The 42,791-nt window shown below is 74.7% G+C and carries 37 protein-coding genes and 2 pseudogenes (1 of these 39 running past the window's edge); 31 read left to right on the plus strand and 8 right to left on the minus strand.

What is annotated here, in order from left to right:
- The 5 genes from thrB to prmC all read left to right on the plus strand — a co-directional run.
- A protein-coding gene (gene thrB / locus GD880_RS04295) for a homoserine kinase (RefSeq protein ID WP_152230372.1) crosses the window boundary here: on the plus strand, positions 1-559 show its 3' portion. 332 nt of this gene lie to the left of the window's left edge; the window shows 559 of its 891 coding nt (coding positions 333-891); its start codon lies beyond the left edge, outside the window; its stop codon occupies positions 557-559.
- Between the two features lie 431 nt (positions 560-990).
- Entirely contained in the window at positions 991-3,108 is a 2,118-nt protein-coding gene (gene rho, locus GD880_RS04300) for a transcription termination factor Rho (RefSeq protein ID WP_152230373.1), read from the plus strand.
- A 226-nt stretch (positions 3,109-3,334) separates the two neighbouring features.
- Positions 3,335-3,556, plus strand: coding sequence for a 50S ribosomal protein L31 (gene rpmE, locus GD880_RS04305; protein WP_152230374.1), 222 nt, complete (start codon positions 3,335-3,337; stop codon positions 3,554-3,556).
- A 114-nt stretch (positions 3,557-3,670) separates the two neighbouring features.
- Positions 3,671-4,750: a peptide chain release factor 1 gene (gene prfA / locus GD880_RS04310; RefSeq protein ID WP_152230434.1), complete on the plus strand. Its 1,080-nt coding sequence runs from the start codon at positions 3,671-3,673 to the stop codon at positions 4,748-4,750.
- Position 4,751: 1 nt separating this feature from the next.
- Positions 4,752-5,648: a peptide chain release factor N(5)-glutamine methyltransferase gene (gene prmC, locus GD880_RS04315; protein WP_152230375.1), complete on the plus strand. Its 897-nt coding sequence runs from the start codon at positions 4,752-4,754 to the stop codon at positions 5,646-5,648.
- On the opposite strand, the gene GD880_RS04320 is transcribed toward prmC, so the two are convergent.
- Positions 5,624-6,049, minus strand: a complete 426-nt coding sequence (locus GD880_RS04320; RefSeq protein WP_226909369.1) for a VanZ family protein — start codon at positions 6,047-6,049, stop codon at positions 5,624-5,626. The genes prmC and GD880_RS04320 overlap by 25 nt on opposite strands.
- Positions 6,050-6,053: 4 nt before the next feature.
- Here GD880_RS04320 and GD880_RS04325 point away from each other — a divergent pair, with 4 nt between their 5' ends.
- From GD880_RS04325 to GD880_RS04420, 20 genes are all read left to right on the plus strand, one after another.
- Positions 6,054-6,857 carry an L-threonylcarbamoyladenylate synthase gene (locus GD880_RS04325; protein WP_226909370.1) on the plus strand — a complete coding sequence of 268 codons (804 nt, stop codon included), beginning with the start codon at positions 6,054-6,056 and terminating at the stop codon, positions 6,855-6,857.
- Positions 6,854-8,284: a glycosyltransferase family 4 protein gene (locus GD880_RS04330; RefSeq protein WP_152230377.1), complete on the plus strand. Its 1,431-nt coding sequence runs from the start codon at positions 6,854-6,856 to the stop codon at positions 8,282-8,284. Before GD880_RS04325 ends, GD880_RS04330 begins: the two co-directional genes overlap by 4 nt.
- The gene (locus GD880_RS04335; RefSeq protein ID WP_152230378.1) at positions 8,281-8,754 is read left to right on the plus strand and encodes a hypothetical protein; all 474 of its coding nucleotides are present in this window, start codon (positions 8,281-8,283) and stop codon (positions 8,752-8,754) included. The genes GD880_RS04330 and GD880_RS04335 overlap by 4 nt, the downstream gene beginning before the upstream one ends.
- A 292-nt stretch (positions 8,755-9,046) precedes the next feature.
- Positions 9,047-9,832: a F0F1 ATP synthase subunit A gene (gene atpB, locus GD880_RS04340; RefSeq protein WP_152230379.1), complete on the plus strand. Its 786-nt coding sequence runs from the start codon at positions 9,047-9,049 to the stop codon at positions 9,830-9,832.
- A gap of 79 nt (positions 9,833-9,911) precedes the next feature.
- Positions 9,912-10,115: a F0F1 ATP synthase subunit C gene (atpE, locus tag GD880_RS04345; protein WP_152202106.1), complete on the plus strand. Its 204-nt coding sequence runs from the start codon at positions 9,912-9,914 to the stop codon at positions 10,113-10,115.
- On the plus strand, positions 10,115-10,687 hold the full coding sequence (locus GD880_RS04350; RefSeq protein ID WP_152230380.1) for a F0F1 ATP synthase subunit B: 573 nt from the start codon (positions 10,115-10,117) through the stop codon (positions 10,685-10,687). The genes atpE and GD880_RS04350 overlap by 1 nt, the downstream gene beginning before the upstream one ends.
- Positions 10,687-11,502 carry a F0F1 ATP synthase subunit delta gene (locus GD880_RS04355; RefSeq protein ID WP_152230381.1) on the plus strand — a complete coding sequence of 272 codons (816 nt, stop codon included), beginning with the start codon at positions 10,687-10,689 and terminating at the stop codon, positions 11,500-11,502. Before GD880_RS04350 ends, GD880_RS04355 begins: the two co-directional genes overlap by 1 nt.
- Before the next feature lie 59 nt (positions 11,503-11,561).
- The gene (atpA, locus tag GD880_RS04360) at positions 11,562-13,202 is read left to right on the plus strand and encodes a F0F1 ATP synthase subunit alpha (RefSeq protein ID WP_152230382.1); all 1,641 of its coding nucleotides are present in this window, start codon (positions 11,562-11,564) and stop codon (positions 13,200-13,202) included.
- Between the two features lie 2 nt (positions 13,203-13,204).
- Positions 13,205-14,101: a F0F1 ATP synthase subunit gamma gene (locus GD880_RS04365; protein WP_152230383.1), complete on the plus strand. Its 897-nt coding sequence runs from the start codon at positions 13,205-13,207 to the stop codon at positions 14,099-14,101.
- A 41-nt stretch (positions 14,102-14,142) separates the two neighbouring features.
- Positions 14,143-15,621 carry a F0F1 ATP synthase subunit beta gene (gene atpD / locus GD880_RS04370; RefSeq protein WP_152230384.1) on the plus strand — a complete coding sequence of 493 codons (1,479 nt, stop codon included), beginning with the start codon at positions 14,143-14,145 and terminating at the stop codon, positions 15,619-15,621.
- A 37-nt stretch (positions 15,622-15,658) separates the two neighbouring features.
- Positions 15,659-15,934 carry a F0F1 ATP synthase subunit epsilon gene (locus GD880_RS04375; protein WP_319593244.1) on the plus strand — a complete coding sequence of 92 codons (276 nt, stop codon included), beginning with the start codon at positions 15,659-15,661 and terminating at the stop codon, positions 15,932-15,934.
- Between the two features lie 35 nt (positions 15,935-15,969).
- On the plus strand, positions 15,970-16,359 hold the full coding sequence (locus GD880_RS04380) for a DUF2550 family protein (RefSeq protein ID WP_152230386.1): 390 nt from the start codon (positions 15,970-15,972) through the stop codon (positions 16,357-16,359).
- Positions 16,360-16,378: 19 nt separating this feature from the next.
- Positions 16,379-16,849, plus strand: coding sequence for an NUDIX domain-containing protein (locus GD880_RS04385; protein WP_152230387.1), 471 nt, complete (start codon positions 16,379-16,381; stop codon positions 16,847-16,849).
- Positions 16,850-16,904: 55 nt separating this feature from the next.
- Positions 16,905-17,600 (plus strand): endonuclease NucS, encoded by a 696-nt coding sequence (gene nucS, locus GD880_RS04390; RefSeq protein WP_152230388.1) that lies wholly within the window; start codon positions 16,905-16,907, stop codon positions 17,598-17,600.
- Between the two features lie 138 nt (positions 17,601-17,738).
- Positions 17,739-18,959, plus strand: coding sequence for an amidohydrolase family protein (locus GD880_RS04395; protein WP_152230389.1), 1,221 nt, complete (start codon positions 17,739-17,741; stop codon positions 18,957-18,959).
- Positions 18,956-20,374, plus strand: coding sequence for a glycoside hydrolase family 1 protein (locus tag GD880_RS04400; RefSeq protein WP_152230390.1), 1,419 nt, complete (start codon positions 18,956-18,958; stop codon positions 20,372-20,374). Before GD880_RS04395 ends, GD880_RS04400 begins: the two co-directional genes overlap by 4 nt.
- A gap of 57 nt (positions 20,375-20,431) precedes the next feature.
- Complete coding sequence (locus GD880_RS04405) at positions 20,432-20,743, plus strand: hypothetical protein (RefSeq protein WP_152230391.1); 312 nt, start codon at positions 20,432-20,434, stop codon at positions 20,741-20,743.
- 141 nt (positions 20,744-20,884) lie between these two features.
- Positions 20,885-21,697: an alpha/beta fold hydrolase gene (locus tag GD880_RS04410; RefSeq protein WP_152230392.1), complete on the plus strand. Its 813-nt coding sequence runs from the start codon at positions 20,885-20,887 to the stop codon at positions 21,695-21,697.
- A gap of 125 nt (positions 21,698-21,822) precedes the next feature.
- Positions 21,823-22,311 carry a GNAT family N-acetyltransferase gene (locus GD880_RS04415; RefSeq protein WP_152230393.1) on the plus strand — a complete coding sequence of 163 codons (489 nt, stop codon included), beginning with the start codon at positions 21,823-21,825 and terminating at the stop codon, positions 22,309-22,311.
- Positions 22,311-22,667, plus strand: a complete 357-nt coding sequence (locus tag GD880_RS04420; protein ID WP_152230394.1) for a GntR family transcriptional regulator — start codon at positions 22,311-22,313, stop codon at positions 22,665-22,667. The genes GD880_RS04415 and GD880_RS04420 overlap by 1 nt, the downstream gene beginning before the upstream one ends.
- A 77-nt stretch (positions 22,668-22,744) precedes the next feature.
- Here GD880_RS04420 and GD880_RS04425 read toward each other — a convergent pair whose 3' ends face one another.
- Entirely contained in the window at positions 22,745-24,532 is a 1,788-nt protein-coding gene (locus GD880_RS04425) for a hypothetical protein (RefSeq protein WP_152230395.1), read from the minus strand.
- Positions 24,533-24,884: 352 nt separating this feature from the next.
- On the opposite strand from GD880_RS04425, the gene GD880_RS04430 reads away from it, so the two are divergent.
- From GD880_RS04430 to GD880_RS04440, 3 genes are read left to right on the plus strand one after another with little or no spacing between them, the layout of a single operon-like run.
- On the plus strand, positions 24,885-26,267 hold the full coding sequence (locus tag GD880_RS04430; protein WP_152230396.1) for a hypothetical protein: 1,383 nt from the start codon (positions 24,885-24,887) through the stop codon (positions 26,265-26,267).
- Positions 26,264-27,289 (plus strand): hypothetical protein, encoded by a 1,026-nt coding sequence (locus GD880_RS04435; protein WP_152230397.1) that lies wholly within the window; start codon positions 26,264-26,266, stop codon positions 27,287-27,289. The genes GD880_RS04430 and GD880_RS04435 overlap by 4 nt, the downstream gene beginning before the upstream one ends.
- Before the next feature lie 58 nt (positions 27,290-27,347).
- Positions 27,348-28,289 (plus strand): tetratricopeptide repeat protein, encoded by a 942-nt coding sequence (locus tag GD880_RS04440; RefSeq protein ID WP_152230398.1) that lies wholly within the window; start codon positions 27,348-27,350, stop codon positions 28,287-28,289.
- Positions 28,290-28,560: 271 nt separating this feature from the next.
- Here GD880_RS04440 and glgB read toward each other — a convergent pair whose 3' ends face one another.
- From glgB to GD880_RS04460, 4 genes and pseudogenes are all read right to left on the minus strand, one after another.
- A complete protein-coding gene (gene glgB, locus GD880_RS20595; RefSeq protein WP_152230399.1) occupies positions 28,561-31,038 on the minus strand; it encodes a 1,4-alpha-glucan branching protein GlgB in 2,478 nt (825 codons plus the stop codon).
- Positions 31,039-31,080: 42 nt separating this feature from the next.
- Positions 31,081-32,550 carry a maltokinase N-terminal cap-like domain-containing protein gene (locus GD880_RS20600; protein ID WP_152230400.1) on the minus strand — a complete coding sequence of 490 codons (1,470 nt, stop codon included), beginning with the start codon at positions 32,548-32,550 and terminating at the stop codon, positions 31,081-31,083.
- A gap of 626 nt (positions 32,551-33,176) precedes the next feature.
- A pseudogene (gene treS / locus GD880_RS04455) lies at positions 33,177-34,841 on the minus strand (maltose alpha-D-glucosyltransferase); the annotation flags it as partial.
- Between the two features lie 59 nt (positions 34,842-34,900).
- On the minus strand, positions 34,901-37,012 hold the full coding sequence (locus tag GD880_RS04460; protein WP_152230401.1) for an alpha-1,4-glucan--maltose-1-phosphate maltosyltransferase: 2,112 nt from the start codon (positions 37,010-37,012) through the stop codon (positions 34,901-34,903).
- A gap of 776 nt (positions 37,013-37,788) precedes the next feature.
- On the opposite strand from GD880_RS04460, the gene glgP reads away from it, so the two are divergent.
- Entirely contained in the window at positions 37,789-40,380 is a 2,592-nt protein-coding gene (gene glgP / locus GD880_RS04465) for an alpha-glucan family phosphorylase (RefSeq protein ID WP_152230402.1), read from the plus strand.
- Positions 40,381-40,471: 91 nt separating this feature from the next.
- Here the strand turns inward: glgP and GD880_RS04470 are convergent, their stop codons facing one another.
- Together GD880_RS04470 and GD880_RS04475 are read right to left on the minus strand one after the other, a co-directional pair.
- Positions 40,472-40,711, minus strand: coding sequence for a hypothetical protein (locus tag GD880_RS04470; RefSeq protein WP_152230403.1), 240 nt, complete (start codon positions 40,709-40,711; stop codon positions 40,472-40,474).
- Between the two features lie 170 nt (positions 40,712-40,881).
- The gene (locus GD880_RS04475) at positions 40,882-41,394 is read right to left on the minus strand and encodes a hypothetical protein (protein ID WP_152230404.1); all 513 of its coding nucleotides are present in this window, start codon (positions 41,392-41,394) and stop codon (positions 40,882-40,884) included.
- A gap of 140 nt (positions 41,395-41,534) precedes the next feature.
- On the opposite strand from GD880_RS04475, the gene GD880_RS04480 reads away from it, so the two are divergent.
- Positions 41,535-42,101: a hypothetical protein gene (locus GD880_RS04480; RefSeq protein WP_152230405.1), complete on the plus strand. Its 567-nt coding sequence runs from the start codon at positions 41,535-41,537 to the stop codon at positions 42,099-42,101.
- A 230-nt stretch (positions 42,102-42,331) separates the two neighbouring features.
- Positions 42,332-42,791, plus strand: a pseudogene (locus GD880_RS04485) (IS1380 family transposase); the annotation flags it as partial.

Raw genomic sequence — 42,791 nt, forward strand, 5'->3', positions numbered from 1 at the left:
GCGCGGCCTGGTCTCCGAGCCCGAGGCGCTCGACGACGACGCTGTCCTCGCCCTGGCCACGCAGATCGAGGGCCACCCGGACAACGCCGCGCCGGCGCTGTTCGGCGGGGCCACGGCCGCCTGGGTCGACGCCGACGGCCCGCACGTCGCCGCGATCCCGCTCGACGACGCCTTCACCCCGACCGTGCTCGTGCCGGCGGACCAGCTGCTCACGCACACCGCGCGGGCGGTGCTGCCGAGCGAGGTGCCGCACCGCGACGCCGCGTTCAACGTCGCCCGCACGGCGCTGCTCGTCCTGGCGCTGGGTGGGCGGCGCGAGCTGCTCATGGCCGCCACCCAGGACCGGCTGCACCAGCACTACCGCGCCGACGCGATGCGGGGGACCGCCGAGGCGGTGCGCGCGCTGCGGGAGGCGGGCTGGCCCGCGGTCGTCTCCGGGGCGGGTCCGAGCGTGCTCGTCCTCGACGACCTCGACGACCGCACCGCCCAGGCGCTGACGAGCCACGGCTGGCGGGTGCTGCGCCCGGGGATCGCGCGCACCGGCGCGCAGCTGTACTGACCGCGCCACCCGGCGGGGAAGGTCGGGGCCCGTCCCGTCCCGGGACCGCGCGGCCGCCTCTCGACAGCGGGGGCGCGGGCCTGGGATCCTAGACGTGCAGCCGCGCGTGCCCGGCCCCGCTCGTCGCCCGGGCCGCCGCCCGCACGGGCCCCGCCGGAGGCGAAGGAGACGTGGCGCACGGCTGCCGCGAAAAACCTCATGATCGGCGCCGCTGCTGATAACATAGGGGTGCACCGACTCCCTGCGGACGTCTTCCGCGCACCTGGGTGCGTCAACCACGTCGCCGTACAGACGGAGCATCGCCGCGAACCGCCGCACGAAGCGATCGTGCTGCGCGCAGGAGCGGCCCCCGACACTCCCAGCCTCCTGGCTGGACCCAGACGACGTCCCCCCGCATCAGCGGCCGGACATCTACCGAGGGAAGGAACCTCGTGACCGACACTGTCGAAGCCCCCCAGAGCGCCAGCCGTGCCGGGCGCGGGGGCTCGCTGACCACCATGCGCCTGCCGGAGCTGCAGGCGATGGCCAGCGAGATGGGTCTCAAGGGCACCACGAAGATGCGCAAGAGCGACCTCATCGCCGCCATCCGTGAGGGGCGGGGCGACTCTGGCGCGTCCACCCCGAAGGCCGAGAAGGCCGGCAAGGCCGAGAAGGCCCCGGCGGAGAAGGCCGCGGTCGAGAAGGCCGACAAGGCCCCGGCCGAGAAGGCCGACAAGGCCCCGGCGCGGCGGGCCGCCGCGGAGCAGGGCCCCGCCGAGAAGGCCAGCGCCGAGCAGAGCCCGGCGGCGCAGGCCCCCGCCGCGAAGGCCCCCGCGGAGCGCGCCCGCACCCGTCGGGCCGTCGCCCCCGCTCAGGCGCCCGCCTCCCAGGCCGGCGAGAGCGACCGCGCCGAGCGCGCCGCCGCGAGCACGCGCGCCCCCGAGGCCTCCGCCCCGCCCGCGCCGGCCGAGGCCCCGACCCGGTCCCAGAGCGCCGACCCGGCGGGTCTGGCGGAGCACGAGCCCGCCTCGCGCGGGCGCCGCGGCTCGCGCCGGGCCACCGCGCCGACGGCCACGCCCGAGTCGCACGACGACGCCAAGGAGGCGCTCAAGCGCGAGCTGGCCGCCCAGGCCGCGGCGAAGAACGGCGGGGCCACCGAGGAGCCGCGCCTCACCCTCGACGCCCTTGGCGAGGCCGCCGCCCGCCGCCGCGCCGCCGAGCACGAGCACGACCACGACCACGACGGCCAGCACCCGCACGCCCAGCAGCGGCGCCGCGACGACGCCGAGGACGACCGCGGCTCGCGCAGCCGGCGTCGCAACCGCGACCGCGGGCGTGACCGCAAGCGCCGCCCCGGCCGGCCGGGCGACTTCGCCTTCGACGAGCCGGTGGAGGTCGGCGAGGACGACGTCCTGCTGCCCGTCGCCGGCATCCTCGACATCCTCGACAACTACGCGTTCGTGCGGACCTCCGGCTACCTGCCCGGCCCGAACGACGTCTACGTCACCCTGGGGCAGGTCAAGCGCAACGGGCTGCGCCGCGGCGACGCCATCACCGGCGCCGTCCGCCAGCCCCACGAGGGCGAGAGCGAGAACAAGCGCCAGAAGTTCAACGCCCTGGTGCGCCTCGACACCGTCAACGGCATGAGCATTGACAAGGCGCGCCAGCGCCCGGAGTTCAACAAGCTCACCCCGCTCTACCCGCAGGAGCAGCTGCGGCTGGAGACCACGCCCAAGGCCATCACCCCGCGCGTCATCGACCTCGTCGCCCCGATCGGCAAGGGCCAGCGCGGCCTCATCGTCGCCCCGCCCAAGGCCGGCAAGACGATCATCATGCAGCAGATCGCCAACGCGATCGCCGTGAACAACCCCAACGTCCACCTCATGGTGGTCCTCGTGGACGAGCGTCCCGAGGAGGTCACGGACATGCAGCGGATGGTCAAGGGCGAGGTCATCGCCTCGACCTTCGACCGCCCCGCGTCCGACCACACCATCGTCGCCGAGCTGGCGATCGAGCGGGCCAAGCGCCTGGTCGAGCTGGGCCAGGACGTCGTCGTGCTGCTCGACTCCCTCACCCGGCTCTCGCGGGCCTACAACCTCGCGGCCCCGGCGTCCGGGCGCATCCTCTCCGGCGGCGTGGACGCCTCGGCGCTGTACCCGCCGAAGAAGTTCTTCGGCGCCGCGCGCAACATCGAGCACGGCGGCTCGCTGACGATCCTCGCCTCGGCGCTGGTGGAGACCGGCTCGAAGATGGACGAGGTGATCTTCGAGGAGTTCAAGGGCACCGGCAACATGGAGCTGCGCCTGTCCCGCCAGCTGGCGGACAAGCGGATCTTCCCCGCCGTGGACATCAACGCCTCCGGCACCCGCCGCGAGGAGCTGCTCATGGCGCCCGAGGAGCTCAAGATCGTCTGGAAGCTGCGCCGCGTCATGGGCGCGCTCGACCAGCAGCAGGCCATCGACCTGCTCCTGGGCAAGCTGCGCGAGACGACGTCGAACGCCGAGTTCCTGCTCACCGTCCAGAAGACGTCCCCGAGCCCGACCGGCGAGCCCGAGCTCGCCATCCGCTGACCATCCCCCGGGGCGCCGAGACGTCGTCCTCCCGGTCAGGTGTCACGAGCTAGCTCGTGACACCGTGCCGAGAAGACGACGTCCCACGGCGCGATGGGGGTGGCGTCGCTCACAGCGGCGCCGCCGGTGTGTCCGGACGCGAGCGCGTCTGGCAGAATGTCTCGTCGGCTTCCGGTTCACGTGCGTGCCGCGCACGACCCGGGGCATCCACGAACCTAGGAGAATCATGAAGCAGGGCATCCACCCCGAGTACGTCACGACCCAGGTGACGTGCACCTGCGGGAACACCTTCACCACCCGCAGCGCCGAGACGAGCGGCGAGATCCGCGCCGACGTGTGCAGCGCCTGCCACCCGTTCTACACGGGCAAGCAGAAGATCCTCGACACCGGTGGCCGCGTCGCCCGCTTCGAGGCCCGCTACGGCAAGAAGGCAGCCAAGAACGCCTAGCCGTTCCTCAGCGCCGGCGGTGACGTCGTCGGACCCCTCCGGTCCGCGAGTCCCGCCGGCGCTGTCGTATCCAACCGGGTCTGCTGCGCGAAGGGGAGAGCGTTGAGCGAGGACATGGGCATCGAGCCGCTGCTGGCCGAGCACGCCGAGATCGAGCGGGCCATGGCCGACCCCGCCGTGCACGCCGACCCCGGCCGCGCCCGCCAGCTGGGCCGGCGCTACGCCGAGCTCGGCCGCATCGTCCGGGCCTACCAGGCCTGGCAGCAGGCCGACGGCGACCTCGCCGCCGGCCGCGAGCTCGCCGAGGCCGACGCGTCCTTCGCCGAGGAGCTCCCGGACCTCGAGGCCGCCGCGGCCGAGGCGGCCGAGCACCTGCACAAGGTCCTCGTGCCCACCGATCCCGACGACGCCCGCGACGTCATCCTCGAGGTCAAGGCGGGGGAGGGCGGCGAGGAGTCCGCCCTGTTCGCCGGGGACCTGCTGCGGATGTACCTGCGCTACGCCGAGCGGCAGGGCTGGTCCACCCAGATCCTCGGCGCCACCGAGTCCGACCTGGGCGGGTACAAGGACGCCTCCGTCGCGATCAAGGCCAAGGGCGTCCCGGAGGACCCCGCGGACGGGGTGTGGGCGCACCTGAAGTACGAGGGCGGTGTGCACCGGGTCCAGCGGGTGCCCGTCACCGAGTCCCAGGGCCGCATCCACACCTCCGCGGCCGGCGTGCTGGTCCTGCCCGAGGTCGACGACCCCGGCGAGGTCGAGATCGACCCGAACGACCTGCGCATCGACGTCTACCGCTCCTCCGGGCCCGGCGGGCAGAGCGTCAACACCACCGACTCCGCGGTCCGCATCACGCACCTGCCCACCGGCATCGTCGTGTCGATGCAGAACGAGAAGTCCCAGCTGCAGAACCGCGAGCAGGCGATGCGCGTGCTGCGCGCCCGGCTGCTCGCCGCCCGGCAGGAGGAGGCCGCGGCCGCCGCCTCGGAGCAGCGGCGCTCCCAGGTGCGCACCGTCGACCGCTCCGAGCGCATCCGCACCTACAACTTCCCCGAGAACCGCATCGCCGACCACCGCACCGGGTACAAGGCCTACAACCTCGACCACGTGCTCGACGGCGACCTCGGCCCGGTCATCGCCTCGGCCGTGGAGCTGGACGAGGCCGAGCGCCTCGCCGCCGCGGCCCGCCGGGACTGACGTGGTCGACGACGGCGCCGCCTCCTGGCGCCCCGCGGTGACGGTGCGCCAGGCGGTCGCCGGGGCGGCGCTCCTGCTCGCCGAGGCCGGCGTGCCCTCCGCCGACGTCGACGCGCGCCTGCTGGCCGAGCACGTGCTCGGCCGCTCGCTCTTCCTCGTGCCGGCCGCGAGCACGTTCGCCGACCTGGGGGAGGGGCTGCAGGCCCACTACGCCGAGCTGGTCGACCGGCGCCGGCGCCGCGAGCCGCTCCAGCACATCACCGGCCAGATGCCCTTCCGCCACCTCGTCCTGGTCGCGGCGCCCGGCGCGTTCGTGGTGCGCCCGGAGACCGAGGTGGTCGCCGGCGTCGCCGTCGACGCCGCCGCGACCGTGGCCGCCGGGGGCCGCGCCCCGGTGGTCGTCGACCTGTGCACCGGCTCGGGGGCCATCGCCCTGGCGGTCGCGACGGAGGTGCCGGGCGCCCGGGTGCACGCCGTCGAGATCTCCGAGGCCGCGCTCGCAGTCGCCCGCCGCAACGTCGACGCCCTCGCCCCCTCGGTCGACCTGGTCCTCGGCGACGCGGCCACCGCCCTGCCCGCGCTCGACGGCGCGGTCGACGTCGTCGTCTCCAACCCGCCCTACATCCCGCCCGATGCCGTGCCGCGCGAGCACGAGGTGCGCGAGCACGACCCCGACCTCGCGCTCTACGGCGGGGGCCCCGACGGGCTGGCCGTCCCGCGCGCCGTCGTGCGCACCGCGGCGCGGCTGCTGCGCCCGGGCGGCACCTTCGTCATGGAGCACGCCGAGGTGCAGGCCGGCGCCGCGCGCGAGCTCGTCGCCGCGGCGGGGTTCGCCGAGGTGCGCACCGGGCAGGACCTCACCGGCCGCGACCGCTACGTCGTCGCCCGCCGCCGCTGACGGGCCGTCAGCGCCCGGGCGAGCGCGACGCCGGCGAGCACGCCGAGCACGTCCGCGACGGCGTCGAGCGGGTCCCCGGTGCGGCCGGGCAGCAGGGTGTGCTGGACCACCTCGCTGACGACGGCGTGCGCGACGCCGAACCCGGTGACCAGCGCGGGGGCGAGGCCCGCCCGCAGCGCCGTGAACGTCACGGCGGCGAAGATGACCGCGTGGGTGACCTTGTCCGCCCCGGGCACGTCCGCGGCGGCCGCCGGGGCGTGGGGCGCGTAGAGCACGAGCACCTGGACGACGAGGGCCACCGCGGTGGCGACCGTCCACCGCCGGCGGGAGGGGCGGCGGGAGCGGGCGGGCGGCACGCAGGGCAGGATGTCACGTCCGTCCGGCGCGCGTGAAAGACTCACCCGTGTGAATGTGTACGACTGCCAGGATCCGGAGGAACGCAGCGCAGGCCTCGACGAGGCCGTCAACGCCCTGGGGCGCGGGGCGCTCGCCGTCATCCCCACCGACACCGTGTACGGCATCGCCGCCGACGCGTTCGACGCCCGCGCCGTCGCCGCCCTGCTGGCCGCCAAGGGCCGCGGGCGGCAGATGCCGCCGCCGGTGCTCGTCGGCAGCCCGGAGACGCTCGACGGCCTGGCCACCGAGGTGCCGGGCGTGGTCCGCGACCTCGTCACGGCGTTCTGGCCGGGCCCGCTGACGATCATCTGCCTCGCGCAGCCCTCGCTCGCCTGGGACCTGGGCGACACCGACGGCACCGTGGCCCTGCGCATGCCCGCGGACGAGACCGCCCTGGCGCTGCTGCGGCGCACCGGCCCGCTGGCCGTCTCCAGCGCGAACCTGTCCGGGCAGCCGTCGGCGAACACCGCCGCCCAGGCCGTGGCCTACTTCGGCGACAAGGTGGCCGTCTACCTCGACGCCGGCCACGCCGGCGGGGGCGTGGCCTCCACCATCGTCGACGCGACGGCGGAGCGCCTCACCATCCTGCGGCAGGGGGCGCTCTCGCGCGCCGAGCTGGCCGCGGTCGCCCCCGAGCTCGCCGAGGACCTGGCCGCGGAGCAGCCGGAGGCGGAGGACGAGGTCGCCGCCGGCGAGCCCGAGGCGGCCGACACCGGGTCCGCCGTCGACGACGCCGAGGCGGCCGACACCGAGCCCGCGGCCGACGCCGCCGCCGCGGAGGTCCCCACCGGGGAGGGTGACGCCCCGAGGTGAGGGTCTACCTGCTCGTCCTGCTGACCGCGGCGGCCGTGACGTTCCTCCTCACGCCGATCGTGCGGCGGCTGGCGCACGTCACCCGCGCCCTCACCCCGGTGCGGGCGCGGGACGTGCACACCGTGCCCACCCCGCGCCTGGGCGGCGTGGCCATGCTGGCCGGTCTCGCCGCGGCGCTGGTGGTGGGCTCGCAGGTGCCCTTCCTGCACGCCGTCTTCTGGGACACCTCCACCGCCTGGGCGATCCTCGGCGGCGCGACGGTGGTGTGCCTGCTCGGCGTGGCCGACGACATCTGGGACCTGGACTGGATGACCAAGCTGGTCGGCCAGGTGCTCGCCGCGGGACTCATGGCCTGGCAGGGCGTCCAGCTCATCACCTTCCCGGTCTTCGGGCTGACGATCGGCTCGAGCCGGCTGTCGCTGTTCGCGACGATCCTCGTCGTGGTCGTGTGCATCAACGCGGTGAACTTCGTCGACGGCCTCGACGGGCTGGCCGCGGGCATGATCGCCATCGGCGGCGGCGCGTTCTTCTTCTACACCTACCTGCTCACCCGCGAGGCGCAGCCGGGCAACTACGCCAACCTCGCCACCGCGGTCATCGCCGCCCTGGTGGGGGTGTGCCTGGGCTTCCTCCCGCACAACTTCAACCCGGCGAAGATCTTCATGGGCGACTCCGGGTCCATGCTGCTCGGCCTCGTCGTCGCCGCCGCGGCCATCGTCGTCACCGGGCAGATCGACCCGGCCGCCGTCTCCACCGGGCAGGTGCTGCCCGCCTACGTGCCGATCCTGTTGCCGGTGGCGGTGCTGCTGCTGCCGCTGCTGGACATGACCCTCGCCGTCCTGCGCCGCGTGCGCGCCGGGCACTCGCCGTTCCATCCCGACCGCATGCACCTGCACCACCGCCTGCTGGGGCTGGGGCACAGCCACCGGCGGGCCGTGCTCATCATGTACCTGTGGACGACGGTGTTCGCCTTCAGCGCCGTCGCGCTGGCCGTGTTCTCGCCGCTGCAGGTCGCCGTCGGGGCGGCCATCGCCATCGCCGTCGCCGCGGTCGTGACGTACAACCAGCTGCCCGGCCTGCGCCACGCCGCCGAGCCCGAGGGCGGCGCCTCGGCCGCGCCGGAGGCCGCCGGGCCGGACGACGAGGGCGCGTCGGCCCCGCCGCAGGCCGCCTGGCCGGACGACGCCGCCGCACCGGCCGAGGTCGCCGCACCGGCCGAGGTCCCCGCTGCGCCGGCCGAGGTTCCCGCCGATCGGCCGGTCGCCGCCGGCGACGGCGAGCCCGCGCGCCGCGAGGTCGCCGCCGGGCCGGACATCGCCGTCGGCCCGCCCGCCCTGTCCTCTCCCACCGCCCCGTCCCGCGCCGCCGGCCGCCACACCGCGCCCGCCATCGCCGCCCCTCACCCCGCGAAGGACCAGCCCCGATGACCGACCGCCCCTCCGCCGCGCCGGGTCCGACACCCGACACCTCCGGTGCCACCCGGGACATGTTCCGGCGCATCCTGCGCCAGCTGACCCTCCTCGTCCTCGTCCTCGCCGTGGGCGGCGGGGTGGTCGGCTACCTCGTCGCCGGGCAGCCGGGGCTGTGGGGGGCCCTCATGGGCGCCGGCGTCGCCGCGCTCTTCATGGTCGGCACGGCCGCGACGATGCTCCTCACCGCCGACAAGCCGCTGCACGTGGCCAGCGCCGCAGGCGTGGGCGGCTGGATCGTCAAGCTCGTCCTGCTGCTCGTGCTCCTCGCGCTCGTGCGCGGCAAGGGCTTCTACTCGCCCGGGGCGTTCTTCGTCGTCCTCGTGCTCGCCATCGTGGGCTCCTTCGTCATCGAGGCCCGGGCCGTGCTGCGTTCGCGCGTGCCCACGTTCGAGCCGCCCCGGCCCCCGTCGGAGGACGAGGCCTGATCCGCGCCGGGCGACGGGGGCCTGCCCCGCCGCGTGGACGGGGGTTGACCTGCCCGGTCGCCGACGCCGGGAGCCGAGCGCCACCGGCGCCGGAGGGGGCCGGCGTCGACGTCCGTCCGCCGCCCGGGCGGTGGTCTTTGGGGGCGTCAACATGCGTTAGGCTCTGTGCAGTCCCTGGCTGCGCGACGTGATTCGCGCATGCGCGGGAAACCACACTGAGAGCCGGAACGAGCCACAGGGGGACGTCCTGTCTGTCGTAAGTCTGCTGACGCTCACCGCCCCGGGCCAGGTCATGGCCGCGGACGGGGGAGCCAGCTTCCACGGTCCCTCCCTCGCCGACTTCTTCCCGGCGCCGATCCTGTTCGAGGGCACGATCTTCGAGTTCAACCGCATCACGCTGGTGCGGATCATCGCGACGGCCGCGCTGGTGCTGCTGTTCTGGCTCGCGTCCCGCAACGCGCGCCTCGTGCCCAGCCGGGGGCAGTCCCTCGGTGAGCTGGCGATCGACTTCGTGCGCTCGAACATCGCCGAGGAGTCGCTGGGCAAGGAGCTGGGCCGCAAGTACGCCCCGCTGCTCATCGTGATCTTCTTCGGTGTCCTCACGATGAACATCACCGGCATCATCCCGTTCCTCAACATCGCGGGATCCTCGGTGATCGGCCTGCCGCTGATCTTCGCGATCATCGCGTACGTGGCGTTCGTGGCCGCGGGCATCAAGGCGCACCACGGCGGCGGACGCTTCCTCAAGTCGCAGCTCTTCCCCCCGGGCGTGCCGTGGCCGGTCTACATCCTGCTCACGCCGATCGAGTTCTTCTCGACGTTCATCCTGCGCCCGCTCACGCTGACCGTCCGTCTCATGGCGAACATGCTCGCCGGGCACCTGCTGCTCGTCCTGTGCTTCGCCGCCACGAGCTTCTTCTTCTTCGAGGCCGCCAGCGCCCTGTCCGTCGTCGGCGTGGTGACGTTCGCCGCCGGCTTCGCCTTCACGATCCTCGAGCTCTTCATCGCGTTCCTGCAGGCGTACATCTTCGCCCTGCTCACCGCGGTGTACATCCAGCTGTCCGTCGAGGCCCACTGACCCCGGCGGCCCGTCGGGCTCGCCACCACCCACGCACCGGGACCGGCCCGGTTCGCACCACGGAAGGAAATCCCCAGACATGATCGGAAGCATCGCCACCGTCGGTTACGGTCTCGCTGCGATCGGCCCGGGCATCGGCATGGGCATCCTCGTCGGCAAGACGCAGGAGTCCCTCGCGCGCCAGCCCGAGCTCGCCGGCCCGCTGCGCGTCAACATGTTCATCGGTATCGCCCTCATCGAGGCGCTCGCCCTCATCGGCCTGGCCGCCGGCTTCGTCTTCTGATGACTCCCACCGACCTGGTGCTGGCTGCGGCGGAGGAGCACAACGTCCTCCTTCCGGCCAGCTACGACATCCTCTGGTCGGCGGTGTGCGTCGTCATCATCGCGTTCTTCCTCGTGAAGTACGCCGTGCCGCGACTGACCGCGATGCTCGACGAGCGCGCCGCGAAGATCGAGGCCGGCCTCGCTCAGGCGGAGGAGGCCCAGCAGGCCGCCGCCCAGGCGGAGGAGCAGATCGCCGCCGAGCTCGGCGCCGCGCGCCGCGAGGCCGCCGAGGTGCGTGAGCGCGCCCAGGAAGAGGGCAAGCAGATCGTCGGCGACGCCCGGGCCAAGGCCCAGGCCGAGGCCGACCGCGTCACCGCCAACGCCGCGCGGCAGATCGAGGCCGACCGGCAGGCCGCGCAGATCTCCCTGCGCACCGACGTCGGCATGCTCGCCAGCGAGCTGGCCTCGCGCATCGTCGGCGAGTCGGTCACCGACCGGGCGCTGCAGTCCCGCGTCATCGACCGGTTCCTCGACGAGCTCGACGCCCAGACGGCGCAGGCCCCGGCGGACGCGAAGGTGCAGGAGGCCTGATGCGTGCGAGCAGCGAGGCGGCCCTGGAGCGGGCGCAGGAGCGGTGGGAGCCGGTCCTGCGCGAGGTGGGGGAGCGCGCCCGGACCCTGGGCGAGCAGCTCTTCGGCGCCGTCGACGTCCTCGACGGCTCCGGCGCGCTGCGGCGGGCCCTGACCGACCCGTCGCGTGACGGCGAGGACAAGGCCCGGCTGGCGGGCGCCGTCTTCGGCGGGAAGGTCGACGCCGAGGCGGTCGACCTCGTCGCCGGGCTCGTGCGCGAGCGCTGGTCCGACGACCGGGACCTGCCGGAGGCGGTGGAGTCCCTCGCGGTGGAGTCCGTGCTGGCGGCCGCGCAGGCCGCGGGCCGGCTGGCCGACGTCGAGGACGAGTCCTACCGCCTCGTGCGGATGCTCGCCGACGAGCGCGAGCTGCGCAACGCCGTCGAGGACCGCAACCTCCCCGCGGAGCGCCGCGCGGGCCTGATGGAGGCCGTGCTCAACGGCAAGGTCTTCCCGGAGACCTCCGTGCTGGCCGTTCGCGCCGCCCGGTCGCTGCGTCGCCGCTCGGTGACCACCGCGCTGCGCACCGTCACCGAGCTCGCCGCACGCCGGCGGGCCCACATGGTGGCGTCCGTGACCTCCGCGGTCCCGCTCTCGCAGGAGCAGATCGACCGGCTCGCGGCCATCCTGCGCCGTACCTACGGCCGGGACGTGCAGGTGCACGTCGGCCTCGACCCCGAGCTGCTCGGCGGCGTGCGGGTGCAGGTGGGCGACGACGTCATCGACGGCACGCTGGCCACCCGCCTCGCCGACGCCCGGCGCCGGCTCGCGGGCTGACCCCGCACCCCGAACCTGAGACATCGACCGCGCGGCGGTCACTACGTGAAGGAAGACCAATGGCTGAGCTGACGATCCGGCCCGACGAGATCAGGGCTGCGCTGGACAGCTTCGTGAGTTCCTATGAGCCCACCCAGGCGGCGAGCGAAGAGGTCGGTCACGTCACTCTGGCGGCCGACGGCATCGCGCAGGTCGAGGGCCTGCCCGGTGCGATGGCCAACGAGCTCCTGCGCTTCGAGGACGGCACCCTGGGCCTGGCGATGAACCTCGACGTGCGCGAGATCGGCGTCGTCGTCCTCGGTGAGTTCACCGGCATCGAGGAGGGCCAGGAGGTCCGCCGCACCGGCGAGGTGCTCTCCGTGCCGGTCGGCGAGGGCTACCTCGGGCGCGTCGTCGACCCGCTCGGCCACCCCATCGACGGCCTGGGCGAGATCGCCGGCATCGAGGGCCGCCGCGCCCTGGAGCTGCAGGCGCCCGGCGTCATGATGCGCAAGAGCGTGCACGAGCCGCTCCAGACCGGCCTCAAGGCCATCGACTCGATGATCCCGATCGGGCGCGGCCAGCGTCAGCTCATCATCGGCGACCGCCAGACCGGCAAGACCGCCATCGCCATCGACACCATCCTCAACCAGAAGGCGAACTGGGAGTCCGGCGACCCGAGCAAGCAGGTCCGCTGCATCTACGTCGCCGTCGGCCAGAAGGGCTCGACCATCGCCGCCGTGCGCGGGGCGCTGGAGGAGGCCGGCGCGCTGGAGTACACGACGATCGTCGCGGCCCCCGCCTCCGACCCGGCCGGCTTCAAGTACATCGCGCCCTACACCGGCTCGGCCATCGGCCAGCACTGGATGTACCAGGGCAAGCACGTCCTCATCGTCTTCGACGACCTGTCCAAGCAGGCCGAGGCCTACCGCGCCGTGTCGCTGCTGCTGCGCCGCCCGCCGGGCCGCGAGGCCTACCCGGGCGACGTGTTCTACCTGCACTCGCGTCTGCTCGAGCGCTGCGCGAAGCTCTCCGACGAGCTCGGCGCCGGTTCGATGACCGGCCTGCCGCTCATCGAGACCAAGGCGAACGACGTCTCGGCGTACATCCCGACCAACGTCATCTCCATCACCGACGGGCAGATCTTCCTGCAGTCGGACCTGTTCAACGCCAACCAGCGTCCCGCCGTCGACGTCGGCATCTCGGTGTCCCGCGTCGGTGGTGACGCCCAGATCAAGGCGATGAAGAAGGTCGCGGGCACGCTGAAGATCACCCTGGCGCAGTACCGGTCGATGGCGGCGTTCGCGATGTTCGCCTCCGACCTCGACCCGACCACGCGCCAGCAGCTCACCCGCGGCGAGCGGCTCATGGAGCTGCTCAAGCAGCCGCAGTACACCCCGTATGCGGTCGAGGACCAGGTGGCCTCCATCTGGACCGGCACCAACGGCTACCTCGACGACGTCGACGTCAAGGACGTCGGTCGCTTCGAGAGCGAGCTGCTCGACCACCTGCGGCGCAACTCCGACGTGCTCACCACCATCCGGGAGACCGGCAAGCTCGAGGACGCCACCGAGGAGGCGCTGCGCTCCGGCGTGGAGGAGTTCCGCCGCGGCTTCCTCGACTCCGAGGGCAACGCGCTCGGCGCCGAGCCGGCGGTCGAGGGTGACGAGGTCGAGGCCGAGCGCACGCAGGAGCAGATCGTCAGCGCGAAGCGGGGCTGAGCATGGCGGGATCACAGCGGGTCTACAAGCAGAAGATCCGGGCGACGCAGACGCTCAAGAAGGTCTTCCGGGCCATGGAGCTCATCGCCGCCTCGCGCATCGGCAAGGCGCGCGACGCGGCGCAGGGCACCGACGCCTACACCCGGGCGCTCATCCGGGCGGTCGGGGCGGTCTCCGCGCACGCGAACCTCAACCACCCGCTCATCGCGGGCCGCTCGGACACCAACCGGGTCGCGGTCTTCGCCGTGACCTCGGACCGCGGCATGGCCGGGGCCTACTCGGCGACCGTCCTGCGCGAGACCGAGCGGCTCATCGAGCGGCTCGAGGGCGAGGGCAAGGAGGTGGCGCTCTACGTGTCGGGCCGGCGCGGGGAGAGCTACTTCCGGTTCCGGGGCCGCGAGATCGTCCGGTCGTGGACCGACGGGTCGGACAACCCCCAGCCCCAGCGGGCGCGGGAGATCGCCGACACGCTGCTCGGCGCCTACCTCGCCCCGGTGCTGGAGGGCGGCGTGAGCGAGCTGCACGTGGTCTACACCCGGTTCGAGACGATGGTGACGCAGGTGCCGCAGGTGCGGCGCATGCTCCCCATCGAGGTCGTCGAGGGCGAGGGGTCCGCCGAGGGCGAGGCGCTGCCCCTGTACGAGTTCGAGCCGTCGGCGGACGAGGTGCTCGACGCGCTGCTGCCGATGTACGTGCGCCGGCGCATCTACGGCGAGCTGCTCATGGCGGCGGCCTCGGAGCTGGCCTCCCGGCAGCGGGCGATGCACACCGCCACGGACAACGCCGAGAACCTCATCCGTGACTACACCCGGCTGGCGAACACCGCGCGCCAGGCGGACATCACCTCCGAGATCACCGAGATCGTCTCCGGGGCCGACGCGCTGGCGTCGAGCCGCTGACCCCCACCCCGCCGCCCGGGACAAGTGAAGGAACAAGGACAATGACTGCCACATCCACCGAAGCGCCGAAGCAGGGCGCAGCCGGCGTCGGCCGGATCTCCCGCGTCACCGGGCCCGTCGTGGACATCGAGTTCCCGCCGGACGCCATCCCCGAGATGTACAACGCGCTGACCACCGAGGTGAACCTCGCGGCGCAGGGCGAGGGCGAGGCCAGCGGCCCGGTGAAGATGACCCTCGAGGTGGCCCAGCACCTGGGCGACAACCTCGTGCGCGCCATCGCGCTGAAGCCGACCGACGGCCTGGTGCGCGGCCAGGAGGTGCGCGACACCGGCGCCCCGATCTCCGTGCCCGTCGGCGACGTCACCAAGGGCCACGTGTTCAACGTGACCGGCGACGTCCTCAACCTCCAGGAGGGCGAGCAGCTCGAGATCACCGAGCGCTGGCCGATCCACCGCGAGCCGCCGGCCTTCGACCAGCTCGAGTCGCGCACCCAGATGTTCGAGACGGGCATCAAGGTCATCGACCTGCTCACCCCGTACGTCCAGGGCGGCAAGATCGGCCTGTTCGGCGGCGCCGGCGTGGGCAAGACGGTCCTCATCCAGGAGATGATCCAGCGCGTCGCGCAGGACCACGGCGGTGTGTCGGTGTTCGCCGGTGTCGGCGAGCGCACCCGTGAGGGCAACGACCTCATCATGGAGATGGAGGACGCGGGCGTCTTCGACAAGACCGCCCTCGTCTTCGGCCAGATGGACGAGCCGCCGGGCGTGCGTCTGCGCGTGGCCCTGTCGGCGCTGACCATGGCCGAGTACTTCCGCGACGTGCAGAAGCAGGAGGTGCTGCTCTTCATCGACAACATCTTCCGCTTCACGCAGGCCGGCTCGGAGGTCTCCACGCTGCTGGGCCGCATGCCCTCCGCGGTGGGCTACCAGCCCAACCTGGCGGACGAGATGGGCCAGCTCCAGGAGCGCATCACCTCCACCCGCGGGCACTCCATCACGTCCCTGCAGGCCATCTACGTGCCGGCCGACGACTACACCGACCCCGCCCCGGCGACGACGTTCGCGCACCTTGACGCGACCACGGAGCTCTCCCGTGACATCGCCTCGCGCGGTCTGTACCCCGCGGTGGACCCGCTGGCCTCCACCTCGCGCATCCTCGACCCGCAGTACGTGGGCCAGGACCACTACGACGTGGCCACCCGGGTGAAGTCGATCCTGCAGAAGAACAAGGAGCTGCAGGACATCATCGCCATCCTCGGTGTCGACGAACTCTCCGAGGAGGACAAGATCACCGTGGCCCGCGCCCGGCGGATCGAGCAGTACCTCTCGCAGAACACCTACACCGCGGTGAAGTTCACCGGCGTGGAAGGCTCCACGGTGCCCGTGGCCGAGACCGTCGAGGCGTTCAAGCGCATCGCCAACGGCGACTACGACCACGTGCCCGAGCAGGCGTTCTTCAACATCGGCGGCATCGAGGACCTCGAGCGCAACTGGCACAAGATCCAGTCCGAGCTGCGCTGAGCGGGCGCCGGAAGCGAAGGAGGCCCCGACGGTGGCGATGAAGGTAGAGGTTGTGTCCACGCACGCCCCGGTGTGGACGGGCGAGGCGACGAGCGTCGTGGTGCCCGCGGCGAACGGCGAGCTCGGGATCCTCACCGGGCGTGAGCCGGTGCTCGCCGTGCTCCGCGAGGGCACGGTGCGCATCACCCCGACGGACGGCGAGCTCGTGACGGTCGACGTCACCGAGGGCTTCGTGTCCGTGGACCGCGACAACGTCACGGTCGTGCTCGAGAGCGCGGCGGACGCCGCGCTGCTCGGCGGCCTGGGGGAGTAGGAGCGCCATTGACGGGGGCGGGAACCACGTGGGGAATGCTCGCGGTTCTCGCCCTCGTCCTGCTCGGCGTCCTCGTCGTCGCCTTCGCGGTGCGCGTGCGGCGCATCGCCAACCGGGTGGGCTCGTTCGAGTGCGCCCTGCGCCGGACCGGCGCGAAGGACTGGACCAGCGGCATCGCCTGCTACGGCGCGGGCCGGATCGACTGGTACCGGCTGGTGTCCCTGCGGCTGCGCCCGTCGCGCTCCTTCACCCGCGACGGGCTCGTCGTGCTCGAGCGGCGGGTGCGGGCGGGGGCCGGGCACGTCATCGAGGCGCGGGTGGCGTGCGGCGGTGAGCAGCTCGAGCTGGCCATGGTGCGCGAGGCCTTCGCCGGCCTGGTGAGCTGGCTCGAGGCGGCCCCGCCGCGCGGGGAGCCGCGGCTCTAAGGGGGCGCGCGCCACCCGGGTGAACCGGTTCCAGGTCATCCCGGCCGCCTATGTCCTTCTCGTCGAGCCAGCGACGAGCGGGTGCCTGGATCGGGTCCTGCTCTCCTTGCGGCGCAACACCGGGTACATGGATGAGCACTGGTCCTTCGGTGCCGCCGGCCATGTCGAGGCCGGCGAGTCCGTCCTCGAGGCCGCCGTCCGCGAGGCCCGTGAGGAACTCGGCGTGGAGCTGCGCACGTCCGACCTCGAACCGCTCACCGTCATGCATCGCACGGCCGGAACCGGTGATCCCATCGACGAGCGCGTGGACTTCTTCTTCGCCGCGCACACGTGGCTGGGCCGACCCGAACGGCGTGAACCGCACAAGGCCGCTGCCATGAGGTGGTTCTCGTTGGATGAGCTGCCTGCCCACGTGGTCCCGCACGAGCTCGAGGTGCTCGAGCACCTCCGCACGGGCGACGTCCCACCCGTCACCGTCGTGGGGTTCTGACCGGCTGACGAGCGGGTGGCTGGTCGCCGCGAATCGGAAGGTAAGGTTCTCCGTCGTGCGCGTCGTCATTGCCAGCTGCTCCGTGGACTACTCCGGGCGCCTGGACGCCCACCTGCCGCTCGCCACTCGGCTGCTCATGATCAAGGCGGACGGGTCCGTCCTCGTCCACTCCGACGGCGGGTCGTACAAGCCGCTGAACTGGATGTCCCCGCCGTGCCGGCTCACGGTCGGCGAGCCCGACGACGGCGACGCCGAGCAGGGCGTGCGCGAGGTGTGGACCGTGCAGAACGCCAAGAGCGACGACCGGCTGGTCGTGCGCGTGCACGAGGTCGTCGCCGACCACACCGTGGAGCTCGGCATCGACCCGGGCCTCGTCAAGGACGGCGTCGAGGCCCACCTGCAGAAGCTGCTCGCCGAGCAGATCGAGCTGCTCGGCCCCGGGCACCAGCTCGTCCGGCGCGAGTACCCCACGGCGATCGGCCCGGTCGACATCATGGCCAAGGACCCCGCGGGCGCCTCGGTCGCGGTGGAGATCAAGCGCCGCGGCGACATCGACGGCGTCGAGCAGCTCACCCGCTACCTCGAGCTGCTCAACCGCGACCCGCTGCTCGCCCCGGTGCAAGGCGTCTTCGCGGCCCAGGAGATCAAGCCCCAGGCCCGGGTGCTGGCCACCGACCGCGGCATACGCTGCCTCGTGCTCGACTACGACGCCATGCGAGGCATCGACGACGTCGAGTCGCGGCTGTTCTAAGCGCCGGCGTTCGCCTGACGCGCAGCACGCCACGCCCTACCGAGGGCTCGTCGGCTCGCCCGGGACCTCACGGCGCGCGGAGGAGTTGACGCCTCACCGCGTGGGTATCGGACCGCCAGCGGGTGTTGGATGGGGGGCATGGCTGACGAGCACCGGGCGCTGCGCGGGCGGGTCGTGACCGCCGACCGCGTGCTGAGCGACGGCGCCGTCGTCCTCGCCGGGCCGAGGATCGCCTGGGTCGGCCCGGTCGAGGAGGCCGCGGCCGCCGGCCACGGGACCGCCGTCGCCGCCACGCCCGCGCCCACGGACGGCCGCTACGTGCTGCCCGGCCTGGTCGACCTGCACTGCCACGGCGGCGGCGGGGCGTCCTTCCCCGACGCCGAGGACGCCCCGGCCGCGCTGGGCGCCGTCGTCGAGCACCGCCGCCACGGCACCACCACCCTGGTCGCCTCGCTCGTCACCGCCGCCCCGGACACGTTGCGCGCGCGCGTGGGCCTGCTCGCCGACCTCGCCGACGCCGGGGAGATCGACGGCATCCACCTCGAGGGCCCCTTCCTGTCCCCGGCGCGCTGCGGCGCCCAGGACCCGGCCCTCATGCGGGCGCCCGACCCCGCCCTCGCCGGCGAGCTCCTCGCCCTCGGCCGCGGGCACGTCGCCACCATGACGCTCGCGCCCGAGCGCCCCGGCAACACCGGGCCCGACGGCGTCGCCGCCCGCCTCGTCGCCGGCGCCGCGCTGCCCGCCTGGGGCCACACCGACGCCGGGCCGGAGGAGACCCGCCGCGCCCTCGCCGAGTCCGCCGAGCTGCTGCGCGCCACTGCCGGCGCCCGCGCCGCGCGCCCCACCGTCACCCACCTCTTCAACGGGATGCGCCCGCTGCACCACCGGGATCCGGGCCCCATCGGCGAGTTCCTCGCCGCCGCCCGCCGCGGCGCCGCCGTCGTCGAGCTCATCGGCGACGGCGTGCACCTCGCGCCCGCCGTGGTCCGCGCGGTCTACGAGCTGGTCGGGCGGGAGAACGCCGCCCTCGTTACCGACGCCATGGCGGCCGCCGGCATGCCCGACGGCGCCTACCGGCTCGGCTCCATGGAGGTCACCGTCGCCGGCGGGGTCGCCCGGCTCAGCGTCGACGGGACCATCGCCGGCGGCACCGCGCACCTGCTCGACGTCGTCCGCACCACCGTCGCCGGCGGCGTCCCGCTCGTCGACGCCGTCTACATGGCCGCGAGCACGCCCGCGGCCGTCCTGGGCCGCCGCGACGTCGGGGCCCTCGAGGCCGGCCGCCGCGCCGACGTCGTCGTCACCGACGCCGACCTGCGGCCCCTCGCCGTCCACCGTCTCGGCCAGGAGGTCACATGAACCAGCGCACGTTCCCGGACAGCTTCGTGTGGGGCGCGGCGACCGCCGCGTACCAGATCGAGGGCGCCGCCACCGAGGGCGGCCGCGGCCGGTCGATCTGGGACGACTTCTCGCACACGCCCGGGCGCACCCGCGGCGGCGACACCGGCGACGTCGCGGACGACCACTACCACCGCTGGCAGGAGGACGTGGCCCTCATGGCCGAGCTGGGGCTGGGCGCCTACCGGCTGTCGATCTCCTGGCCGCGGGTCCAGCCGGGCGGCCGCGGCCCGCTCAACCCCGAGGGCGTGACGTTCTACACCCGGCTGCTCGACGCCCTGCGCGCCGCCGGCATCGCGCCCGTGGTCACCCTCTACCACTGGGACCTGCCCAGCGAGCTCGAGGCCGCCGGTGGCTGGACCACCCGCGAGACCGCCTACGCCTTCGCAGAGTACGCGCGCGCCATGGCCCGGGCGCTGGGGGAGCGGGTCGCGCTGTGGATCACGGTGAACGAGCCGTGGTGCTCGGCGTTCCTCGGCTACGCCGCCGGGGAGCACGCCCCCGGGCGCACCGAGCCGGCCGCCGCCCTGGCCGCCGCCCACCACCTCAACCTCGCCCACGGCCTGGCCGCGGCCGCCATCCGGGACGAGCTGGGCGAGTCCGCCCAGGTCTCCGTGAGCCTCAACCTGCACGTCACCCGCCCGGCCGACCCCGAGTCCGCCGCCGACCTCGAGGCCGCGCACGAGGTGGACCTGGTCGGCAACCACATCTTCCTCGGCCCGATGCTCGACGGCTCCTACCCCATCGGGCTGCGCGACCTCACCCGCGACATCACCGACGCCGGCTACGTCCGGCCCGGCGACCTCGCCCTCATCCGCCAGCGCCTGGACGTCCTGGGGGTGAACTACTACTTCACCAACTCCGTGCGCCGCAGCGACGGCCCCGCCGACGGGTCCCGCGGGTCCGGCGGGTCCGGCGGCCACGGCAACGGCCCGGCCAGTCCTTGGGTGGGCCTCGACCGTGTGGAGTTCCTCCCGACCGCCGGCCCGACCACCGCGATGGGCTGGAACATCGAGCCGGAGGGCATCTACGAGCTGCTCACCGCCCTCGACAACGCCTACGACGGCCTGCCGCTCATGGTCACCGAGAACGGCGCCGCGTTCGACGACGCCCCCGGGCCCGACGGCGAGGTGCACGACCCCGACCGCGTGGACTACCTGCGCCGGCACATCGACGCCGTCGGCCGCGCCCGGGCGGACGGTGCCAACGTGCAGGGGTACTTCGTGTGGTCCCTGCTCGACAACTTCGAGTGGTCGTACGGCTACAGCAAGCGGTTCGGCATCGTCCGGGTGGACTACGACACGCAGCGGCGCACCCTGAAGGACTCCGCCCGCTGGTACGCCCAGCTGGCGCGCACCGGCGCGCTGCCGGACTGACGCTCCCCGCCCGGACCCTGCTCGCACGCTGCCCGGGCCGGGGGCGACAATGAGGCCATGCCCTCCTCCCGTCGCTCGCGCCGCCGTCCCTACGGGACGGAGCACGTGCCGCTGGACCCGGAGCGGCTCAGGGGCATGCCGCGCAGCGAGCACGGGCCCGACGGCGGGTCGTACTCGGTGCGGCAGGTGCGCGGGTCGGACAAGTCCTACCGCTGCCCCGGCTGCGACCAGCTCATCCCGCCGGGGGTCGCCCACGTCGTCGCCTGGCAGACCGACCACCTGCTCGGCGCGCAGGCCGGCATCGACGACCGCCGCCACTGGCACAGCGCCTGCTGGCAGGCCCGCGGGCGTCGGCGGCCCACCCGCTGACACGACGGCACAAACGCGCCACCAAGTCGTCGTCGGGGCGCCGTGCGCCCACCAACGCCGCAGGTCGCCGGTCCGCGCCGGGGGACTTTGTGGCGCGATCCGCCCGAGCGGACCGGGCGCGGGCCGTGCCATGCTCGGCCCATGACCCTCGCCCTGCACCGTCACGGCCCCGACGAGGGGCTCCCGCTCGTCCTCTTGCACGCCTTCCCGCTCGACGCGCGCATGTGGGACGACGTCGTCGCCCAGCTGCCCGACCTCTCCGTCGTCACGATCGACGCCCCCGGCTTCGGCGCCTCCCCGGCCCCCGACGCCGTCGCCGCGGAGGTGGGCCGGCCGGCCGAGCCGTCCCTGGAGACCTACGCCGACGCGGTCGCCGCCGCGCTCGGCCACGCCGGGATCGACCGCGCCGTCGTCGCGGGGATCTCCATGGGTGGCTACGCCGTCCTCGCGCTCGCCGAACGGCGCCGGGGCCTGCTCGCCGGCGCCGGCCTGCTGGACACCAAGGCCGCCGCGGACGACGACGCCGCCCGCGCCACCCGGCTCCAGGTCGCCGCGGACGCCGAGGCGCGGGGCGCCGCCGCGGTCGCGCCGATGGTCACCCAGGTCCTCGGCGCGACCAGCCAGGCGGAGCGCCCCGAGGTCGTCGAGCGCGTGGGCGCGTGGCTGGCTAACGCCCCACCGGCCGGGATCGCCTGGGCCCAGCGCGCGATGGCCGCCCGGCCCGACCGGGTCACCGCGCTGGAGGACCTCCAGGTGCCGGCGCTCGTGCTGCGCGGCGCCGAGGACGCGTCGGCGCCGCAGGCGGCGGCGAGCACCATGGCGGAGGCGCTGGGGGACGTCGAGGTCGTCGTGGTGCCGCGGGCCGGTCACCTCAGCGCCGTGGAGGCGCCCGCGGAGGTCGCCGCCGCCCTGCGCGCCCTGCACGAGCGCTGCGCCCAGGGCGCCGTGTCCTGATTGGCGCGGCCCCGTCCCGGGTGGGAGACCGGACGGCGCGCCGGGGAGCAGCGCGCCGGGGACCGCTCGGCGGCCCCGCCGCTCCGCCGACCGGCCCGCCGGCGCGGGCGCCCTACGCTGGGGACATGCCGACCTTCCCCGCCGCCCGCATCCGCCCCGCGACGGTGCTCGACGCCCCCGCGATCGCCCGCGCCCACCTCCAGGCCTGGCGGGAGACCTACGGCGATCTCGTCCCCGCCGCGGTCTACGCCCAGCGGGAGGTCGAGGGCCCCGGGCGCTGGGAGGCCACGCTGGCCGCCCCCGGCGCCACCATGACGTGGGTGGCGCAGCGCAACGACGAGGTCGTCGGGTTCGCGACGGCGCTCGCCGCCGGGCCCAGCGGCGTGCGGCCGCTGCAGCTGTCGCGGCTGTACGTTCTCGCCGCCGAGCAGGTCCGGCGCACCGGCACCCACCTCCTCGAGCTGGCCATCGGGGACGCGCCGTGCTTCCTGTGGGTCGCGGAGGCCAACACCCAGGCGCAGGGCTTCTACCGTTCCCACGGATTCGAGGCGGACGGCGCCCGCGAGCAGGTCGCCGCCGGCGGACATCTCCTCGCGCTGCGGATGGTGCGCTGATGGACCTCGACCTCGGCGTCGACCCCGCCTCCGCCACCCCGCCCTACGAGCAGGTGCGGGCCCAGCTGGCCGCCGCCATCGAGGCCGGCGCGCTGCAGCCCGGCACCCGGCTGCCCACGGTGCGGGCGCTCGCGGGCGACCTCGGGCTGGCGGTCAACACCGTCGCCCGGGCGTACCGCGAGCTCGAGCAGGCCGGTGCGGTGGTCACCCGGGGGCGGTCGGGCACCGTCGTCGCCGACGACGACGCCGAGCACGGGGCCAAGGCGGCGGCCGCCGCCTATGCCGCCCGGGCGCGCGAGCTGGGCCTGACCCCGGAGCGGGCGCTGGAGCTGGCCCGCGACGCGCTGCGCGCCTGAGGGCGTGGCCGGCGTCCGGTCGGCGGGTGGAGCCACCCGCCCGCCGGACGCCGTGCCCTGCCGGACGCCGTGCGCCGCTAGCGGCCGCCGCGCGAACGCGGCTTGCCCGCCCCGCGCGCGGGCGAGCGGGGCGCGCTCGGCCGCGGAGCGTTCTTGGCGGGTGTCGTCGGGGCGTCCTGGATGGCGTCCATCTTCTGGGTGTCCGGGCCGACGGCCTCGATGCGCTCGGTCGGGTCGGCGGGCTCCTCGACCGCGCGCACCTCGTCGGGGCCGGCGAGGCGGGCGACGTCGTCCGGCGCGACGGGCAGTTCGAGCACCGCGGTCTCGTCGGTCTGGTCCTCGGCGTCGGGCTTCGCCGGCGGTGCCTTCTCGGCCGTGGCCTGCGACTTCTCCGCTGCCGGCTTGGCCTGCGGCGCCGTGGCGGCGGGCGGGGCGGGCGGCTCGCCGGCGGCGTCGGGCTTCGTGGTCGCGTCCGCCTTCTCGGCGGCGTCGGGCTTCGTGGTCGCGTCCGCCTTCTCGGCGGGCTTCGCCTGGGACGTCGGCTTGGCGGGGGACGCCTTCTCCGCTGCCGGCTTGGCCGGGGATGTCTTCTCCGCTGCCGGCTTGGCCGCGGGGGCCTTGACGGCGGGCGGGGCGGGCGGCTCGTCCGCGGTTGCGGCGGGCTTCGACTCCGTCGTCGTCTTGGCTGCCGGGGCGTCGCTCGATGCCGTGCCGGCCGGTGCCGGGCCACCGGTGTCCTTGCCAGCCGGCGCCTTCTCGGCGGGTGCCGGAGCCGCGGCCTTGACGTCAGGCGTGGGTGCCGTCGGCTTCGCCGCAGGCGGGGCCGGCGGGGCGGGCGGCGCCTCGCCCGCGGCCGCCGCGGCCGCCGCGGACAGCCCGAGCATCCCGCGCATGTCGTCGAGGTAGGCGGCGACCTCCTCGCGCTGGCGCGTGAGCTCCTCGACCCGGCGCTGCGCGGTCGCCAGGGTGGCCTCCGCGTCCGCCTGGGCCTCCCTGTGCAACCGGGCCGCCTCGGCCTGCGCGTCGGCCAGGAGGCGGGCGACCTCGGTGCGGGCGTGCTCCTCGCGCTCGCGCACGGTCGTGTCGGTCTCGACCAGCAGCCGCTCGCAGCGCTGCACGGCCTCGGCCAGCCGTCGCTCGGCGTCGAGCGCGCGGCTCTCGGCGTCGCCGGTCATGGTGTCGATGCGGGCCTTGGCGGCCGCGAAGGCCTCGGCGGCCTCCTGCTCGGCCCGGGCGCGAACGCTGGCCGCCTCCTGCTCGGCGTGGGCGCGCATCTCGGTGGCGACCTTCTCCGTCGTCGTCCGCATCACCCCGAGCTCGCGCTCGAGGCTGGCACGCCGCTCGCTGGCCTCGGCGGTGCTGGCGGCGGACAGCCGGGCGGCCTCGCGCTCGGCGGAGGCGACGAGCTCCTCGGCGCGGCGGCGGGCGTTGAGCAGCGTGGTCTCGGACTCGGCGCGCGTGTGCGACTCGAGGTGCTCGGCCTCCTGGCGGGCCTCGGCGAGCCGCTGGGCCGCCTCCTGCTCGGCGCGCTCCTGCACCGCCCGGGCGCTGGTCCGCGCGCGCTCGAGGGTCTTCTGGGCGTCGTCGTTGGCGCGGTTGACCACCTCCAGCGCCTGCTCCTCGGCCGAGCGGAGCAACCGCTCCACCCGGGACCCGAGGCCGGCATAGGTGGGGCGCTCGTTCTCCCGCAGCTGGCGCTGTGCCTCGGACAGCTCGCCGGACATCTTCATGACGCGACCGTCAAGCGTCTCCACCTCACGCCGGGCCTCGCCCAGAGCCTCGCTCAGCGCCTGCACGCGCTGGTCGACCTGCGCGCGGTCGTAGCCGCGCATGACCACCGGGAACACCGGTCGCTCGTTGCTCACACTCAGTCCTCCGTGTCGTACCCGACCCCCCTGAGGCCGGATGAGCGTCTCCCCAGACTAACCACGCAGGCCGAGGGGGCTCGGCGGAGGCGCCGCCAGTGGGACGCAGCGGTCGCTCGGACAGGGCCGGCGGTGCCGGGGCGGCCGCCCGGACAGGGGGGTGGCGGCGACGTCCGGGCTGGTCGCCCGGACAAGGGGCAGCGGCGAGGTCCGCGTGGTCGCCCGGACCAGGGGGGGTGACGGGGGCGCTGCACCGCGTCGCCCGACGACGGGGGAGCGCCCCGCCCGGGGGCACCGTATTCTGGCCCGTTGACGATGCCCTGCATCCCGGAACGGGAGGACCCTCCACCTCGTGAATCGTCGGATCATCTCTGCCGTCCTCATGGTGCTCGGGGTGATCGCCATCGCGCTGGCGATCGCTTCTGCCACCGTGTGGCGCCCCACGAACACCGCGACCCTGACCCTGCCCGCCCGACCCGCCACGCCGGTGGTGATCTCCGACGCCGGTGTGCTCGACGCCGTCGCGCCGGACGTCCGGATCGTCGCGACCGCGGACGACGGCCAGCCCGTCACCCTCGCTGTCGGGCGCACCGAGGACGTCCTGGCCTGGGTGGACGGCGCGCCGCACACCCGCATCACGGGGCTGAGCAGCTGGGAGCAGCTGGCGGTGAAGGACGTCGCAGGCGGTGAGGCGACCGCGGGCGCGACGCCCGCCGAGGGCCAGGCCGCGCTGCCCAGCCCCGCGGGCTCCGACCTGTGGGTCAGCGAGCAGACCGGCACGGGGACGGCGGAGATGTCCTGGAAGGACCGGGAGGGGCGCTGGAGCCTGCTGGCGGCGACCGACGGGACCGGGCCCGCGCCGCAGGTCTCGCTGAGCTGGCCGCGGGAGGTCAGCACCCCCTGGCTCGTGCCCGGCCTGATCGTTGGTGTGATCTTGCTCCTGGCCGGCCTCGCGCTGGCCATCCTCGAGGGCCTGACGGCGCGCGAGCTGCGCCGCCGCCAGGCCGTGGCCGCGGCACCGGAGGACGAGACCGTCGTGCTCCCGGCGGCCGAGACCGCCGGCCTGACCCGCCGCCAGCTGCGCGAGCAGGCCCGAGCAGCGGCGCAGCAGGGCCGCGGCTGGCGCGGCGGGCCCGAGGAGACGGCCACGGCCGTGGTCCCGGCCGTCGCGGCGGAAGAGACGGTGGCCGACGACGAGGTCGACGACGGCGCGGCTGCGGCCGGCTCGGCGCGCGGCGCCGGGATCGTCCCGGCGTCGCCGCGGGCCGCGGAGTACCGCCGCGACCGTGAGGCGTCCGACACGGCCGGCGAGGACACCGGCGCCGGGGACGAGACGCAGCAGATGACCGCCGTGGGTGACGGGGCCGAGCGCGTCGGCACGAGCGGGGACCGCACCGAGCAGATGGCCGCGGTGGGCGACCCGACCGAGCGTCTTGCCGCGACCCAGGATGGCGGGTCCGCGGCCGGCGCCCGCGGCGCCGGCGTGGTGCCCGCCGCCACCCGGTCCCCCGAGTCGCGCGAGACGGAGGAGACCGGCGCGGCCGAGGCAGGGGGGCACGAGGAGGAAGGAGGAGCCGGCGAGGCGGCGGCGCCGCCCAGCTGGCGCAGCATGTGGGGATTCGGCGAGCGCACGCAGGCGACGGACGACGGCCCGGAGGTGGAGCAGTCCGGCGGTGAGTGGCAGGACGGCCGCGCCGACGGCGAGGAGACCCGCGACGAGGAGGAGCAGCGATGAGGCGTCGCACCCGGCTGTCCGTGGCGGCGGGCGCCGCGCTGTCGCTGGCGTTCCTCGCCGGCTGCAGCTCGCAGCTGCCCCAGCCCGATCCCGAGCCCACCGCCGAGACCCCACCGCCGGTGCTCGACGGCGACCGCCTGGACCGGATCCTGACGGAGACGGCCGCGACCTTCCAGAAGGCGGACGAGGCCAAGGACCCCCAGGCCCTCGACCCCCGGCTCACCGGCCCGGCCCTCGAGCTGCGTCAGTCCGAGTACCGCCTGGCGGAGGCCACGGGCGGGAACGCCGCGCCGTCGCCCGTCACGACCGCCACCCAGGTGGAGGCGGTCGCCGCGACGTACGACTTCCCGCGCACCGCGATGGTCATCACCCAGGTGCCCGAGGGGGCCAACCTGCCCCTCCTGCTCGCCTTCGCGCAGCCCGACGCCCGCACCCCCTACAAGCTGTGGGGCTGGGTCGAGCTCTTCCCCGGCATCGAGACGCCCCCGCTGATCCACCCCGACACCGGTTCCAAGCAGCTCGGCCCGGACTCCGAGGGGCTGGTCGCGACGCCGGCGCAGGCCGTCGAGCGCTACGTCGACACGCTGAACAAGCAGGACAGCGAGTACGCCAACCAGTTCGCCGGCGACCCGTACAAGGACAGCTCGCGCAAGGCGATCACGGACCTCGACAGCCGCATCGAGGCCGCGGGCGACGCGACGATCAGCTACGCCGTCGGCGACGACGCCCCGCAGGCCCTCGCCACGGCCGACGGCGGCGCCATCGTCCTGGCCGAGCTGAGCTCCACGCAGACCATCCGCAAGACCGTGCCCGGGGCGACCCTGACGGTCGGCGGCGAGATCGGGGCGCTGCTCGGCCAGGACAAGCAGGTCCGCGGCACGGTGTCCGGCGTCTCCGAGGTGCTCGTGGCGTTCTACGTGCCGCCCGCCGGCGGCGAGGCGAAGCAGATCCGGCCGCTGGGCGCCAAGACCGTGCTCACCGAGGTCAGCCGGAACGACGCCGAGGCCCCGGCTGCGGGATGATGCAGCCGACCGGGCACAGCGCCCGGCCACCGAGACGGATGAAGGACGAAGGACGACCATGAGCCAGCCGATGCCCCGCGTCAACCTCCACGGAGCGGTGGACCTCTCCGCCCTCGCGGGCCCGCCCGCCGGGCAGCAGCAGGCCGCGGCGCCCGGGGGCGCCGCGGGAGGGGCCGTGCCGGGGGCCGTCATCACCGAGGTCAGCGAGGCGACCTTCGGGCAGACGGTGCAGCTGTCCACCCAGGTCCCGGTGATCCTGCTGCTCGGGTCCGCCCGCTCCGGCGCCACCGCGGAGCTCGACGGCGTCCTGGAGAAGCTCGCCCGCGAGTACGGCGGCCGGTTCCAGCTCGCCCGGGTCGACGGCGATGCGAACCCGCAGATCGCCGCGGCCCTGCAGGTGCAGGCGGTGCCCACGGTGGTCGCGCTCGTCGCCGGCCAGCCGCTGCCGCTGTTCCAGGGCGCCTACCCCGAGGACCAGGTGCGCCAGGTCCTCGACGAGGTGCTGCGCGTGGCCGCCCAGAACGGCGTCACGGGGGTGCTCGAGGACGCCGGCGACGACGTCGCCGAGGCCCCGGCCGAGCCGCCGCTGCCGCCGCTGCACGCCGAGGCGCTGGCCGCCATCGAGCGCGGCGACCTCGAGGCGGCCGAGGCCGCCTACACCCAAGCCCTCAACGAGAATCCGCGCGACGCCGACGCCAAGGCCGCGCTGCTGCAGGTCCAGCTCATCCGGCGGGTGGAGCAGCACGACCCGGACGAGGTGCTCCGCCGCGCGACCGCCGCCGGCCCGGCCGACGTGGCCGCGCAGCTGGCCGCCGCCGACGTCGAGGCCACGACCGGGCAGTTCGGCGCCGCGTTCGACCGGTTGCTCGCCGTCGTGCGGGCCACCGCCGGGGACGACCGCGAGCAGGCCCGGCTGCGGCTCATCGAGCTGTTCGACATCGCCGGACCGACGCCGGAGGTCCAGGCGGCCCGGCGTCAGCTGGCCAGCGCGCTGTACTGAGCTCCGCGGGCCGGGCCGCGCGGTGCCGAGGTGTGCGGCAGGCCGCGCGGTGCTGAGGTGTGCAGGCCAGGCCGCGTTGGACTGACGCCCCGCGCGGGCGCGACCCTTCCTGCATCGCGGCGCGGACACAGCGGCGCGACACAACGGGTAAACAACGTCCGGGGATGCCGGACGTTGTTTACCCACAGACCGCGCACGCCTGCGACGGTGGCGTCTGGTCACGCGGCCCCGGCGCCATTACGGCATCGGACCCGCGGGCGGACGTGACGACTCAGCGCGCGGGGTGGCGGTCGCTCCGCACGGGGCCGGGACCTTCAGAGCGCGGCCGGGTGCTGTTGTCGCGCGGCTGGGTGCTCTCAGGCCGGGTGCTGTTGTCGCGCGGCCGGGTGCTCTCGCCGCCTGGCCGGGCGGTCTCGGCCGTCGCCGTCATCCCGGACCCGGCCGCCGTCGCCGCGGACCCCGGCGCGCCGGAGCCCGCCCCGGTCGCCGCCGTGTCCGCCGCCGCCGTCGGGCGCGGGGCGGTGTCCGCGACCAGCAGGAGCGCGCCCAGGGGCGGCACGCGCAGCACGGCCGAGGCCGGCCGGCCGTGCCAGCCGACGTTCTCGGCGCGCACCCGCCCGAGGTTGCCCACGCCGGAGCCGCCGTAGACCGGGGCGTCGGTGTTGAGCACCTCGAGCCAGTCCCCGCCCTGGGGCAGCCCCACCCGGTAGCCCTCGTGCGGGGTGCCGGCGAAGTTGATGACGCACACCACCGTCTGCTCCCCGTCGCGGGTGCGGCGCAGGTAGGCGAGGGTGTTGTGGTCGCCGTCGCTCATCTCGATCCACTCGAACCCGCGGTTGGAGAAGTCCTCCGCCCACAGGGCCGGGTGCGCCGCGTAGACCTCGTTGAGGTCCTTGACCAGGCGGGCGACGCCGGCGTGGCCGGGGTCGTCCATCTGCCACCAGTCCAGCCCGCGGGCCTCGCTCCACTCGGCCTCCTGGGCGAACTCCTGGCCCATGAACAGCAGCTGCTTGCCCGGGTGGGTCCACTGGTAGGCCAGCAGCGCCCGCACGCCGGCCAGCTGCTGCCAGCGGTCCCCGGGCATCTTGGTGAGCAGCGAGCCCTTGCCGTGCACGACCTCGTCGTGGCTCAGCGGCAGGATGAACTGCTCGGAGAACGCGTAGACGAGGGAGAACGTCAGCTCCCCGTGGTGGTAGCGGCGGTTGATCGGCTCCTCCGCCAGGTACCGCAGGGTGTCGTTCATCCAGCCCATGTTCCACTTCAGGCCGAACCCCAGGCCGCCGTGGGAGGTCGGGGCGGTCACCCCCGGCCAGGCCGTGGACTCCTCGGCGACCATGACGATCCCGGGCACCTTGCGGTAGGCCGTCGCCGTCGTCTCCTGCAGGAAGCTGATGGCCTCGAGGTTCTCCCGCCCGCCGCGCACGTTCGGCCGCCACTGGCCCGGCTGGCGCGAGTAGTCCAGATAGAGCATGGAGGCGACGGCGTCCACCCGCAGCCCGTCGACGTGGAACTCCTGCAGCCAGTACAGGGCGTTGGCGACGAGGAAGTTGCGCACCTCCCGCCGGCCGTAGTTGAACACGTAGGTGCCCCAGTCCTGCTGCTCCCCGCGCAGCGGGTCGGGGTCCTCGTACAGGGAGGTGCCGTCGAAGCGGGCGAGCGCCCAGGCGTCCTTGGGGAAGTGCGCCGGCACCCAGTCGAGGATGACGCCGATGCCGGCCTGGTGGAGGCGGTCGATGAGGTAGCGCAGGTCGTCGGGGGTGCCGAAGCGCGCCGTCGGGGCGTAGTACGAGGTGACCTGATAGCCCCAGGACCCGCCGAACGGGTGCTCGGCCACGGGGAGGAACTCGACGTGCGTGAAGCCCAGGTGCGTGACGTGGGCGACGAGCTCCTCGGCCAGCTCGCGGTAGCCCAGCCCCGGCCGCCAGGAGCCGAGGTGGACCTCGTAGATGCTCATCGGCCCGGTGTGCGGGTTGGTGTGGGTCCGGCGGGCGAGCCAGGCGTCGTCGTCCCAGGTGTACTCGGAGACCTCGACGACGGAGGCGGTGGCCGGGGGCACCTCGGTGCGGCGGGCCATCGGGTCGGCCTTCTGGTGCCAGGAGCCGTCCTGGTACTGGATCTCGTACTTGTACTTCTGCCCGGCGGTGGCGTCGGGCAGGAACAGCTCCCACACGCCCGCGCTGCCCAGCGACCGCATGGCGCTGGTGGTGCCGTCCCAGCCGTTGAAGTCGCCGATGACGCGCACCGCCCGGGCGTTGGGCGCCCACACCGCGAAGCCGACGCCGCGGACCTCGCCCAGCTCGCTGGGGTAGGTGTGCACGTGGGCGCCGAGCACCGTCCACAGCTCCTCGTGGCGCCCCTCCGCGATGAGGTGCCGGTCGAGCTCGCCGAGCGTGGGCAGGAAGCGGTACGGGTCGTCGACGACGCTGCTGACGTCCCCGTACGTCACCCGCACCCGGTAGTCGGGCACCTGCCGGCCAGGCAGGACGGCGACCCACACGCCGTCCTGCTCGTGGGTGGCCGCGTAGGTCCCGGCGGCGGTGACGATCTCGACGGCGTCAGCCAGGTGGCGCGCCGTACGGACGGTCACCCCGGAATCGCCGACGTGGGGGCCGAGGACGGCGTGGGGGTCGTGCGAGTAGCCGTAGGCGACACGGTGCAGCTCGGCGGGCTCGACCGGGAGAGGCGCCGCGCTGGTGGTCGCGGAGGCATCGGGGCCGGTGGGGGCGTCGTGGCTGAGGTCGCGGTCCATGGGCACCACTCTTCCATCACCCCTGCCGGTGCGCGCGTCTCGTCAGCCGGCCAGGAGCCGGGCGACCCCAGCACGGGGGATGGGCAGCCAGTCGGGCCGGTTGCGCGCCTCGTAGACGGCCTCGTAGAGCGCCTTGTCGAGCTCGAGCGCGCGCAGCAGGGCGGCGTCGGCGCGCGGGTCGCGCCCGGTGGCGGCGCCGTAGCCGTCGAGGAAGGCCTCCCGGGCCCGGCGCGCCCAGGCGTGGTGGGCGTCCAGCTCGGCGGCCTGGACCGCCACCGGCCCGGTGGAGGCCGGCCGGTTGGCGGCCCGGTCGCCGTGGCCGGACTCGCCGGCGGCGACCGTCGCCGAGCCCGCGGCGTAGTCGAAGGAGCGCAGCATCCCGGCGATGTCCCGCTGCGGCAGGTCCGGGGCGGTGCGCTCGGCCAGCGGCCGCAGCGGCTCGCCCTCGAAGTCCAGGAGCACCCAGCCGCGGCCCGGCACGTCGAGCACCTGGCCGAGGTGGTAGTCGCCGTGGATGCGCTGCAGCGGCGGCCAGGGCGCCGCGGCCCCGGCGCGCAGCACCGCCTCGACGTCGTCGGCGCGGGCGGCCAGCTCGGGGACGGCGTCGCGGGCGGCGGCGAAGCGCTGGCGCCAGCCGCTCAGCACGGCCTCCCGCGCGGCGGCGTCCGCCTCGGCGGTGGGCAGGGTGCGCGCGAGGACGGCGTGCACCTCGGCGGTGGCCTCCCCGAGGGCGCGGGCCCGGCCGGCGAAGTCAGTGCCGGTCTCCAGGGCGCGCAGCGCGACCCGCCAGGCGTCCTCGACGCCGGGGAGGAACTCCTGGGCGAAGGCCAGGTGCCCCTCGGCGCGCTGCGCCCCGGCGGGCCACCAGCCGAGCAGGTCGCCCAGCGGGCGCGGCACGCGGGTGCTGCCCCCCGACGCCAGGGCCTCCTGCACCTCGACGTCGGGGTTGCGCCCGGCCTGGACCACCCGGAAGACCTTGAGGATGACCGGCGCGCCGGCGGCGACGTCGAAGATGATCGAGGTGTTGGACTGCTCCCCACGCAGCACGCGCGAGCCGGTGGCGGACACGGGCGCGCCGATGCGGTGCCCCCGCGCGCCGACGACGGCCCCGCCGGGCCGCGCCGGGCCGGCGGCGTCCGCGGGATCGGCCGGTGCCTCGTCGCCGCCCGGCGGGCCGAGGCGCGCCTCGTCGACCACGGCGGCGAGCAGCGCGGCGGCGCCGGCCGGGTCGTGGCAGCCGTCGTAGACGACCTGCCCGGGCCCCTCGGCCACGACGGCGTGCTCGAGCCCGGGCACGGCGGCCGGCCGCACGGTCAGCGGCACCTGGTACAGCACCGGGTCGGCGGCACCGACGTCGCGCACGAGCCACGTGGCGACGTCCACGCCGTCCGGCCCGGGCAGCGCGAGCCCGCCGACCGGTTCCAGGCGCGGCTCGCGGCCCTTGCCCGTGTACCACCGCTGCCGGGCCATCCAGGCGGGCAGCGCGGCCCGCAGCGCCTCCGAGGCCGTCATGACTCGGGCGTCTGGGCGGTGGGGTCGGTGCGCCGGGGCGCCGGGCCGAGGGCGTCGGCCGGGCCGCGCCGGCCGGCGCCGTTGACAAAACCGTTGGCGACGCCGTTGCCGGTGGACCCGGGCGCCGGGCCGGCCGGACCGGGTCCGGCCGGGTTGACCGCCGGTCCGCCGGCGGCGCCCGCCGCCGCGGCCCCCGGGCCGACCTCGACGGCATCCCCGAGGTCGCCGTCGGCGACCCCGGGCGGCGTGAACCCCTGCGGCAGCTCGGCGGGCATCCCCGGGGCGGGCAGCTGCCCGGTGGCGGCCGGGGACGGCAGCTCGGGGGCCCGCGGCGCGGACGCGCTGTGCGGCGCGGCCGAGGTGGACGGCACGACGTACGTCTCCGGCCGCGGCGGCGCGCCGGCGACGAGACCGCCGGCCGGGCCGGCCGAGGTCGCCGCGGGGGCGCCGGTCCCGGCCGCGGCCCCCGGTCCCGGACCGGCGCCGGACGCCGTCACGCCCGCCGTCGCCGGGGCCAGCTCCGCCGCCTCCGGGCTGAGCGGGCTGACCGGCTCGGGCTCCTCCACCGGGCGGACCTGGGCGGGCAGCCCGGTCATCGGCGCGGGGGCCGCCGGCGCGCCGCGGCGGGAGAGCAGCAGCCAGAAGAAGTCCCGCGAGCCCAGGGTGATGGTCACCGACCCGTCCGGGCCGACCTCCGGGAAGCGCGCCCCGCCGAAGACGTCCGTGAGCTGGGCGCCCGCCAGCCGGGGCAGGCGCACCGTCGTCGAGCGGGCGGTGTTGGCGAGGTTGAACACGCACAGCACCGTCTCCTCGGCGTTGGAGCGGGTGAAGGCCAGGACGGCGTCGTTGTCCACCTCCAGCGGCCGGTACTCGCCGTTGCCGAAGACGGGGTGGCGGCGCCGGACGTCGAGGATGCCGCGCACCCAGTGCAGCAGCGAGGTGGGCTGGGCGATCTGGGCCTCGACGTTGACAGCGGCGTAGTGGTTGACGAGCGACTGCACCACCGGCAGGTACAGCTTGCCGGGGTCGGCGGTGGAGAAGCCGGCGTTGCGGTCCGGCGTCCACTGCATGGGGGTGCGCACGGCGTCCCGGTCGGGCAGCCAGATGTTGTCGCCCATGCCGATCTCGTCGCCGTAGTACAGCGTCGGGGAGCCCGGCAGCGACAGCAGCAGCGCGTGGGCGAGCTCGATCTCGGCCCGGGAGTTGCCCAGCAGCGGCGCCAGTCGCCGGCGGATGCCGACGTTGGCGCGCATGCGCGGGTCCTCGGCGTACCACCCGTACATCGCGGCGCGTTCCTCGGTGGAGACCATCTCCAGGGTCAGCTCGTCGTGGTTGCGCAGGAACGTGCCCCACTGGGCCCCGGCCGGGATCGGCGGCGTGTCGGCCAGGATGTCGCGGATGGCCCGGGCCCGCTGCTCGCGCAGGGCGTAGTAGAGGCGCGGCATGACCGGGAAGTGGAAGCACATGTGGCACTCGGGCGCCGACTCGGTGCCGTAGTACTCCACGACGTCCTCGGGCCACTGGTTGGCCTCGGCGAGCATGATCGTGCCGGGGAACTCCCGGTCGATCATGGCGCGCAGCTCGCGCAGGAAGCGGTGCGTGCGGGGGAGGTTCTCGCAGTTGGTGCCCTCCTCCTCGAAGAGGTAGGGCACCGCGTCCAGCCGGAAGCCGTCCACGCCGACCCGGCACCAGAACCGCACGACGTCGAACATCGCCTCGCGCACGGCCGGGTTCTCGAAGTTGAGGTCGGGCTGGTGGGAGAAGAACCGGTGCCAGAAGTACTGCCGGCGCACCGGGTCGAAGGTCCAGTTCGACGTCTCGGTGTCGACGAAGATGACGCGGGCGTCGGGGTACTTGGTGTTGTCGTCGCTCCAGACGTAGAAGTCCCCGTAGGGCCCGTCGGGGTTGGAGCGGGAGGACTGGAACCACGGGTGCTGGTCGCTGGTGTGGTTCATGACCAGGTCGATGATCACGCGCATGCCGCGGGCGTGCGCCTGCTGCATCAGCTCCTCGAAGTCCTCCAGCGTGCCGTACTCCGGCGCCACGGAGGTGAAGTCGGAGACGTCGTAGCCGCCGTCGCGCAGCGGGGAGGGGTAGAACGGCGGCAGCCACAGGCAGTCCACGCCGAGCCACTGCAGGTACTCGAGGCGGTCGATCAGGCCGCGCAGGTCCCCGGTGCCCGACCCGCGCGAGTCGGCGAAGGCCCGCAGCAGCACCTCGTAGAACACCGCCGTGCGGTACCACTCGGGGTCCTCGCGCAGGCCCGGGTGGTGCGCCTGGAGGTTCGCCACGGGCTGGACCCGCGGCGGCAGGGCGCTGTAGGGCGAGGGGCCCGCCTGCTCCGTGACGCTCACAGCGGCCTCACCGACAGGATGTGGGCGCAGCGCGAGTGCGGGGCGAGCCGGACGAACGGGTCGGACCCCCACAGGTAGGTCTCCCCGCCCAGCTCGTCCGAGGCGGCCATGACCGGCCACGGGGCGTGGGCGTCCCCGGCGATGCCGAGCGCGCCGAGGTCGAGGTGGAGAAGCGTCTGGCGCGTGGTGTACGGGTCGAGGTTGAGCACGACGATGACGGTGTCCTCCTGGCCGGTGGGGGACTGCTCCGCCGTCAGGCGCTTGGAGAAGCACAGGATCTGGTCGTCGTCGGTGGGGTGGATGTGCACGTTGCGCAGCCGCTGCAGCGCCGGGTGCGCCCGCCGGACGGCGTTGAGCTTGCCGAGCAGGTCGGCGACGCCAAGGCTCGACGCCCGGGACCAGTCGCGCTCCTTGTACTCGTACTTCTCGTTGTCGATCTGCTCCTCGGCGCCCGGCCGGGCGACGTTCTCGACCAGCTCGTAGCCGGAGTAGATCCCCCAGGTGGGCGAGCCGGTGGCGGCGAGCACCGCGCGGATGGCGAACGCGGCGGCCCCGCCCTGCTGCATGTACGGGGTGAGGATGTCGTGCGTCGTCGGCCAAAACGCCGGCCGCAGCCGCGCGTCCGTCTCGTAGGCGAGCTCCATGAGGTACTCGCCGATCTCCTGCTTGCCGGTGCGCCAGGCGAAGTACGTGTAGGACTGGTGGAACCCGATCGCGCCGAGCGTGCGCATCATCGCCGGCCGGGTGAAGGCCTCGGCGAGGAAGAGCACGTCCGGGTGGGTCTGGCGGAACTCGGCGAGCAGCCGCTGCCAGAAGGCCAGGGGCTTGGTGTGCGGGTTGTCCACGCGGAAGATCGTCACGCCGTGCGCCACCCACACCTCCAGCACGTCCCGGACGGCGGCGTAGATGCCCTCCGGGTCGTTGTCGAAGTTCAGCGGGTAGATGTCCTGGTACTTCTTCGGCGGGTTCTCCGCGTAGGCGATGGAGCCGTCCGCCCGGGTGGTGAACCACTCCGGGTGCTCGGTGACCCACGGGTGGTCCGGGGAGGCCTGCAGCGCCAGGTCGAGGGCGACCTCCATGCCGTGCTGGCGCGCCCGGGCGACGAAGTGGTCGAAGTCCGCGAAGGTGCCCAGGTCCGGGTGGATGGCGTCGTGGCCGCCCTCGGGCGCGCCGATGCCGTAGGGCGAGCCCGGGTCGCCCGGCCGGGCCTCCAGGGTGTTGTTGCGGCCCTTGCGGTTGGTCATGCCGATCGGGTGGATCGGGGTGAGGTAGACGACGTCGAAGCCCATCTCGGCGATGCGGCCCAGCCCGTCGGCGGCGGTGCGCAGGGTGCCCGAGACCCACTCGCCGGTGGCCGCGTCCCGGTGGGCGCCGACCGAGCGGGGGAAGATCTCGTACCAGGAGCCGACCAGCGCGCGCTCGCGGTCCACCTGGACCGGGTAGGTGGCCGACGGCGAGACCATGTCGCGCAGCGGGTGCTCGGCCAGGACCGCGCGCACCTCGGCGGCGGTGCCGGCGGCCAGGCGGGCGGGGGCGGGCCGGCCGGCGTCGCGCAGGCCGGCGACGGCGTCGCGCAGCACCCGCGCGGCCGCGGCCGGCAGCTCCCGGGCCGCGGCCCGCTCGAGGAGCAGCGCGCCCTCGGTGAGCATGAGCTCGACGTCGACCCCGGCGTCGACCTTGATCGTCGCGTCGTGCCGCCAGGTGCCGTAGGGGTCGGACCAGCCCTCGACCCGGAAGCCCCAGGTGCCGGGCCGGTCCGGGGTGAGCCAGGCCTCGTAGCGGTCCAGGCCCGGGGCGATGTCGACCATGTGCGCCCAGGAGTGGTCGCGCCCGTCGGGCGTGACGAGCACGGCGGTGGCGGCGACGGCGTCGTGGCCCTCGCGGAAGACCGTGGCGCGGACGGGGAACGCCTCGCCCTCGGTGCCCTTGGCCGGCCAGCGGCCGTCCTCGAGGACGGGGGAGACCTCGACCACCGGGATGCGGCCGACGGGCGCGAACGGCGCCGGGCGCGGCGCGGCGGGCGCCGGCGTCGCGCCGACGGCGGTCGTCTCGGCGGGGCGGGGGGCGGCTGGGGTGCTCGGCGTGGCGGAGCTGGTTGATGAGGTCATGGGCGTACCGCCCGCACGGGGCGTGGACTCCTCGGTGGGGACAGGGGCTGCGATGGGGTCGGGGGCGGCGGCTCCGGGCTGGTGCGGTGCCGTCTCTCCCGTCGCCGCGGACGAGACGTCCTGCGCGGCAGACGCTACCCGCTCCGGCGTGTCGGTGCCGCTGGCGGGCGCGGGGGTGGTGCTCGGGGCGCGAGCGGGGCTGGCGCTCGCGGTCCGAGCGGGGGTGGCGGCCGGTCGTGCCGGGTCGGTCGGCGCCGGTCTGGCGGGGGCCGACGGCTCCCGGGGCGCGGAGGCCTCGTGGCCGCCGGGCTGCGCCGGGGGTGAGGGCTCCGGCGGGCCGGCCTCCTGCTGGGCGGCCGCGCGCGGTGCGGCGGCGCCGTGGCCGGCGGGTGAGCCCGGGGGCGCTATCCGCCGCTGCGCGGGCACGGGGGGCCGGTCCGGCGCCGCGGGAGCGTGCCGGAAGGAAGGGAGCCACCAGCGACGGCCGGAGTCCTTGCGCGGCTTGGACATCACGCCCCGAACCTACCGAGAGGCGGCGACGACGGCAGTTCGTGGTACCCGGCGGCGGCCCCGCGAACCGTGCTGACCAGCCGCGACACCCCCGCCGGGGCCTGGCGGCCCCCGCCGGCCCGGGCCCGGGGACGCCCCGCGGGACCGCCCGCCCGCACCCCCGCCGGCCCGGCTCCGGCGCCGCCCGGAGCGGGCCCGCCGTGCCCCCGCGCTGAAACCGGACTGCAAGGTCGTGCAACGGTTTCAGCGTGTCTAGACTCGTCGGCGTGAGAGCGATTCGTCGATTCACCGTCCGCACCGTTCTGCCCGAGGCGCTGGCGCCGCTGGATGCGCTCGCGCAGAACCTCAGGTGGTCCTGGCACACCCCGACCCGGGACCTCTTCGCCTCCCTCGACCCCCAGCTGTGGGAGGCCGTTCACGGGGACCCCGTCGCGCTCCTCGGCTCCCTCGCCCCCCGCCGGCTCGAGCAGCTGGCCCTGGACCGCTCCCTCGTGGCCCAGGTGCACGAGCTGGACGCCGACCTGCAGCGGTACCTCACCGAGCCGCGCTGGTACCAGACCTCCTGCACCGCGCCCGACAAGCCCGCCGCGATCGCCTACTTCTCCGCCGAGTACGGCATCACCGCCGTCCTGCCGCAGTACTCCGGCGGCCTCGGCATCCTCGCCGGCGACCACCTCAAGTCCGCCTCCGACCTCGGGGTGCCCATCGTCGGCGTCGGCCTGCTCTACGGGGCGGGGTACTTCAAGCAGTCCCTCACCCGCGACGGCTGGCAGCACGAGACCTACCCGCTGCTCGACCCGGACAACCTGCCGCTGACGCTGCTCCGGGAGGCCGACGGCACCGCCGCGCGCGTCCAGCTGCCGCTGCCGGGCGGCCGGCGCCTGTACGCCCAGGTCTGGCTCGCCCAGGTCGGCCGGGTGCCGCTGCTCCTGCTCGACTCCAACGTCAGCGACAACGACGACGCCGCCCGCCGGGTCACCGACCGCCTCTACGGCGGCTCGCCGGACCACCGGCTGCAGCAGGAGCTGCTTCTGGGCATGGGCGGCGTCAAGGCCCTGCGCCTGTACTCCCGGCTCACCGGCGCCCCGCGCCCGGAGGTCTATCACTGCAACGAGGGCCACGCCGGCTTCCTCGCCGTCGAGCGCATCCACGAGCTGATCGAGGCCGAGGGGCTGGCCTTCGAGACCGCCCTCGAGGCGGTCAAGGCCGGCACGGTCTTCACCACCCACACGCCGGTCCCGGCCGGGATCAGCCGCTACAGCGCCGACCTCATCGCCGAGTACTTCGGCGGCGGCGCCGAGCTGCCCGGCATCCCGCTGGAGAAGGTCCTGGCGCTGGGCGCGGAGGACTACGAGGGCGGCAACCCCGGCGTGTTCAACATGGCCATCCTCGGCCTGCGCGCCGCCAAGCGCGCCAACGGCGTGGCCCAGCTGCACGGCAAGGTCTCGCGGGAGATGTTCCACCAGCTCTGGCCCGGCTTCGACGTCAGCGAGGTGCCCATCACCTCCATCACCAACGGCGTGCACGCCCCGACCTGGGTCGACCCGTCGTTCGTGGAGCTGGCCGAGCGGCACCTCACCCGGGAGCAGCTCGAGTCCGGCGAGGGCTGGCGGCTGAGCCCGGAGGAGGGCGGCGTCTCCGACGCCGAGCTGTGGGACATGCGCCACCGGCTGCGCGGCAAGCTCGTCAAGGAGGCCCGACGCCGGGTGCGCAAGTCCTGGCTGGACCGCGGCGCCTCGCCCGCCCAGCTCGGCTGGACCGACAGCGTCCTCGACCCCGACGCGCTGACCATCGGCTTCGCCCGCCGCGTGCCGACCTACAAGCGCCTGACGCTCATGCTGTCCGACCCCGAGCGGTTCACCCGGCTGCTCACCGACCCCGAGCGGCCGGTCCAGATCGTCGTGGCCGGCAAGTCCCACCCGGACGACGAACAGGGGGTCGGACTCATCCAGCGGCTCGTCCAGTTCGCCGACCAGGCCGGGGTGCGCGAGCGGATCGTCTTCCTGCCCAACTACGACATCGCCATGGCGCAGACGCTCATGCCCGGCTGCGACGTCTGGCTCAACAACCCGCTGCGCCCGCTGGAGGCCTCCGGCACCTCGGGCATGAAGTGCGCCCTCAACGGCGCGCTCAACCTCTCCATCCTCGACGGCTGGTGGGACGAGTGGTACGACGGCCGCAACGGCTGGGCGATCCCCACCGCCGACGGCGTGGAGGACCCGGCGGCGCGCGACCAGCTCGAGGCCGCCGCCCTCTACGAGATCCTCGAGTCCACGGTCGTGCCGCGCTTCTACGACCGTGACGACGACGGCGTCCCGCGCCACTGGATGGAGATGGTGCGGCACACCCTGGCCACCCTCGGGCCCAAGGTGCAGGCCACGCGCATGGTCCGGGAGTACGTCGAGCGGCTATACAGCCCGGTGGCCGGGTACGCCCACGCCCTCGACGGCCCCTCCGACCACCGGGGCGCCGACGAGCTGGCGCGGTGGAAGACCCGGGTGCGTCAGGCGTGGCCCGCGGTGCGCGTCGACCACGTCGAGGCCGACGGCGTCGCGGACGTCGTCAAGGTCGGCGACCGGATCTCGATGACCGCCTACGTCTCGCTGGGGGACCTGCGCCCCGAGGACGTCGAGGTGCAGGCCGTGGCGGGACGCCCGGACGAGGCGGACAACCTCAGGGACCTCATCGTCCTGCCGCTGGAGCCGGCGGAGGCGCTCGAGGGCGGCCGGTACGCGTTCCGGGGCGAGCGCACGCTCGACCAGACCGGGCCGTTCGGCTACACCGTGCGCATCGTGCCGTGCCACGACGGCCTGGCCGGTTACACGGAGCTCGGGCTCGCGGCGGCGGCCCAGCACTGATCACCCGCGCCGGGGTGGCCGTGCGGCCCCCCGGCGTGGCCGGTCCGCGCGGCCGGCGCGCAGCCTCCCGGCGCGGAGCGGGTGGCGGCCGTCAGGCCAGGGTGTCGAGCGGCGGCCTCGGTGCCGGCCGCGCCCGCCCGTGCTCCGCGCCGGCGCCGGGGGTATACCCGGCCGCGTCGTCCTCCCGGGCAGTGCCCCCGTCGGTCCGCCTGGCCGTTCGTTCCCACTCCCGCGCCGCGTCGAGAAGACCGCCCTTCACGCCCGAGCGCACGACCCAGTAGAGGCCCCACAGCGCACCGGCGCCGAGCGCGATCGAGGTCAGGCCCTCCATGGCCGCCACGGTAGACAGCGCCGCACCCGCGGCGATGCGGCCTGCCGGGTGATCCGAGGGTGACCGCCAGCGACGCGAGGGTGAGGCGGCGTGCGGGCGAGCGCCCTGCAGGGTGAGTGCCGGTCGGCCGAGACCGCCTGCGGCGCGCCATGCCCGCCGGGCGCGCCGCGTCAGTTCCGCGGGTCGTTGAAGCAGTCTCCGACGGCGGCGTCGCTGAGGTCGAGGCCCAGCGCGGGGTCGACCGTGACGTCCTTGTCGCGGAAGTCGGCCGGCTCGTACCGGTCGGGGAGGACCCCGTGGCGGTGGAGGCACTCGGCGATGACGACCATCATGCCCTTGTTCGCCGGGTCCATCTCCATGCGCCACTTCAGCTCGTGGATGGCGCCCACGGTCGTCTGGATACAGCGTTCGGCGTCCTGGCCGGCGATCTCCATGCCGCCCTGGCCGTATGGCTCGACACCGAGTCCGCGCAGGCAGTCCTCCATCTGGGCGATTCCGCGGTCGATCTCCGCGTCGGTGATCAGGCCGTCGGCCAGGACCTCCAGCTGGAAGTCCGAGGCGGTCTTGCGCGCCTCGGCCAGCACGGCGGCGTAGGGGTCCGGCGTGGGGGCGAGGACCATGACGCCGCCGACGACGGCGGCGATCACGCCGGCGCCGATCCACTCCCGGGTGCGTCGTCGCATGTCCGCACGGTAGCCGCCGGCCCGGACGGCGAGGCCGTTTCGGACGGCAGTGGTGGGTCGGTGGGCCCGCGGATCGCGAGACGAACGGGCGCTCTCTTCGTAGTCTGTCCGTTCTCACGACAGGTGTGCGGGAGGTGGCGGTGCCGATGCCGACCTGGCTGCGCAGCGTCCTGGTGGCGGCGGCCGTCGGCGCCGCGGCGGGGCTCGTGGTGGGTGGGGCCGGCGGACGTCTCGTCATGCGGCTGGTCGCGCTCGCGCAGCCGCCGGACGCCCTGGGCACGCGCATGCCCTCCGGTGCGGCCGTCGGTGACGTCACCTGGGCGGGCACGGCCCAGGTCCTCGGGTGGGGAGCGCTGGTCGGGGTGATCGGCGGGCTGCTCTACCTCGGCGTCCGGGCCGTGCTGCCCGCCGGCGCCCGCGTCCGGGCGCCGGTGTTCGCGGGGTTCCTCCTGCTCGTCCCCGGGGCCGTGTTCTCCGCCGACCCCGCCTTCGCCCGGCTCGAGCGGCCGCTGCTCGCCCTCGCGCTGTTCGCCCCGGTGTTCGTGCTCTTCGGGCTGGCGGTGCCGGTCGCCGTCGAGCGCCTCGCGCCGGGGCCGGCGGCCGGGCGGGGCGGCCTGGCCCGCACGGCCCGCGGCTTCCTCGTGCTCACGGTCGCCGTCGCCGTGACGGTGCAGGTGGTGTCCCTCAGCCAGGTGGCCGCGCGGTAGGCGCGGGGCGCCGCGGCCGGCCGGCTCGACGCCGCGTGCCCGGGGCGCCGCGGGGCTCCGTGGTGGGTCAGCCCGACGGCGCGTGCCCCGGGGCGACGCCCGCCCCGGGGATCGGCTCAGCCCTGATCCACCGGTGTGGTGAGCGTGGCGTAGAACGAGAGAGCCCTTCCGGGCGGGGAAGATCTTGATTGCGACGTCGAGATCCGACCACCCAGAAGGGCACCTCGTAAGTGAAACCCTCTCACACGGTTCGGCCGGTGTTCGATGAGTCGAATCTGGTGTCGGCGGCGGGCCTGGTTCCGGCGCTGCGGCTGGCCGAGGCCGCTGGTCTGCACGACCTCCTCGAGGAGTTGACGGTGCCCTCGCCCAACGCCGGGGTGAAGGCGGCGAGCGTGGTCGGCGGGATGCTCGCCGGCGCGGACTCGATCGATGATCTGGACCTGCTGCGCCATGGCGGGATGGGCAGGTTGTTCGCCGGGGTGCGGGCACCGTCGACGCTGGGCACGTTCCTGCGTTCGTTCACCCACGGCCACGTCCAGCAGCTCGACAAGATCAGCGGCGCGCTGCTGGCGGGGCTCGCTCGAAAAGTTCCCGCCCTGGTCAGCGGCGCGGGCGCGGAGGACATCGCGTTCGTCGACGTCGACGACACGATCCGGGAGGTCCACGGCTACGCCAAGCAGGCCGCGGCGT

The sequence above is a fragment of the Georgenia ruanii genome (assembly GCF_009193175.1).
In the GTDB taxonomy this organism is placed as follows: domain Bacteria; phylum Actinomycetota; class Actinomycetes; order Actinomycetales; family Actinomycetaceae; genus Georgenia; species Georgenia ruanii.

Coding starts and splice junctions, on each gene's coding strand:
- rpmE (WP_152230374.1), top strand. CDS start 3,335: ATGAAGCAGGGCATCCACCCCGAGTACGTCACGACCCAGGTGACGTGC.
- prfA (WP_152230434.1), top strand. CDS start 3,671: ATGGGCATCGAGCCGCTGCTGGCCGAGCACGCCGAGATCGAGCGGGCC.
- GD880_RS04335 (WP_152230378.1), top strand. CDS start 8,281: ATGACCGACCGCCCCTCCGCCGCGCCGGGTCCGACACCCGACACCTCC.
- atpB (WP_152230379.1), top strand. CDS start 9,047: ATGGCCGCGGACGGGGGAGCCAGCTTCCACGGTCCCTCCCTCGCCGAC.
- atpE (WP_152202106.1), top strand. CDS start 9,912: ATGATCGGAAGCATCGCCACCGTCGGTTACGGTCTCGCTGCGATCGGC.
- GD880_RS04350 (WP_152230380.1), top strand. CDS start 10,115: ATGACTCCCACCGACCTGGTGCTGGCTGCGGCGGAGGAGCACAACGTC.
- GD880_RS04355 (WP_152230381.1), top strand. CDS start 10,687: ATGCGTGCGAGCAGCGAGGCGGCCCTGGAGCGGGCGCAGGAGCGGTGG.
- atpA (WP_152230382.1), top strand. CDS start 11,562: ATGGCTGAGCTGACGATCCGGCCCGACGAGATCAGGGCTGCGCTGGAC.
- GD880_RS04365 (WP_152230383.1), top strand. CDS start 13,205: ATGGCGGGATCACAGCGGGTCTACAAGCAGAAGATCCGGGCGACGCAG.
- atpD (WP_152230384.1), top strand. CDS start 14,143: ATGACTGCCACATCCACCGAAGCGCCGAAGCAGGGCGCAGCCGGCGTC.
- GD880_RS04375 (WP_319593244.1), top strand. CDS start 15,659: ATGAAGGTAGAGGTTGTGTCCACGCACGCCCCGGTGTGGACGGGCGAG.
- GD880_RS04380 (WP_152230386.1), top strand. CDS start 15,970: ATGCTCGCGGTTCTCGCCCTCGTCCTGCTCGGCGTCCTCGTCGTCGCC.
- GD880_RS04395 (WP_152230389.1), top strand. CDS start 17,739: ATGGCTGACGAGCACCGGGCGCTGCGCGGGCGGGTCGTGACCGCCGAC.
- GD880_RS04400 (WP_152230390.1), top strand. CDS start 18,956: ATGAACCAGCGCACGTTCCCGGACAGCTTCGTGTGGGGCGCGGCGACC.
- GD880_RS04405 (WP_152230391.1), top strand. CDS start 20,432: ATGCCCTCCTCCCGTCGCTCGCGCCGCCGTCCCTACGGGACGGAGCAC.
- GD880_RS04410 (WP_152230392.1), top strand. CDS start 20,885: ATGACCCTCGCCCTGCACCGTCACGGCCCCGACGAGGGGCTCCCGCTC.
- GD880_RS04415 (WP_152230393.1), top strand. CDS start 21,823: ATGCCGACCTTCCCCGCCGCCCGCATCCGCCCCGCGACGGTGCTCGAC.
- GD880_RS04420 (WP_152230394.1), top strand. CDS start 22,311: ATGGACCTCGACCTCGGCGTCGACCCCGCCTCCGCCACCCCGCCCTAC.
- GD880_RS04435 (WP_152230397.1), top strand. CDS start 26,264: ATGAGGCGTCGCACCCGGCTGTCCGTGGCGGCGGGCGCCGCGCTGTCG.
- GD880_RS04440 (WP_152230398.1), top strand. CDS start 27,348: ATGAGCCAGCCGATGCCCCGCGTCAACCTCCACGGAGCGGTGGACCTC.
- glgB (WP_152230399.1), bottom strand. CDS start 31,038: ATGGACCGCGACCTCAGCCACGACGCCCCCACCGGCCCCGATGCCTCC.
- GD880_RS20600 (WP_152230400.1), bottom strand. CDS start 32,550: ATGACGGCCTCGGAGGCGCTGCGGGCCGCGCTGCCCGCCTGGATGGCC.
- GD880_RS04460 (WP_152230401.1), bottom strand. CDS start 37,012: ATGACCTCATCAACCAGCTCCGCCACGCCGAGCACCCCAGCCGCCCCC.
- GD880_RS04470 (WP_152230403.1), bottom strand. CDS start 40,711: ATGGAGGGCCTGACCTCGATCGCGCTCGGCGCCGGTGCGCTGTGGGGC.
- GD880_RS04475 (WP_152230404.1), bottom strand. CDS start 41,394: ATGCGACGACGCACCCGGGAGTGGATCGGCGCCGGCGTGATCGCCGCC.